Source organism: Pedobacter nyackensis, assembly GCF_900176505.1.
Taxonomy (GTDB): domain Bacteria; phylum Bacteroidota; class Bacteroidia; order Sphingobacteriales; family Sphingobacteriaceae; genus Pedobacter; species Pedobacter nyackensis.
Window position 1 is genome coordinate 1 of the sequence record NZ_FWYB01000018.1, and the last position, 57,671, is coordinate 57,671.

General features: G+C 40.0%; 45 protein-coding genes (1 of these 45 running past the window's edge). 29 read left to right on the top strand and 16 right to left on the bottom strand.

Translation table 11 applies throughout. From position 1 onward, the window contains the following. The 3 genes from B9A18_RS25450 to B9A18_RS25625 form a co-directional block, all read left to right on the top strand. The coding region (locus B9A18_RS25450) for a T9SS type B sorting domain-containing protein (protein WP_144009588.1) at positions 1-1,673 on the top strand (1,673 nt) is incomplete at its 5' end. A gap of 22 nt (positions 1,674-1,695) precedes the next feature. Then, complete coding sequence (locus tag B9A18_RS22160; protein ID WP_084291746.1) at positions 1,696-2,664, top strand: PorP/SprF family type IX secretion system membrane protein; 969 nt, start codon at positions 1,696-1,698, stop codon at positions 2,662-2,664. 17 nt (positions 2,665-2,681) lie between these two features. After that, on the top strand, positions 2,682-4,616 hold the full coding sequence (locus B9A18_RS25625) for an OmpA family protein (protein WP_084291747.1): 1,935 nt from the start codon (positions 2,682-2,684) through the stop codon (positions 4,614-4,616). Between the two features lie 198 nt (positions 4,617-4,814). Here the strand turns inward: B9A18_RS25625 and B9A18_RS22170 are convergent, their stop codons facing one another. Then, complete coding sequence (locus tag B9A18_RS22170; RefSeq protein ID WP_084291748.1) at positions 4,815-6,026, bottom strand: ATP-binding protein; 1,212 nt, start codon at positions 6,024-6,026, stop codon at positions 4,815-4,817. Between the two features lie 186 nt (positions 6,027-6,212). On the opposite strand from B9A18_RS22170, the gene B9A18_RS22175 reads away from it, so the two are divergent. Together B9A18_RS22175 and B9A18_RS22180 are read left to right on the top strand one after the other, a co-directional pair. Then, a complete protein-coding gene (locus tag B9A18_RS22175) occupies positions 6,213-7,847 on the top strand; it encodes an ABC-F family ATP-binding cassette domain-containing protein (protein WP_084291749.1) in 1,635 nt (544 codons plus the stop codon). A gap of 20 nt (positions 7,848-7,867) precedes the next feature. Beyond that, complete coding sequence (locus B9A18_RS22180) at positions 7,868-8,344, top strand: YdeI/OmpD-associated family protein (protein WP_084291750.1); 477 nt, start codon at positions 7,868-7,870, stop codon at positions 8,342-8,344. An 82-nt stretch (positions 8,345-8,426) separates the two neighbouring features. Here the strand turns inward: B9A18_RS22180 and B9A18_RS22185 are convergent, their stop codons facing one another. From B9A18_RS22185 to B9A18_RS22200, 6 genes are all read right to left on the bottom strand, one after another. Beyond that, positions 8,427-8,729 carry a hypothetical protein gene (locus tag B9A18_RS22185; RefSeq protein WP_144009589.1) on the bottom strand — a complete coding sequence of 101 codons (303 nt, stop codon included), beginning with the start codon at positions 8,727-8,729 and terminating at the stop codon, positions 8,427-8,429. Positions 8,730-8,824: 95 nt separating this feature from the next. Then, the gene (locus B9A18_RS25225; protein WP_159452726.1) at positions 8,825-8,974 is read right to left on the bottom strand and encodes a hypothetical protein; all 150 of its coding nucleotides are present in this window, start codon (positions 8,972-8,974) and stop codon (positions 8,825-8,827) included. An 11-nt stretch (positions 8,975-8,985) separates the two neighbouring features. Beyond that, positions 8,986-9,528: a C40 family peptidase gene (locus B9A18_RS22190; RefSeq protein ID WP_084291752.1), complete on the bottom strand. Its 543-nt coding sequence runs from the start codon at positions 9,526-9,528 to the stop codon at positions 8,986-8,988. Then, positions 9,447-9,821, bottom strand: coding sequence for a hypothetical protein (locus tag B9A18_RS25230; RefSeq protein WP_159452727.1), 375 nt, complete (start codon positions 9,819-9,821; stop codon positions 9,447-9,449). The genes B9A18_RS22190 and B9A18_RS25230 overlap by 82 nt, the downstream gene beginning before the upstream one ends. A gap of 92 nt (positions 9,822-9,913) precedes the next feature. Then, positions 9,914-10,561 (bottom strand): DUF6266 family protein, encoded by a 648-nt coding sequence (locus B9A18_RS22195; RefSeq protein ID WP_084291753.1) that lies wholly within the window; start codon positions 10,559-10,561, stop codon positions 9,914-9,916. Between the two features lie 210 nt (positions 10,562-10,771). Beyond that, positions 10,772-11,989 (bottom strand): hypothetical protein, encoded by a 1,218-nt coding sequence (locus B9A18_RS22200; protein ID WP_084291754.1) that lies wholly within the window; start codon positions 11,987-11,989, stop codon positions 10,772-10,774. 815 nt (positions 11,990-12,804) lie between these two features. Here B9A18_RS22200 and B9A18_RS25060 point away from each other — a divergent pair. The 9 genes from B9A18_RS25060 to B9A18_RS22250 all read left to right on the top strand — a co-directional run bounded on the left by B9A18_RS25060 (position 12,805) and on the right by B9A18_RS22250 (position 26,193). After that, positions 12,805-13,206: a hypothetical protein gene (locus B9A18_RS25060; protein WP_144009590.1), complete on the top strand. Its 402-nt coding sequence runs from the start codon at positions 12,805-12,807 to the stop codon at positions 13,204-13,206. A gap of 230 nt (positions 13,207-13,436) precedes the next feature. Beyond that, positions 13,437-14,246 (top strand): hypothetical protein, encoded by an 810-nt coding sequence (locus B9A18_RS22215; RefSeq protein ID WP_084291757.1) that lies wholly within the window; start codon positions 13,437-13,439, stop codon positions 14,244-14,246. A gap of 114 nt (positions 14,247-14,360) precedes the next feature. After that, positions 14,361-15,617 carry a hypothetical protein gene (locus B9A18_RS22220; protein ID WP_084291758.1) on the top strand — a complete coding sequence of 419 codons (1,257 nt, stop codon included), beginning with the start codon at positions 14,361-14,363 and terminating at the stop codon, positions 15,615-15,617. 105 nt (positions 15,618-15,722) lie between these two features. After that, positions 15,723-16,319 carry an RNA polymerase sigma factor gene (locus B9A18_RS22225; RefSeq protein ID WP_317048260.1) on the top strand — a complete coding sequence of 199 codons (597 nt, stop codon included), beginning with the start codon at positions 15,723-15,725 and terminating at the stop codon, positions 16,317-16,319. Positions 16,320-16,412: 93 nt separating this feature from the next. Then, complete coding sequence (locus B9A18_RS22230) at positions 16,413-17,525, top strand: FecR family protein (RefSeq protein ID WP_084291759.1); 1,113 nt, start codon at positions 16,413-16,415, stop codon at positions 17,523-17,525. Positions 17,526-17,676: 151 nt separating this feature from the next. After that, positions 17,677-21,318 carry a SusC/RagA family TonB-linked outer membrane protein gene (locus tag B9A18_RS22235; RefSeq protein WP_084291760.1) on the top strand — a complete coding sequence of 1,214 codons (3,642 nt, stop codon included), beginning with the start codon at positions 17,677-17,679 and terminating at the stop codon, positions 21,316-21,318. Positions 21,319-21,329: 11 nt separating this feature from the next. Then, the gene (locus B9A18_RS22240; RefSeq protein ID WP_084291761.1) at positions 21,330-22,802 is read left to right on the top strand and encodes a RagB/SusD family nutrient uptake outer membrane protein; all 1,473 of its coding nucleotides are present in this window, start codon (positions 21,330-21,332) and stop codon (positions 22,800-22,802) included. Between the two features lie 41 nt (positions 22,803-22,843). Then, complete coding sequence (locus B9A18_RS22245) at positions 22,844-24,265, top strand: TlpA family protein disulfide reductase (RefSeq protein ID WP_084291762.1); 1,422 nt, start codon at positions 22,844-22,846, stop codon at positions 24,263-24,265. A gap of 38 nt (positions 24,266-24,303) precedes the next feature. Continuing rightward, positions 24,304-26,193 (top strand): protein-disulfide reductase DsbD domain-containing protein, encoded by a 1,890-nt coding sequence (locus B9A18_RS22250; protein ID WP_084291763.1) that lies wholly within the window; start codon positions 24,304-24,306, stop codon positions 26,191-26,193. 144 nt (positions 26,194-26,337) lie between these two features. Here the strand turns inward: B9A18_RS22250 and B9A18_RS22255 are convergent, their stop codons facing one another. The 3 genes from B9A18_RS22255 to B9A18_RS22265 are packed head-to-tail and all read right to left on the bottom strand — an operon-like array spanning position 26,338 to position 29,209. After that, the gene (locus B9A18_RS22255; protein WP_084291764.1) at positions 26,338-27,567 is read right to left on the bottom strand and encodes a hypothetical protein; all 1,230 of its coding nucleotides are present in this window, start codon (positions 27,565-27,567) and stop codon (positions 26,338-26,340) included. Next, entirely contained in the window at positions 27,564-28,007 is a 444-nt protein-coding gene (locus B9A18_RS22260) for a QcrA and Rieske domain-containing protein (RefSeq protein ID WP_084291765.1), read from the bottom strand. The genes B9A18_RS22255 and B9A18_RS22260 overlap by 4 nt, the downstream gene beginning before the upstream one ends. Positions 28,008-28,009: 2 nt before the next feature. Then, positions 28,010-29,209: a di-heme oxidoredictase family protein gene (locus B9A18_RS22265; RefSeq protein ID WP_084291766.1), complete on the bottom strand. Its 1,200-nt coding sequence runs from the start codon at positions 29,207-29,209 to the stop codon at positions 28,010-28,012. A 121-nt stretch (positions 29,210-29,330) separates the two neighbouring features. Between B9A18_RS22265 and B9A18_RS25465 the strand changes: the two genes are divergently transcribed. From B9A18_RS25465 to B9A18_RS25680, 7 genes are all read left to right on the top strand, one after another. Then, positions 29,331-29,585 carry a metal-dependent transcriptional regulator gene (locus B9A18_RS25465; protein WP_235005413.1) on the top strand — a complete coding sequence of 85 codons (255 nt, stop codon included), beginning with the start codon at positions 29,331-29,333 and terminating at the stop codon, positions 29,583-29,585. Positions 29,586-29,590: 5 nt separating this feature from the next. Continuing rightward, positions 29,591-29,989 (top strand): metal-dependent transcriptional regulator, encoded by a 399-nt coding sequence (locus B9A18_RS25470; protein ID WP_235005414.1) that lies wholly within the window; start codon positions 29,591-29,593, stop codon positions 29,987-29,989. 90 nt (positions 29,990-30,079) lie between these two features. Then, on the top strand, positions 30,080-30,664 hold the full coding sequence (locus tag B9A18_RS22275) for an RNA polymerase sigma factor (protein ID WP_084291767.1): 585 nt from the start codon (positions 30,080-30,082) through the stop codon (positions 30,662-30,664). 87 nt (positions 30,665-30,751) lie between these two features. After that, positions 30,752-31,930 carry a FecR family protein gene (locus tag B9A18_RS22280; protein WP_159452728.1) on the top strand — a complete coding sequence of 393 codons (1,179 nt, stop codon included), beginning with the start codon at positions 30,752-30,754 and terminating at the stop codon, positions 31,928-31,930. 151 nt (positions 31,931-32,081) lie between these two features. Next, entirely contained in the window at positions 32,082-35,402 is a 3,321-nt protein-coding gene (locus tag B9A18_RS22285; protein ID WP_084291769.1) for a TonB-dependent receptor, read from the top strand. A 26-nt stretch (positions 35,403-35,428) separates the two neighbouring features. Continuing rightward, complete coding sequence (locus tag B9A18_RS22290; protein WP_084291770.1) at positions 35,429-37,072, top strand: RagB/SusD family nutrient uptake outer membrane protein; 1,644 nt, start codon at positions 35,429-35,431, stop codon at positions 37,070-37,072. A gap of 182 nt (positions 37,073-37,254) precedes the next feature. Next, a complete protein-coding gene (locus tag B9A18_RS25680) occupies positions 37,255-38,370 on the top strand; it encodes an acyltransferase family protein (protein WP_084291771.1) in 1,116 nt (371 codons plus the stop codon). On the opposite strand, the gene B9A18_RS22300 is transcribed toward B9A18_RS25680, so the two are convergent. Continuing rightward, positions 38,367-39,470, bottom strand: coding sequence for an acyltransferase family protein (locus B9A18_RS22300; RefSeq protein ID WP_084291772.1), 1,104 nt, complete (start codon positions 39,468-39,470; stop codon positions 38,367-38,369). The two genes, B9A18_RS25680 and B9A18_RS22300, sit on opposite strands and share 4 nt — an antisense overlap. A 234-nt stretch (positions 39,471-39,704) precedes the next feature. On the opposite strand from B9A18_RS22300, the gene B9A18_RS22305 reads away from it, so the two are divergent. From B9A18_RS22305 to B9A18_RS22330, 6 genes are all read left to right on the top strand, one after another. Then, positions 39,705-40,712 carry a c-type cytochrome gene (locus tag B9A18_RS22305; protein WP_084291773.1) on the top strand — a complete coding sequence of 336 codons (1,008 nt, stop codon included), beginning with the start codon at positions 39,705-39,707 and terminating at the stop codon, positions 40,710-40,712. 172 nt (positions 40,713-40,884) lie between these two features. Beyond that, positions 40,885-41,490: an RNA polymerase sigma factor gene (locus B9A18_RS22310; protein WP_159452729.1), complete on the top strand. Its 606-nt coding sequence runs from the start codon at positions 40,885-40,887 to the stop codon at positions 41,488-41,490. A gap of 51 nt (positions 41,491-41,541) precedes the next feature. Further along, on the top strand, positions 41,542-42,720 hold the full coding sequence (locus B9A18_RS22315; protein WP_084291775.1) for a FecR family protein: 1,179 nt from the start codon (positions 41,542-41,544) through the stop codon (positions 42,718-42,720). 175 nt (positions 42,721-42,895) lie between these two features. Further along, entirely contained in the window at positions 42,896-46,234 is a 3,339-nt protein-coding gene (locus B9A18_RS22320) for a TonB-dependent receptor (RefSeq protein ID WP_084291776.1), read from the top strand. Positions 46,235-46,253: 19 nt separating this feature from the next. Continuing rightward, a complete protein-coding gene (locus B9A18_RS22325; RefSeq protein ID WP_084291777.1) occupies positions 46,254-47,897 on the top strand; it encodes a RagB/SusD family nutrient uptake outer membrane protein in 1,644 nt (547 codons plus the stop codon). Positions 47,898-48,006: 109 nt separating this feature from the next. Then, a complete protein-coding gene (locus B9A18_RS22330) occupies positions 48,007-49,434 on the top strand; it encodes an aryl-sulfate sulfotransferase (RefSeq protein WP_084291778.1) in 1,428 nt (475 codons plus the stop codon). Positions 49,435-49,438: 4 nt separating this feature from the next. Here the strand turns inward: B9A18_RS22330 and B9A18_RS22335 are convergent, their stop codons facing one another. Next, entirely contained in the window at positions 49,439-49,966 is a 528-nt protein-coding gene (locus B9A18_RS22335; protein WP_084291779.1) for a DinB family protein, read from the bottom strand. A 189-nt stretch (positions 49,967-50,155) separates the two neighbouring features. Continuing rightward, positions 50,156-52,021, bottom strand: coding sequence for a TonB-dependent receptor plug domain-containing protein (locus B9A18_RS22340; protein WP_084291780.1), 1,866 nt, complete (start codon positions 52,019-52,021; stop codon positions 50,156-50,158). A gap of 64 nt (positions 52,022-52,085) precedes the next feature. Here B9A18_RS22340 and B9A18_RS22345 point away from each other — a divergent pair, with 64 nt between their 5' ends. Further along, positions 52,086-53,618: an aminotransferase-like domain-containing protein gene (locus B9A18_RS22345; protein WP_084291781.1), complete on the top strand. Its 1,533-nt coding sequence runs from the start codon at positions 52,086-52,088 to the stop codon at positions 53,616-53,618. On the opposite strand, the gene B9A18_RS22350 is transcribed toward B9A18_RS22345, so the two are convergent. Together B9A18_RS22350 and B9A18_RS22355 are read right to left on the bottom strand one after the other, a co-directional pair. Then, positions 53,557-54,309, bottom strand: a complete 753-nt coding sequence (locus tag B9A18_RS22350; RefSeq protein ID WP_084291782.1) for a substrate-binding domain-containing protein — start codon at positions 54,307-54,309, stop codon at positions 53,557-53,559. The two genes, B9A18_RS22345 and B9A18_RS22350, sit on opposite strands and share 62 nt — an antisense overlap. 95 nt (positions 54,310-54,404) lie before the next feature. Next, complete coding sequence (locus B9A18_RS22355) at positions 54,405-54,635, bottom strand: hypothetical protein (protein ID WP_084291783.1); 231 nt, start codon at positions 54,633-54,635, stop codon at positions 54,405-54,407. Positions 54,636-54,960: 325 nt separating this feature from the next. Here B9A18_RS22355 and B9A18_RS22360 point away from each other — a divergent pair, with 325 nt between their 5' ends. Then, positions 54,961-55,527: a DUF1579 domain-containing protein gene (locus B9A18_RS22360; protein ID WP_084291840.1), complete on the top strand. Its 567-nt coding sequence runs from the start codon at positions 54,961-54,963 to the stop codon at positions 55,525-55,527. 63 nt (positions 55,528-55,590) lie between these two features. Here the strand turns inward: B9A18_RS22360 and katG are convergent, their stop codons facing one another. Then, on the bottom strand, positions 55,591-57,671 hold the 3' portion of the coding sequence (gene katG / locus B9A18_RS22365; RefSeq protein WP_084291784.1) for a catalase/peroxidase HPI. 196 nt of this gene lie beyond the right edge of the window; the window shows 2,081 of its 2,277 coding nt (coding positions 197-2,277); the start codon falls outside the window, past its right edge; the stop codon is at positions 55,591-55,593.

The following is a 57,671-nucleotide window of genomic DNA, read 5'->3' on the forward strand; positions in this document are numbered from 1 at the left end:
CCAACGGAACGGTGACCATAGCAGCCGGCACTTCCGCAGGAAGCTATACGCTGAGCTACCGCATCTGCGAAAACCTGAACCCGGGCAATTGCGATATGGCTACAGCGACCATCGTGGTCTCGATGGCCCCGATAGATGCCATAGATGATAATTACACAGCAACTCCTGTTAATGGGGCAAGCGGTGGTGTAACCGCCTCGGTGCTGGGCAATGACCTGCTGAACGGCGGCATCCTCAGTCCATCGGCAGTTACCCTGACCGCAGTGAGCGTCCCTTCAGGGCTTAGCCTGAATGCCGACGGAACGGTGACCATAGCAGCCGGCACCGCCGCAGGAAGCTATACCCTGAGCTACCGCATCTGCGAAAACCTGAACCCGGGCAATTGCGATATGGCTACAGCGACCATCGTGGTCTCGATGGCCCCGATAGATGCCATAGATAATGATTACACAGCAACTCCTGTTAATGGGGCAAGCGGTGGTGTAACCGCCTCGGTGCTGGGCAATGACCTGCTGAACGGCGTCATCCTCAGTCCATCGGCAGTTACCCTAACCGCAGTGAGTGTCCCTTCAGGGCTTAGCCTGAATGCCAACGGAACGGTGAGCATAGCAGCCGGCACCGCCGCAGGAAGCTATACCCTGAGCTACCGCATCTGCGAAAACCTGAACTCGGGCAATTGTGATATTGCCGAAGCAACAGTTTTTGTTATTGTACCATCTATCGCCCTTGTCAAGACAGCGGCTGTCTCCAGTGACGGCATGAGGATTGCCTACAGCTTTGTGGTGACCAACACCGGAAATGTAACTTTGTCCAATGTTGTGCTAAACGATCCCAGACTTGGTGTTGCCGGCCGTTCCGTATCGGCCATCCTTGCACCTGGAGCGAGCAGCACAGTCACGATAAATTATACGATCTCTCAGGCGGACCGCGATGCTAAAGGGGTGACCAATACAGCAACAGTAAATGCTGCGTCGCCTGACGGGATATCAGTGAGTGATGTCTCGGGCACCGCCCAAAACAATAGTACACCCACCTTTACCGAGATATCATCTACCCCGGCAATAGCGCTGGTTAAAACGGCAGCTGTATCACCAGACGGAAACTCAGTGAGCTATAACTTTGTGATTACAAACACAGGCAACATTACATTGAACGGTATTTCTTTGACTGATACAAAACTAGGTATCAGTAGCAGAACAATTGCAGGTACGCTTGCTCCCGGACAAAGTACCTCAATAACGGTTATCTATACCACAACTGCGGCAGATAAAACGGCTAACCTGGTTACAAATACCGCTAAGGTAGACGCAGTTGCAATTGGAGGAGGAGCAGTAAGTGATGTGTCCGGTACGGCACAGAATAATGATAACCCAACGGTAGTTGTACTATTCGATGGTGAAGTCCTCGATATTCCATCTTTATTTACACCCAACGGAGATGGACGAAATGATCGGTTCGAAATCAGAGGTTTGGACCAGTATTTAGAAAATGAGCTGATCATCGTAAATCGTTGGGGGAATGAAGTCTACAAACAGTCTAATTATAAGAACGACTGGTTGGGCGAAGGACTCAATGAAGGCACCTATTATTATGTGCTCAGGGTGAAAAAAAATACCACATCAGGCTGGAGAACCTATAAAGGGTATATCACACTATTAAGAACATCAAATTAGCAATGCATTAAAAGGTCGTGTAATGAAAAAGCAATTCATCGTATTAGCTACATTCTTCAGTTCCATAAGCCAATTAGTTTTTGGACAACAGGATGCCCAGTTCAGTCAATATCTATTTAATGGTATATACATTAATCCTGCTTATGCTGGCTATAAAGAAGTGCTGAATTTGCATAGTTTTTATCGCAGTCAATGGACAGGCATAACCGGTGCGCCTAAAACAGGGAGTATTGTCGTAGATGCAATTGCCAATGAGGGTAATGTAGGGCTGGCCTTACAAGCAGTGAACGACAGGCTTGGCGCACAGCGAAATAATTCAGTTTACTTAAATTATGCCTATCGGATCAGGCTTAATGCTGAAGGAAGCTCCAGGCTGGCTTTTGGTCTGAGTGGAGGGGTGGCCCAATATGGAATCGATGGAGACAAGCTCTCCACGAATGATCCGGAGCTTAACTTTAATGCTTCAAGGAATCTGATTGTACCCAATGCGAGTTTTGGTATTTACTTTGCAAATGACAAATACTTTGCAGGTATTTCAGCCGATAACCTGATTGCCTCGCAATACAATGATGAAAAATTCAGGAATTTGGCTAAACCCCAGATCCATGCATATCTGACTGCGGGCATGCTTATCCCCCTTAGTACAAATATTAACCTTAAGCCCTCTTTCCTGTTGAAAGAAGACTTTGGCGGACCTACCAATCTTGATTTAAATGCATTCCTTCTTTTCGGTGAAAGTATATGGTTGGGCGGCTCTTATCGTACCGGAATTAAGATATGGGATAAGTCTTATTTACAGAAAGAATTGAGCAACAGCGACTCGTTTGTTGCTGCATTAGAAGTTTTTCCCCAAAGTAATATCCGGTTGGGATATGCCTATGATTTTTCTGTAGGACCTTTACAAGGTTACAGTGGAGGAAGTCACGAGATTTCATTGGCTTATTATTTCCGCAGAACACGCCTGAGAATGGCCACACAAAGGGTATTTTAAAAAGAAAATATATACTGATGAAGAACTATATACTAATTGCTGCTTTTTGTTTGGTAGGACTTGTAACCAGAGGTCAGGCGCTGCGCAAGGAGGCGGATAAACAATTCGAACTTTATAATTTTACGAAGGCGGTTACTTTATACACGGAGGCTTATAAACGGAACCCGACAACTTACACCGCTGATCGATTGGCTGAAAGTTACCGGAAAACTTTTAACTACGCAGCAGCAGAAAAATGGTATGCGAAAGCCGATAACATGCCTGACGTTGCTGCCAAAACCACCCTTGCTTATGGTTTAACGCTACAGGCGAATGGAAAATACGATCTTGCCAAATCTGTTTTTCAAAAGTACCGGGCTAAAGGGGATAGTTTGATAAATGATCAGCAAATTGAACGGCTTATCACATCCTGTGATTCAGCTAAAGTGTGGACGGCCAATCCGGTTAATGTTAAAATAGAAAACCAAACCCGGCTTAATTCACAAACAGCCGATTGGGCGCCTGTTAGTTATAAAAACGGAGTGGTGTTTACATCAGATCGTAGTTTACGAGGGGGTAAGGATTCATCAGTTAAAAAACATAAGCCTTTTCTGCGTTTTGATGGTAAATTGATAAAGCCCAGTGATCAGATTTACTCCTGGACGGGTAACAATTATAACCACCTGTATTATAGTGCGGGTAATAATCTGAGTATTTTCCCTATTGACGCCGGGACCAATTACCACGTGGGCACCGCAACTTTTAACCATGCTGGTAATGAAATGTTTTTCACCCTCACCCGGATTCCTGAAAGTATTAAACCCTACGAAAAAATTAGCACCATCAATATAGAAATTTACAGTAGCCGTTTAAATAGCTCGGGTGTATGGGGCAAGCCTGTTTCCCTACCGATTAATAATGTAGGATCTTACTCGGTAAGCGATCCATTTTTGGTTGGAGATACCCTATATTTCTCCTCCAATAGGCCAGGGGGAAAAGGTGGTACAGATCTGTATTATATGGTTCGCAATGGTGATAGTGCCTGGGGCCAGGTTCAAAACATGGCTAGTGTTAATACCAGGGGTAACGAACGTACACCAGTGATGGCGGCAAATGGGGATTTTTACTTTGCCAGCGATGGTTATGTGGGAATGGGTGGTCTTGATATTTTTAAAGTTTTAAATTTAAAGAACGCACCGAAAATTATAAACTTTAAATATCCGGTAAATACATCGAGGGACGACTTTGCGGTTTCTTTATCGGATATACCGGGTACTTATCTTTTCTCTTCTAACCGGGAAGGAGGAAATGGAGCAGACGATATTTACAGCTTGTTTATTCCCCGCCCAGTTGATGAAAATGTAATTTTAGCGGGTGTTGTATATGATCAGCAAACTAAACTGCCGATCGCAGGTGCGAAAGTAACCCTTGAAACCGTTAATGGAAAATCACAGGATTTGCTTACCAATGCCAAAGGATTTTATCAGTTTAACGTAGCGAAAAATAGCAGCTACAAACTAACGGGTACTAAGCAGAATTATATACCGGCAAATGAGCAGGTAAAAACAGACACTGCAAAAAGATATATTCAAGACCTTTACCTGCAATTCTTTACAGACCAGGCTATCGTTTTGCCAAATATTTATTATGATTTTGATAAATACAATATCCGTCCTGATGCGGCTGTACAACTCGATAAAGTATTGGTGTTGCTGAACAAGTATCCTAACCTCAAACTGGAACTGAGTTCACATACCGATAGCAGGGGGGTGGATGTTTATAACCAGTGGCTCTCACAGAAAAGAGCAGAAAGTGCTGTTGCGTATCTTGTAGGCAAAGGGATAGCTCAAGACCGAATCAGCGCACATGGGTATGGTGAGACCAGGTTAGTAAACCGTTGCGCTAACGGGGTTGCCTGTTCGAAAGAAGAACATCAGGCAAACAGAAGAACCGAGATTAAAAAAGCAAATTAAACTTTAAAACATTATTTATTTTACCAATTATTTTCAAGATGAAAAAGTATTTTTTTAATTGTTTGTTGAAATAGTTAAAAAATAAGAAAAGTTTCCTTCGAAAGCCTTAGAGAAATCTAAGGCTTTTTTGCGTTTAGTCATTATCAGCTTAAATTTTCTTGATGAATCATTAAATTGGTCAGACGGCGTCTGACCAATTTAATGATTCACAATGAATTCATGAGCTGGAATTACGTTGATTATCTTGCCATTTTTTTCAAACTTATCTTTTTGATCAATGGTTATTAACATTCCTTCCTGAACATCGAAAAATTCAAGGGCTTCAATGATTCCGTTGAGTTCTCTATTCAGATTATCAGGATTCAATTCATAACATACTTGAATGGCTTGATTAAAAGCACCGTTTTTAAATGCAATAAAATCGCATTCTCCTTTTTCAGAAAAATAGTATATTTCTTTATAAGTCCTGCGAAGGTGTAAAAAGATTAGGTTCTCAAATTTACGTCCATTATCTTCAGTAAAAGATCCCGAGTTGACATTGATCAAACCAGTGTCAATGGCATACACCTTCCTTGGGTTTGCAATTTGCTTTTTAAGTGAATAACTGAATTTTGGAATGAAATGTAATAAATAGGAGTATTCCATATGTGATAAATACTCTAACACGGTACTTGTGGCTCCAACCTCAAAAATATTCTTGAGTTTATTCCCAGATATAAGTTTTCCAACGTTTGAAATTAAATACTGGGCTAGTCGCTGAAGCGTTCTTACATCTTTGATGTTATAGCGAACTGCAATATCCCGGATAAGTATATCTTCAAAAAGATGGTTCAGGATCTCATCAGATCCCTGTTTTAGGTATTCAGGAAAGCCTCCAACATTTAAATAGGTAAGTAATGAATCTGCTGATGCCTTTAGCTTTTGAAAAGAAATGAATTCATGATATGAAAATGGGAATAATTCTTTAGTAATGTGTCTGCCTGTTAATTTTGTCCCTAATTCTCTACTCAATAACGATGCATTTGATCCGGTTACTACGATCTTATAACCCTCATCTAATTTTTGTCGCACATATCGCTCCCATTCTGGTATAATTTGGATTTCATCAAACATTAGAACCGTAAATTTTTGTTCTTTGATCACTTCATCTAGTCTGGAAAAATCATTGTTTTCGAATTCATAAAGTCTGGGGTCTTCAAAATTTAAGTATAATGCTGCGGGATATTTGCTCTTTAATAATTGAAATAACAAAGTGCTTTTTCCGCATCGCCTTATTCCTGACACTATTAGTGCATGTGAAGCTAAATCTGGCAATAATGGCAAGGTATCCCTTTTTAGTCCTATATCCTTATGTTCCAGATTTAAACGTTGAGCATGTATGATTTGACTGATTGTTGCCTTTAGTATCATGTTAAAGTGTTTGATGCAAAAATACAATAGTTTTGTTTGGTAAACAATACTATTTTTTGGTTAAACTAAATACCTTGGTAATTTCACTAAACCTGAAATATTTTACCGTCAACCAGATCGTAGATAAAACTCCTTAAATCCGAGGACTTTCCCTTATCTTTGCCGGCAATTCAATATTTCCATACTGTGATTAATGTAAATAACATCTCCGTTTCATTTGGCGGAACCACCCTGTTTAGTGACGTAACCTTTTCGATAAACGAGAACGATAAGATAGCCCTGATGGGTAAAAATGGCGCAGGCAAGTCGACCATACTAAAGATCATTGCCAATGCATCTAAACCTACTTCCGGTAGCGTAAGCGGGCCAAAGGACGCAGTAATAGCATATTTGCCACAGCATTTGCTTACCCATGATAATGTTACCGTTTTTGAAGAAACGATGAAAGCTTTTGCAGAGGTAAACCAGATGCAAATAGAGCTTGATGAGTTGAATGAGCAGCTTACTATTCGTACTGATTACGACAGTGATGACTACATGAAGCTGATCGAACGCGTATCGGAACTGAGTGAGAAATTCTATTCAATCGAAGAGGTCAATTATGATGCAGAGGTAGAAAAGGTGTTAAAGGGCTTAGGTTTCGAGCGCAAGGACTTTACTCGCCAAACTTTCGAGTTTTCGGGTGGATGGCGCATGCGTATCGAGCTGGCTAAAATCCTGTTAAAGAAACCGGATCTCATCTTATTGGATGAGCCTACCAACCACATGGATATCGAGAGTATACAATGGTTGGAAGATTTCTTAATCAACTCGGCAAAAGCAGTGATGGTAATCTCTCACGACCGTGCCTTTGTAGATAACATTACCAATCGTACCATTGAGGTTACGATGGGTAAAATATACGATTACAAAGCCAAATACAGCCATTATCTTCAGTTGCGTGCGGATCGTCGTATTCACCAATTGAAAGCTTATGAGGAACAACAACGTTTTATTGCCGATAACCAGGAATTTATAGACCGTTTTAGAGGGGTTTACTCGAAAACCTTGTCGGTGCAGTCGCGTGTGAAGATGCTCGAAAAGCTCGAAGTTATTGAAATCGATGAAGTGGATACTTCAGCATTGCGGCTGAAATTTCCACCATCTCCCCGTTCGGGTCAGTATCCAGTAATCGTAGAAGAGCTCACTAAAACCTATGGTGATCATGTGGTGTTCGAAAAAGCATCGATGGTGATCAGGCAGGGAGAAAAAGTGGCTTTTGTTGGTAAAAATGGTGAAGGTAAGTCGACCATGATCAAAGCAATCATGGGCGAGATCGATTTTGAAGGTGAATTAAAAGTAGGTCACAATGCAAAGATTGGATACTTTGCCCAAAACCAGGCTGCATTACTTGATGAAAATATAACGGTATTCGAAACCATTAACCAGATTCCATTAAGTGATGGTACTATAAAAATAAAAGACCTTTTAGGTGCCTTTATGTTTAGTGGCGATGATACCACGAAAAAAGTTAAGGTCCTTTCTGGAGGCGAGAAAACTCGTTTAGCCATGATCAAGTTGTTATTGGAACCTGTAAATGTGTTAATACTGGATGAGCCAACCAACCATTTGGACATGAAGACGAAAGACATTATCAAGGACGCGCTTAAGGATTTTGATGGCACTTTGATTCTGGTATCCCATGATCGGGATTTCCTGGATGGGCTGGCAAGTAAAGTATTCGAGTTTGGTAATAAGCGTGTACGCGAGCACTTTGAGGATATCAAAGGGTTCCTGGCTTACAAGAAAATGGACAGCTTAAAAGAAATCGAACAAAGCTAAAAAGTTGTATTTATGATCAAATGAGTGCTTTACTATTAGACAAAATACTGATGTTGGAAAAGTTTCCCGGAAAAGGGGGCTGGACCTTTGTGCGATTGCCGGAAATTAAGACCCCTTCAGGCAAACCACTAGGCTGGGATAAAGTTCGTGCACTGTTTGATGACTTTGAAGTCTCTGAAATGGGTTTGTTATCGCTTGGGAACGGGCAGCGTTTCCTTCCTGTAAAATCGCAAATCAGGAAATCGATAGGCAAGCAGGCCGGAGATCAGATCAGACTTCAGTTGTTCGCCCGGATCAAAGAATTAGATGTTCGGGCGGAATTTTTACTTTGTCTGGAGGATGATCCGGAAGCTTTAACTCATTTCCAAAGCTGGAAAGCGCAGGAAAGGGAGAAGTACATTTCCTGGATTGAGCAAGCGCAAAATACGGAGCAACAAGTTGAACGTATGGCACAGGCTGTTGACCGTATTGCAGCAGGACTTTTTTTTACTTCCTAGTATAGGTAGGAAACATCTCAAAAAGCCCTCGAACAAAATGTTCCAAGGGCTTTTTACTTTTACTACGATAAGCGGCTCTTCGTTACCTCTTCCTCCAAAACTTAACCACGAAAATCAAAATTCCAATCCCAATAATTATAACTACTCCATACACCCACAAATCCGGAGGCTCAGTTTTTTTCATCGTTTCCCGCTGCTGCATCACTTGCTTCTCATCCGTATTAACTGTACTACGCTTCGCCTCTTCTATATTTTCGCGGATGTTCTGATACTGGAATACCGAACTATCATTCCAATACGTGTAAATATTCGTTTCCTTGCTCGCAGTTTTTAAGTTTACACGTTCCAGGTAAGTTTTGTGGTTCGTCTCTAAATTGTTCTCCATCGTAGTTTTTGTGTTTTTTTTGAACAACATACAACCTGCAGAAAGCGCTAAAATCAGACAAATCAGCTCTAGCATTCTTCTAATAGGATACAGCATTACTCACCTCCGGTTTCTTTAAACTGACGTTTTAATGCTTTCTGTTTTGTTTTCAATACCCGCTGCTCTTCCTTTTTCATTAACCTATCTAATTCCGATAGCATTGAAAGCCCTCCGCTTCTATGCAAGCGGTTTACTTTTTTTATCATTAAACTCCGTGTCATAATGCAGCTCCTTTCTTTTTTGAATTGTTATTGATCCAGTCCGAATAGCGGTAAATAGTCTTTACATGCCTTAGCTTCCTATACACACCATCACCATTTCTCGATCCGTTTGTATTTGTATTGCCTTCCACACAACTCAGCCAATTGCCGTTTACCCTTTCAACCACGCCGCAATGCGCAATCCTTTTTAGCGAGGGAAAGTAAACTCCAAACAAAACTCCCGGTGCAGGTATTTTAACCAGCCTGCGCGAAGGAAACAGGGCGGGAGACCAACCTGTAACAGGCGCCGAATAACCTCCTTTTTTAAATACCCAACTTAAAAAAGCTGCGCACCAGGGCTCGCCCTTCTTTAAGCCAACACTGGCTAGATAAGCTTCTACCTCCGGACCATCATTATTACCTGTCGCTTCTCTAATCCCTATTTGCGATTGTGCAATGGCAACAATCTGCTCATGGCTTACATCACTGCTGCCAGACAGCCCACGGCCACCAACAATAGCAAAGCAAAACATGCAAAGTAAAATCCTAACTGTTGCCATATCTTCAAGAATTTAAATTGTGAAACCATCAATCCTAAACCGGGTAACCCCAAAGCCCTCCAGGAGCGCTGCAATAACCACCAGCATAAGGGCAGTATCATTAAAAAGCTAATGAATGCCAGTAGCACCAGGAGCCAAATCGCAGGGTCTATATACCCGGCAGTACTATTTTCAAACTGCATAATTTTAGGTGCAGTAAACCATACCAACAGCAGCAGTCCAAAAAATATAAAGTCGGTAGCGTACTTAATCACCACAAAAACTGCCGACTTGCTTAAAAATGTTGTCTTCATAACGTTTTAGATTATTTGTTTATAGATATCCCTAATTGGGGAAGGGCAGGTTCGATAAAAGCCTGCGCTTCCCCTAAAAGGAATCTGGTTAATTACACCACTACTAGCTCTCCGAGGTATAAGCTGTTGCTAACCTCTTTGCCATTAATGCCTACAAAGCTGATGTAGCAGTGTACGGTATCACCAACAAAAGGAGGTGGCAGCTGCAAGGTATATTGCAGCGCAGATCTGGTTATAACACCGGTTAGGACTATAAATTGACTTCTCGTCTCATTATACACTATAAAGCTGGCGGTGTCATCAGCCGATCCATCCTCGCTACCGGCATAGTTTTCCTCCCATATAAACTTCACCTTCGCTGCGGCTTCAGCAGTTGCTGTAATCATGCGAGGTAGTGGCAGACTGCCTTTGCTAAGCAACAGTTTAGTGAAATCTATCGTGAAATCTGGTGATATGCCGGTAATGGCATTGCTTAGGTTGTACGATACAGCAGCATTCATAGCCGCCTGGCCAGGTGCTGCGGCATGTTTAAAACCAATGTTGATGATCTTTTTTAAGCGGGCCAAAAATGAAGTCATTAACTTCATCTTTAACCTGGCTGGCACCTGAGCTTCAGTTGCTGCTCTTTTTACTTTTCGTGGCATGGCCTTAATTAAGTCCATCAGTCTCCAAAAACAGCCGTAAGCTGTGCCTAATTGTCCCTGAAATCCGCCCAGGAATCCTCTTGATAATTTTCCCATAATGATAGGTTTTAAAAATTAATAAATCTGTTAATTACATGCAGGCCTTAGCCCTTATGTGTAGGTCCTTCGGAGGTGGCTGGCCAGCTAACACCTTGTCGGTAACCTGAAACAAATTGAAGAATTCTTAAACCCTAAAAAGGGTTAAGGGGTTAAGTTAACCCGGGCTTAACCCCCTTTAAAAGCGCTAAAAACGTAGAAAATATTTTTTTATTCAAGTGTCATTTCTTCTAATACTTTGATCATAGCTTGCAGTGTTTCTATCATCCAATCTATTGTGCGGGTATCAGGTTTCCTACTTTTGTTTAAACTCAATGTGCTGATAGAGTCTGTGCCAATTGTGGTTGCATTTTGGGCAATGAAATCTAGGGTGGTCATCATTTTTCCCTTTTCGATGGAGATGAACCGTAGCCGGATAAAAAGTTCTATAAATAGAGCAAGTTGAGCTACGGTTAGCTTAAATGGAAGTTTAAAATCAAGTTTGTCAGCACGCTCAGTTAAATCTACAGCAGGTTGTTTTTCAAAGGGCGGACTTTGTATTGTTGTAATGTGCACCAGCTCGAGACTAATGTAAGTAAGTATCGATTCCGAAATTGGTAGGTTGTCCTTTTCGCAGGCTACATTTGGCTTCAGGTATATATTTTTTATTTCCTTTGCGTACCAGCTAAACTTCTCTACTTGCGCTGCAAAGGTGAGTTCGGTACCTACCTTGGAAGCAATGTAATGCTTGCAATAATCATGAAAGCTTTCTGTATTAAAATTCAGATAGATGAGGTTTACCATAGCCTTCTCTGTCCAGTCTATATCTTTGTTCTCTGAAAGGAGATTAAGCATATTATCCATCATTAATTTAGCATAGTTGAGCTGTTGATAACTGCAGCTTTCTCTCGCGCAATGGTGGGTTATATAATCCAGGATCGTTTGTTGTAAAGCAGTATCTATGGATTTGCTTTTCAGTTTGGCTTTTAATACATTCAGATTGCGGTTTAGTAGTTCGGCCGATTCAATACGGTAGGTATAGGGAACGAATATGCTGAGGTCAAAATATTTGCTCTGCTCTTTTTCTATATGGTTGAGCATGTTTTCGAGCGTTGTTATGATGCATTGGTATAAGCTTATGGCCTGGTGGTAAGTATCTGGTTCAATAAGTTCTTTTTCCAAGCTCTCCATATGTTTTCCGGTAGTGTCCATTAAATTGATGGCTTCACGCTGATGAGATTGTATATACCGTTCCAAATGGATTTCTTCTAAATTTCGGCAGGGTGCATTTTTAAATTCATTGATAATCCTATGTCCTTCGGCTGAAACCTCTTGTTTCAACTTGTCAATCGTTTTTACTTGTAAAGTAGTAGCAATGTTTAAAGGGTCAAAATCAGTACACAGAAGATTCCCAAAGCTTAGTAGCTCCAATTTGGCTTGATGTGGCATAAATAGTTTGGTTTTTATATACAATAGTTGGATTAATTACGAAGAGGAAGCTTTCCTCGCAATTGAAAAGGCTGATGTCGCAATGCCCGTTCCTTTTACTAGTCCTTTATACAATGGAGAGATGAAAGCGTTGATTTAAAAATAAAATTAATTGGTTCAATATATTGATAAAATTATTTTAAATAAAATTAAGAATATAACATTTTTGTTATGTTTATTTCTACTTGTACTATAATTGGAGCTGTTGATGGGGTGGAGGAGCTTGTAATAACTATAAAAATAGGATCGATGCTAGCGCTTTCCAAAATATTGGAATTATTTTTAATATTTTACAATTTAGATTTTAATATTAATTATTTAGATAATTGTTGTTGTTTTTAGGTTTTTTAGTTATATTGGGGTATAGATGTAATCAAGGTAAACCTAACGGGTAAACGCTTTGATTTACACCGAAGTATAGATCCTAAAACCATAACATCAGGCCTATGAACTAAAGAAAATAAACAACATATCATTTACTTCTTAAATGAGGTATTAATTCAAAGAGTCTCTTCTACCAAAATCTCACAAATGCCGTTCGGAGACAATAGATTAATGCCCATAACGAATATTATTGTACTTTTGAAGGTGCACTATAGCGTTATGGGCTCTATTGTAAACCCGTGGACAAGGTCGTGAGAAACCTGGTAGAGCGGTATTTAGAGTCCGCTATAGTGCATCTTCGTTTTTAACCCTACTGGTGGTTAAAACAGATCATCTCGGCTTCTTCTAAATTCCCATCTGGACTCATATTATTCATCTTTTAAATCAATAGTATGAAACTCAATCAGCCAAAAACCACCGAAACTATTTATTTTATCAAGGAGTTTAGTGACTTGGATATCCCTATCCATGTAGCCTTTGATGATTTCGAAACTGCCAAAGCCTATATAAGCAGGCTCAGAACATTCGGGGATGCCCAAATTGTTGAATGCCAGCTTAACCCTGGCTTTTATACCGATATCACCAGAGATTGCTTTTTTGTCCAGCTTAATATGCATAACGATGAGGCTACTGCTCACTATGTTATTGATTTGCAACGTACCGAACTTGCCACCAACGGACATTACTTTTTTGAAGGCGAACAAATTTGCGTTTATGTGATGGCACTATCGAAGGATGGAGCGATAAAAGCTGCCCGTGAGCTCAAGGACGAAGTAAAGCGAAATCAGGAATAAGGAGCTAAATTTTGTATAGGTATTTTAGTTATATACGCGCAAGTAGTTAAGGTTCAGCTAAGGATTAAAGTCCAACTATACTGCAACTATACTCCAACTAAAGTCCAACTATTCCTGTAAATAGTTGGACTTTAGTTAGAGTTTGAATGTTTTATACTTGCTGTTTTCTCGAAGGCTTTCCAAACCTTTTACTATAGCTGTTGTTTGGTCTATACTTAAATTTATAGATTATGGCGAAATTTGATGGAAAATTCCTGACTGGCGTAATAGGTCCTGCTGTTTACAAGAGACGTGGTAACACACAATTGGTTACTGCCAAATCGAGGTTAACCAAAGAGGGGCAAACCGAAAGCACAAGAAAAGCAGCAACTCAATTTGGTGTCAGCAGTAGCCTTGCAGCAGATTTAAGAAGGAATTTAAAGAACATCGTAACAGATTTTTATGATGGTACAATGGTTTATCGCTTTAAAACTGTTGTACAGCAAACCATGAGACAGGCAATGTATCATCAAACGGGCGGGTATCATTTTACTACCAACACTTTTGATAAGCTAAATGGTTTTGAGTTTAATGCCGATTCGCCTGTAAATAATATTCTTTTTGTGCAGCCGGTGCAAACCATCAACGGAAATATCTTGACCATCAACTTACCAGAGATCCATGTTTCGGAGGATATGAAGTTCCCGCGAAAAGCAAGCTCCTGCTTATTAAATATTGTAGTGGGTATGTATGATCTTGCTTATGGACACAAAACCATTTGCCCGGTTCAAACCATTGAGATTCCAAATGATAGTGAAAATGATGTTATTCCTGCTCAGGAATTGACTTTTGAAATAGAACCAGGCTGTTTGTGTGTTTCTGTATTTTCATTTCAGTTTGTACAAAAAACATTTTCAGGGAACCAGATCATGAATAGTAAAGGGTTTAATCCTGTTGCGGTGTTTAGGGCGGTAATTGCGGAAGGGGAGGTAGATCCGCAAAGGACAGAAAATTGGCAGGATATGACGTTTAAAAATGGAAACCCTGAGTCTGTTGATTAAGGAATATGAGTGGGTCAATTTTATTATTAGGCATGGGGACACTTCTGGCTAGCGGATCTTAATGAACGCTGTTTGTGATTTTTTTTTAAATTCGTCAATACCAAATACAACTGAATGGACAGAAAAAAAAAGAAACAAGCGGCAATTAAGTCGGTAGTTAAGGTTGAGCAGCTACGCAAGGCCATGAAGCAACGCTTTTTGGATCGTACAAAAAAAATAATTACCCTGGTGGGCGGTGAAGATCTATATGATTATTTCACTGATATCTATTTAGAAAAGCTTTTTGAAATTCGTTACAAGATGCTAAAAGCTATACCAGCCCCTGGATCATCTATCACCAAGAGCAGGGTAATTCAATTCAATAAGCTATTGTATGAGCTAATGGAGGGTGTAGAAGTTACTTTTCCAAATGGCAATTCAATTCCAATTAGCTGGTACCTTGAGGAAGGGATGACATTGGCTAGTAGTATTAATATGTTTGAAACGGATTTTGATCCTAAAATGAAGGAAGTTAAGGAGTGTTTCTCTTTCTGCTCGCGTGATGGTGAATTTCATAATGATTTGCAGGACGCACTAATTGGAATCGTGTCTGATACCTGCTTAATGCTGAATGATTATAATGACCATGTTTATATGGCTGATCTTGATGAGAGTCCTTGTTTTGCGGAATTCAATATGGGGAATGAGATTATTATCGACTCCTTTAAGCCAAAGAAAGAAACAATTGAAACAAGGAAAGGCATGCGTAATGCTATACGTCTGGGCTACTTTTCTGAAGACTTTGAATGGGAGCATGTTAATGTTAAACCATCATTATTGGGTTTCAATACCATAAGCCTGGATATCCCTCTTGAAATATATATCACCACTCATGCATTCGACAGGCTACAGGAAAGAATAAATATCACCCCCGGAATCATGCATCGAATTTTGGTACTCATCTTCATACAGTCAGAAATACCGCACCGATGGAAAGGAGATGCAAGTCATGTTGAATTTAGAGTCTCTGATGAGAAGGTTGGATATCTTGTCCTGAAAATGGATGCCGGTAAATTAGTGATCCATACTTTTTTATTTCTAACCAACAACGATACTTTTGAAGGTGAAAAACTTGGACGCCTCCTAAGTGTCGTTAAGGAGGATAAAAAATATCTGGAGATTGATACGCTCCCGGCTTTTAACGCCTATCATATTGACAAAAATGAAAAACTTAGCAAACTGTTTAAAGAGGCGGGTTGTGGATCCTTGCTAAAACTGGGACACCTTCAGGAATTTACGGCCAACCAGATCGCAGATAAAGATCCTGAATCTATTTTACATTATTTAGCAGATGCGCCTTATTTCAGGAGGCAGGCTTCTCAACTTGATTGAAATGAATTTTTATAGTCATACCGTTAAATGTCATTTAATATTTATAAAATTGTAGATAAGTCTTCAATACGCCCTTGGAAGAAAAATAGTTTAAATTAAATATAATTGAGGCAAAGAGGTAATATGATGGCTGCACAGGGCAATCTTTCTGATCAGGAACTTGTTTCATTGTTAAAAGGGGGGGACAGGCTTGCTTTTACTCAAATATACGATAGGTACAAATACCTGTTGTATGCACATGCTTTTAAAAGATTAAGAAATGAGGAGGAGGCGGAAGACCTGATCCACGATCTTTTTACTACGCTTTGGAACAGACGTGAAACATTTGAACTAAAAAGCCATTTGCAGGGCTATCTCTATACCGCAGTCCGCAACCGCATATTTAAACTACTGGCACATAAAGATATTGAATCTGAATACATTTCCTCATTTCAGCAGGTTAGCGAACAGGTAAGCAATATAACTGACTACCTGGTAAGGGAAAACCAGATGACAGCCATGATTGAAAAAGAGATAGCTGCATTACCTTCAAAAATGAGGGTAATTTTTGAGCTCAGCCGTAAACAGAATTTATCGCATAAGGAAATAGCCGGACAGCTCGGGATTTCAGAACAGACTGTATCCAAGCAGGTTACAAATGCCTTGAAAATACTAAAAAACAAGTTTGGTCTGCTGGTATACCTGGTTTTTCTGGTCCGGTAGTAAAATATTTCATTTTTTTTCAAAATCATCTACCTGTTGCCAGGTAGCTATGGGTCTATAGTATTAATCAGGGCAAAACCGATTCTTTATACTATGAACAAATACGAAGTAAAAACACTGCTGGAAAAGTTTGATGCTGGTAACTGTACCGATGAAGAAGTGGCTATGCTGGAAAGCTGGTATTTAAACTGGCGAAACGAACCGCTGGAACTTGAAAACACAGCCGCAGATCAAAGTGTTGGCCGGATTTGGGCCAGGCTGCAGGAGGAAAACAAAGCGGTTAAATTATGGCCGCGTATAAGGATTGCTCTGGGGGTCGCCGCTGCAGTAGCTACGATTACTTTAGGTATTCTACTATACTATACATCTGCTCCCCGTCATCCCGAGGGAAGCACAGCAAGGAGGAATCTCCAGGATAATGATATTGTTCCTGGTAGCAACAAAGCTTTTATCACCCTGGCAGATGGCAGTACCATCAGTTTAAGTGATGCGAAAGCCGGACTAAGCATACAAGGCAGTCAACTCCAATATAATGACGGGAGCGAGGTGAAAACCGGATCGCAAGACCTGTCTCTTTTAGAAAAAGAGATTACCATCAATACTCCGCGCGGGGGTACCTACCAGATAGACTTACAGGATGGCACCCGTGTATGGCTGAATGCCGCCTCAAGTCTTACTTACCATAAGGCCCTGAGCAAACGTGGAGAACGTATCGTAACACTAAATGGTGAAGCTTATTTTGAAGTGGCAAAAGATAAGGCCCATCCCTTCATTGTACAAAGTAAAAAACAAAGGGTAGAAGTGCTGGGTACACATTTTAACATCAGCAACTATGACGATGACAGTACTGCCCGAACTACGCTGCTGGAAGGAAGCGTGAAGATCAATCAAGCCATATTGAAACCGGGGCAGCAATCAGTAATTGAGAACAACCAGCTTAAGGTCATCCCTGCAGACATAGAGTTGGCAATGGCCTGGAAAAACAATGATTTTGTATTTAATGGAGAAGATTTTAAAACAACAATGCGGAAAATTGCACGCTGGTATAATGTAGACATTGTATACGATCCCGGCCTAAGGGAAAGTATTGAACTGGATGGATGGATCTCCAGGAAAAACAAACTCTCTGATGTACTCGTAAAAATAGAACAGGCAGGAAATGTACACTTTAAAATAGAAGGAAGGAGGGTTATAGTGGAAAAATAGATACCGTCCAATATAAGCCTTAAAATAAGAATCAGAAGTGCGTTAACACCTCTGACCTGAGTTTGGCTTAGATAAATATTAAATTATCAATGTAACGCATTATGCCAGAGTTTCGAAGCTGAAGGCAGCATGCTCACCAAAACCTAAACAAATGTATAAAATTTATAGTTGTAAACTATTGCTCATTATGCGATTAACCACCGTCATATTAATAGTGACCATGATGCAGGTAAGTGCCGCAACCTTTGCTCAGCGGGTAACACTCAACGAACAGAATTCTTCCATTAAAAATGTCCTCAAAAAGATAAGGTCTCAAACGGGCTACGACTTTTTGTTCGAACCCAAGTTGATAAGGGATGCCGGTTTGGTAAACCTTAAACTGAACAATGCAACCTTAGACGAGGCATTGAAAGCACTTTTTAGCCAAGTTCCGCTTACCTACAATATTGATGGTAGGATTGTGGTCATCGAAGGTAAAAAGAAATCGATCCTGGATAAGGTAATGGATTTGTTCAGCGAGATTGATGTAAAAGGTAAGGTCGTAGATGAAGAGGGTAAGCCGCTATCAGGGGCAACAATAAGTGTTGTTCTTGCTGATTTTTCAGAAAATAAAAAGACGGGTGACTTTTCATCTATGATTAAAGGCAGGAAGGCGGTTACCGTAACCAATGTAGCAGGAGAATTCCAGCTGAAAGACGTAGATGAAAAGGCTTTTATCGTTATTTCTTATACAGGCTATGTGGACTATCCGATTAAGGCTGCAAAAGACCTGGGCATCATTAAAATGAAGCTTTCAGGGAATCTGGAAGAGATAATTGTAAGTACCGGTTACCAGAAGATATCAAAGGAGCGGAGTGCTGGTTCTTTTTCAAAGCCGGATATGGATGTAGTAGCCAATAGGGCAACAAGCAACAACATTATCCAGCGTTTAGACGGTTTGATACCCGGACTGGTGATTAATAACTCACCCACATCGGGAAAGCAGCAGTTTCTTATCCGCGGCTTAACAACGTTGCCATCTTTACAAAACTATACCAGTGCTTCTCCTCTATTTGTAGTGGATGGAATAGCGGTACCTGATATCTCATTCATAAATCCGCAGGATGTACTTGATGTAACGGTATTAAAGGACGCTACAGCGGCTTCTATCTGGGGTGCCCGCGCTTCAAACGGTGTGATCGTAATCGTCACCAGAAAAGGTGAAATTAGCCAAAAATTGAGGATCAACTATGATGCATTTGCCAGTTTTCAGGGTAGGCCAGATATTGAATATTTCCCGGTACTGAACAGTCAGCAATATATACAGGCTTCCAAAGAGACTTTTGATCCGGTAAATTTCACGTATAATCCTACATACTCTCCGGTAACAGGTGGTACCGGATACGCACCCGACAGGCAAATTGAATGGGATTTTGCCCGGGGACGGATCTCAGCATCGGTAAGGGATGCGAAACTGGATAGTTTGGGTGCTATCAATAACCTTAGCCAGATGAAAGACATCTTTTATCGTCCGCAAATATTGATGAACCATACCCTTTCTCTGTCGGGTGGAACTGAAAAATATGCCAATTATACTTCTCTGGCCTATACTGGAAATCAAAGTTATACGCCAGGTAACAAGGATAACACTTTTAAAATCAACACCCGGCACGATTATGCTTTTAATAATTGGATTAAAGCATATTTTATTGGCGACCTGACCAACCAGCGGACAGGTTCAAAGCGGGCTGTCTCACCTGATAATCGCTTTCTCCCTTATCAGCTGTTTCGGGATGCATCTGGTAACAACATAGATATGTCTTATCTGGGCCTATTGCCCAATGAAGCCATTGGTCCTGTGGCCAGTTTAACAGGGCGGAACCTGAACTACAATCCGCTAACCAACCAGGAAACCGGCGCTACCAACAGCAACAATTTCATGGCCCGGCTTACATCAGGAATTACGATTGACCTTTATAAAGGCCTGCGTTACGAAGGCGTGTTTGGCTACATCAGGGGAACAAACCGTACCACGAACTATGATGACAATAGGAATTACAATCAGAATATACAACTCCTCCGGTTTGCTCAGAACAACAACGGTACCGTTAAATATAATTTACCCAATACCGGGGGCAAGTATGCCGCATCTAATTTAACGGATGAGCACTGGACAGTAAGAAATCAACTGGTATATGATTTTACCTCAAAAAACCAGCTACATCAGTTTAATGCATTGGCAGGATATGAAGTACAGGAGCAAAAAAATATCATCACAAGCAGTATCGTATATGGCTATGACCAGAATGCCGAAACGGCTACATTGCTGGACTATAATACATTGGCGGCTACAGGTATAGCAGGAGGTATCCTGCCCACAGTTGGTGGCAATGCAAAGCTTAGTGAGAATCCTTTTGCACAACATGAATCCCTGCTAAGGTTTCGCTCTTATTATGCCAACCTTGGCTATACCTATGATAAAAGATATACTTTAAATGCAAGCTGGAGGCAGGATAAAAGCAATCTTTTTGGTATCAATAAATCTGCACAGCGCAAACCTGCATGGAGTGTTGGTGGTAAATGGACCCTCAGTAATGAAGAATTTATGCAGGGCATCAGCTTTATTAATGACCTGGCGGCCAGAGTTACTTATGGTATTGGCGGAAACTCCCCACTGCCCGGTAAAAGTGCCAGCCAGGATGTACTGTCGCCAATTCCAAATCCATATGTACCTGGTGGACAAGGTTATCGTGTAGCAACTGCCGGTAATAAGAATTTGACCTGGGAACAGACCAGCACGCTTAACATCGGCCTGGATTTTTCTTTACTGGATCGTCGTGTGAATGCCTCTCTGGATTACTATCAAAAGAAATCAACTGATCTGATCGGACCGCTGGAAGTAAATCCTTTAACTGGTTTTCCTACTATCGTAGGGAATGTGGGGGACCTGTCAAACAAAGGAGTAGAGGCTGCTATTAATTCTGTAAATATCCGTAACCATAACTTCCAGTGGAGTAGTTCCTTTACGCTATCGTACAATAAAAATAAAATTACCAAAATCAATTTACTGACGGCTGTTGCTACTGGGCGTGATAAAATCAATGCACAATATTTGCCAGACTATCCGGCATTCTCAGTATTTGCCTATGATTATGCGGGGCTGGATGCTGCCGGTAATCCATTGGTAAGGCTTTCCGATGGTACTGCATCGATAGGTATGACAGGTGCAGCGCTGCCTAAAGCAAACGATGTATTGTTTATGGGTGTGTTTCAGCCGGCATGGAGTGGGGGGCTGTCCAATACATTTGGCTACAAAGGTTTCTCGCTTAATGTCAATATCGTTTACAACCTTGGTCATGTAATGTTCAGGGATGTTAACACTACCTATACAGAATCTACAAATGGCTACGGTTTTATTGGAAATCAGAATTTTCAAAACGGGAACCTGCATGCTGATTTTGCCAACCGCTGGCAAAAACCTGGTGATGAGAACCGGACAAATATCCCAGGCTATAAAACAATCGCTGATAACTCAAAAATAAACACAGACTATTATAGGTATGGAAATACGAATGCAGTTAGCGCTTCCTATATGAAAATAAGGGATTTGGGCCTTACTTATACTTTACCGCGGTCTGTTACCGGCAAAATAAAAGTTGAAGGTCTGAGCCTGCGGGCAGGTATGTCTAATATTATGCTGTGGAAAGCCAATAACGATGGCATTGATCCTGAATTTCAGGACGCTCGTTTTGGCTCAAGGTCCCTTCCTACAGGGCAAAACGCATTTAATGTAGGTATCCATTTAACCTTATAAATACGAAAGTCATGCTTTACAATAAAAATATAATCACAATAGCCAGTCTTGCTATATTAACAATAGGCCTTGGCTCATGCGGGAAAGATTTTCTTGAGGTTGTGCCAAAGGGCGTTGCTATTGCCACCAAAACATCAGATTATGAACTTTTACTAAATGATCCTAACCTTACTACGCTGGGTCGGGCCTCACAAATAGTGATGTCTGATGAGCTGGCAGGTTTTGCACCTTTATATAGTGTAGGATCCGGAGTAGCCAGTGTGACTGACCAGAAAGCTTTCGAATATCAGGATGATATTTATCTGCCAACCGAAAATGTTTCCGAGTTGGGCCAGCTGGAAAAGCAGTTGTACAGCTATAACAAGGTGATTAATGAGATAATGGATTCCAAAGAGGGAAACAATGCCCAGAAAAAGGCTTTGCGTGCCGAGGCACTTGCAGGCAGGGCATGGGTGCATTTTATGCTGGTTAATTATTATGGCAAACCCTACAATGCCGCTACTGCCGCTTCAGATCCCGGTATTCCTTTGGTTAAAGTAGCGGACGTAACTCAGACTACCTTTACACGTTCCTCTGTACAGGCCGGATACGATCTGATCATAGCCGATTTAACAGAAGCAATCCCTGATCTGCCGGTCCAGATCATTAGCAGGAACCGTATGTCTAAGTCTGCCGGAGAAGCGATCCTGGGAAAAGTGTACGTGAATATGCAGCAGTTTGATAAGGCCCTACCACTCTTTACCTCGTCTATATCGAACCTGTCAAATGCCAGCATCCCAGTGGGATTGCATGATTTCAATGGAATCTTCAGTACCGGAGGCGCTTTTTATCCCATTAATCCGATCACAGGCCCCAACCGGTTTGCCATGGCCACCGATAAAGAAGTATTGTACCTGAAAAACTTCCTTAATTTTTATAGCTATATATATTCCGCTATTCCGGTGACTCCTCAAACGGCTGCATTGTATGTAAAAGAAGATCTGCGCCTTAATTTTTTCAACACAGCGCCTTTCCCGCCAACCGGAGCTATATATCCGCTTAAAATGATGAGGTGTTATGGGAGGTATAACAATATGGGCATAAATGTTCCGGACCTTTACATGTTAAAAGCCGAATGCGAATCACGTGCTGGAGACCTTACAAATGCCGTTAAGGATTTAGTCACTTTCCGTAAAACAAGAATGCAGAAAGATGTGCCAACCGCGGCTGATGTTCCGGTAAGTATTGCTTCAGATAAAGTAGCACTTACCAAATACATTTTAGAGGAAAGAATCAGGGAGTATGCGACCGCCGGTGAACGCTGGTGGGACATGCGCCGTCTTTCGGTTGATGACACTTACAAATCCACGGTTGGTATGGTACATCATGTATACGACGCAGCAGGTAACATTGTGAAATCATATCCATTAAAAGCGGAGAGGTTAACCTTTCGTTTTCCTCAATACATTATGAATGCGAACCCTGAGTTAAAGCAAAATCCGTAAAAACAGGAACCAGGGATTAAAACAATTTAAAGTACAGATCAATGAAAAAATTAATCATGATATTCATGCTATGCGTGTACACAGGCATAACATTCGGACAAAAAGCTGAAACTAAAGTAACCATCGAAATTACATCAATAAAACCCGATTCTATCTGGGTGGCTGATTATGGTGAAGTATTCTTTGCCAAACCTGGGAAGGACAACAGATATGTATTGAATTTTAAACACGATAAACCTTTAAAGGTAAGAATGGGGTTTGATAAACCGGAAAAAAGGAGCATGACTTTATATCTGGAACAAGGGGACCAGTTGAATATAGTAACTGATTTTGATAAGAATAGTTCATTTTCGGGTAAGGGTGCTGAAAATACCAGGGTATTCCACGAATGTACCAGGGTTCATGCATCAGCATACGAAAAGAAGGGGAAAGAAATTGGTGATAAAATATTGAGCCCGGCAGATGCTATTAAAACTTATTATGAACTTGGGCAATTGAAATTGAATACGCTGGAAGCTAACAGGCAAAAAGTTAGTGCCACATTTTATAACGACTGTTATATTTCTTTTTCATGTGAAAAGCTGGGGCTGCCAATTTTGCTCCCAAGATACTATGTTACCCCCGAAAAGAAATTCTCTGAATGTATTCCGGATAGCTACTGGGATCTGGAAAAAGATATCAGAATAGATGACCAGTTCACCACAAATCCTGACTATGTAGGATTTATGACAAATGTTTTTCCGATTTTTTTAAGCAATCGGGAAAAGTTTAAACTGGGAACACTGGACAAAACCTTATCGCCTGAAGCAGAGGTGAAATTTAAGATTGCGCTTGTTGAAAAGATATACCCGGAAAAGCTAAAGCGTGCTGCTCTTTTTGGGATTGTAAATTCGGCCGTGGGTAGCACAAAAGAGCTATCTCTGATCAGACCATTAATGGACGATTTTATAGCTAAATATGCCACCGAAGGCCAGGCAAAGGAATTAAGGGCTAATTATCTTAAAGTGGATAAGTTATCGGCCGGAAAAACGCCTCCACCTTTTATTTTAAAAGACCTGAACGGTAAAGATGTGACCCTAAAAGATTTTGCAGGTAAAGTAATATACATGGATTTTTGGGCCAGCTGGTGCTCGCCCTGTAGGTATGAAATGAAAAATGGAAGCCCTAAGCTACATGCAAAATTTAAGGATAACAAAGATGTGGTTTTCTTATATGTCAGCCTGGATAGTAAGATGGATGCCTGGAAAAAAGCTATTGCTGATGACAAAATAGAAGGAATTCATGTACTTTCTCAAGCCAACTCAGGTGTAGATAGCCCGGTAGGGAAAGCCTTTAACATCCAGGGCATCCCGCGCTATGTAATCATTGGTCGTGACGGAAAAATCTTCGACATTGATGCTCCAAGACCAAGTCAGGATATTACCCAGACAAAGATTAACGAGGCATTAAATGCCAAAAGATAATTCCTGTACAGTTCATCTGATCATTTAAAGGAAATAACATGAAAAGAATAATATTCATGCTGGTATGCTGCGTTTGCAGTATGCTGGCATTCGGACAAAAATCAGCATCCCTGATTCCTCTGAAAATACTCTATGTTGGGAACGACCCTTCACGCCCTAACCCAATTCCAGACGCAAAATCTGGCTGGCCTAAGAGAAACCATGATCTTGGGCCAACACGAATGCCGGATTTTAAACAATTTCTGGATCAGCATTTTAAGGCAGTAACGTTAGTGGATGCAAGAGATTATAAACCTGCTTTGTCCAATGATTACGATGTTACCATTTTTGATGCACAACCGGAACCCCTCGTTCCTGAAAAAAAAATCAAGGATGCAGACGGTCGTATAATAAAGACCATCTATGCTAAATATTTGCCCGAAAATTTCAGTAAACCCGTCATTCTTTTAAGTGGAAACGGCGGAATGGTTTTCTCAATTGGGGTAAAGTTTGCTCCGGAATGTGTTTGTCTGGGTGCCGATGCATATAATATCAATACCGCACACGAAATATTTAAAAACCCTGTGCCGGTATCAATCACTATGCCTAAAAAAGAAACGCCGGTAATAGCCAAACTCTTCAGTAAGGAGCTATCAGAACAGGTTCCTATGTGGAGAGTGCAAAAAGAAAGTGTTTATGAAGGAACAGGTTACCCACCTGGGGTTGTTTACTTTCATCTGGGGCTTAATGAACCTGATGCCGAGTTTATTTCGGGAGGGGTAAGTGCAAAAGACCAACATGCTGCGGCCATTGCCAGACATGGTAATTTTTTACTTTGGGGATTCAATGCTGCTCCATCAGATATGACGGAAGAAGCCAAAAAAGTATTTATAAATTCCATTTGCTATATCAAAAAATTTGATGGTCAGCAGCCCGTTGTACGGTTATCTGCCGATCCATTTCCAGTGGAACGGGCGAGTATTGCAATGGGTACCGACCTGGCTTCTTTAGATGGATTTAACAGGTATAAAACCATGTGGGAAAAAAGTAGTAAACCAGGTACAGCCGCCCCGAAAATAGAATGGAACAGTTTCCTGCAACAAAGGTATGAATTTGTAAAAAGTATTGCCGGGGCCGACTCTTTGGCCGTTCAGATGGATACTTTATCACTGGTTAATTATTGCCGGGACAATCTTAAATACTTCAATGGGACCATGGAAAGAAGTGGAAGTATCGATTTGGATGTCAAAAGCCTGGGCATTGCCAATAACGATCTCCGCTTACTGGAAACCTGTGTAGAGATGCTGGCGCAAAATAAAGACAAGGAGAAAGCTATGCGCCTGCTGAAACGATATACAAATCAAAATTACAATACCGCTTCTGAGTGGCGCAATTGGCTGAGCAAAAACAGGCGTAACCTTTTCTTTACGGAAGCAGGTGGCTATAAATTCATTGTTGCACCTTCGGACTGGACACCGTCAAATAAAAAAGCAGACGATCTGGGCAAAACGGATACCAGGGTACAGAAAGCACTATCAGAGATTAACTGTCTTACACCCGACAAACTTAATCCTGTAATGCTGGGTGCCGCCCTGATTGACGGTAATGGAGCAGATAAGAAGCTACTGGTGTTGAAAGTAAAATTGCTTAAGAACTGGCACATTTACAGCTATGTGCCAACGGAATCTCCTTTTATTCAATCTCAGCTATCCCTGGAATTACCTTTAGGAGTAAAGCAGGTAGGGAACTGGCAGTCGTCAGCAGCTAAGCCTATGCCTGGAGATCCGGGAGTGATGATATATGAAGATGAAGTTTGTTTTATACAGGAACTATCCGTGCCAGGTAACTCCATAAAAGGTTCCAAAGCAACAGTAAGTTTATATTATCAAGCCTGCGATGCGAGCCAGTGTCTGCCACCCGATACAGCGACGAAAGAAATCATATTCTAGCCCGAAAGGCCAGAGGCTGTAAAAGTCGACATTAAACAAAAATCTCTGAAGAATTTATTCATAATATTAAGAAAAGGGTTGCTCGTAAAAAGCAACCCTTTTCTTATTGATTATCTGCAGGCACAGGCACTGCATAATGATAGATTAAAAATATGTTGATACTCCAAATTGTATTGCAGCTGTTCGGCTCGGTGGGTTGCTTAATAAATCCCTTTGACTTTGAATTCTATAATTTGCCCTTATAACTGTTTGCGGCCTTGGTCTGAAGCTAATACCAGGCATTATACTCCATAGTTCATCGCCAATATTTTCATCAGTTTCTTTAAATTTCCCAACATTCCAATCTACATACTCAAAACGGCAAGCAAGATTGATTACGGCATTTTGCCAACCTAGCATATTTCTTTTTAGAATTGGTTGTACAATATCAGCAAAGCCGCCTTGTTGTTTGTTCCCAAATTGTTGAGAATAGGTTGCTGGAACACCTACATTGATCCAAGCCCATTCGGCAGTAATAAAAGTATTCAGCTTTGGCAAAGTAGTATTAAAGTCAATAGCAAATACATCTAAGCGTCTTTTGTCGTCGATAACAATTCCATCATCTTGCCATTTATTGTAAATACCCCCCATGTAGGATAATCCGATTTCACCTATTTTATTATGTCGCACTGCAATTTTTCCCGTCAATAGCGGTTCGCCGCTTGCCATTTCTTCAAACCTTTCTGAATTCTCTTTTGCGGCGGGTAAAAAGGTCTTATTCTCCCGGTTAGCAATAATCGAATTATCAAACCCACTGGAGGCGTAAAGTTCATAGCCGAACATCCAATTTGTATTATAATGTTTCCCATAAATACCAAACCCGGCATTACTCCAGGTTGCAGGCAACATTTGCGTCATGGCAATGGGACGATCAGTAAACTCCCATTTAGGCCCATCATGATTTTGGTTGAATGCACCTATAGGATTCATAATCATTCCACCTCTTAAATTGAGTAGGGGATGAAGTTCCAGATCAAGTGCAGCAAATTCTATTGCTATTTCCTTTTCGGCTGGTTCAAACTCAATTTCCGATAAGAATTTAATGCGTTTGCCAATTGTGGAAGCAACAAATAAGGTCATTCTTCTGAACTGAAATTGATGGCCTTCAGAAACACCATCTGTTCCTGAATGTTGCCAGTTCGCTTCCATATAGCCCCCTAATGCAACAGGTAATTTTCCAACGGCTATGAACGGTCGTTCATAAACTGCATCCATGTTTAAAGACTTCTTTGCGGTGTCGCTTGTCGATTTTTTAAGAAGCTTGGGATCAATTTGGGCTTCTGCTATATAGCAAGTGATTAGTATAACTGTGAGTGTGGTAATTAATTTCTTCATATTGCTTTAAGAGAGATTTTAAGTTGATCCTTATCAACAGCGATTGCAAATGTGCGTAGGTTGGTGGCAGCAGGGCCATTTTGCATGATCCCTTTGTTGTTAAATTCACTGCCGTGGGCCGGACATTGTAGTTTATCCCCAAATACTTGTAATTCGGCACCTTGGTGGGTGCATTGCATCCACAATGCAGTATAAGTACTTTCATTAAAGCGGTACACACAAATAGGAAATTTTAACTGATCATTGTTGATAATGATATACCTCTTGAATTGTTTCTTATTAGCGTTTTTTACAAAATCAGATAGCGGTACAACCAAATCATCACCTGCTATTTGTCCCGTTAAAATTTGTAATGAACTGCAACTTTCTAAAAGGGTGGAAATTCCTATGCCACCTAAACAGGCAAGACCACAGTTTTTTATAAAATCTTTTCTTTCCATGGTTATAGTGACTTTAAAAATTTAATAAGTGCATTTTTTTCTAATGTTGAGAGCTGGATAAATTTATTTCTGCTACCTGTTGATTCTCCACCATGCAGCTGTATAGCTTCTTCAATACTTTTAGCTCTACCATCGTGCATTAGGTGATATTGACCTCCCTGAGAATTTGTAGAAAGACCAAGTCCCCATAGCGCAGGAGTTCTCCACTCAAAAGTTTTTGCCGTTCCTTCAGTGTAGCCGTCGTCAAGTCCAGGCCCCATATCGTGTAATAGTAGGTCAGTATATGGTTGGAAAGTAACGTTAGATAGGGCAGTTATAGAAGATGCACCTGTTTTTAAAGTTGGCTTATGGCATGTTGAGCAATTTATGCGATCAAATATCATTCTTCCATTTTGTACTTCAGGATCGTTTTGCTGACGTTGTATAGGAGCTTTAAGCGCTTGTAAATAGAACACCACATCATTTACGGTTTGGGTAGAAATCTCCGGGTCAATTGCTAAACGCGTATAAACATCTACAGGATCGTAACTAGAGGTAATTCCAATATCCTGATTATAGGCATTTACGGTTTGATGCAATAGGCTATAAGCTGCTGCTTTTTTGCCAAAACGATGAATATATTTTCCGGTTTTTTCAATTGCATGAGCAAAGGGCACTACATAATCTGGTAAATTACCATAGTTTGGTATCCCGGAAATCCCGTCGTTATCATTGTCATTAGGGTCTGCCATTGCTAGTATATCTGCGTCAGAAACGAGTTCTAAAAATCCTAATCCAGTATTTGCAGGAGGTGTAAATTTGGAAAAAGTTGCTCCGAAGGGTATTTGTTCTGGCATATAACCAGGTATTGCTCTGTTTTGTAATTGAGGACCGCCCTGATGTAGGAATTTGTTCCCAGTTTCGTCAATTTGTCCGAAGCGGGTAAGTGTAGTAAAAGGATGCCCTTTACCATCTCCTGCATGACAACTACCACAGCTTGTAGCTACAAAAACGGTCCCTAATCCTGTTTCTGGAGTAAATACTTCATCATTAAAGGCTACATCCCCAGCTAAGAATCTTCGGCTTTGCTCATTGGTTAAGCCTTCGACAGGTCCATCTAGTAAATCTTCATCTTTAGGAGCAGCAGGTCCTAGCTTGGAGCAGGATTGTATAACAACAACAAACCCAAGGAGAAACAATACAATAAGTAATGCTTTTTTCATTAATCTAATTTTAGAGTTATATTATGCAAATATATAAAGTTAGGTTATACTAACATAATTTATTTGATAAGTCGATATTAAAGCGAATATTAAAGCGTAATATTATGTTTAGCTTTGTTAGATGAATTCCCAAACAGAAGAGAATTACCTGAAAGCACTTTTCATTTTGGCTGACGAAAACGGAAAGATTGGCGTAAACGATTTGAGTAAGTTTCTAGGAATAAAAATGCCTACAGTCAATAGTATGATGAAGAAGCTTGCGGAAAAAAAGCTTGTTCGTTATGTAACTTATAAGCCTGTTACCCTTACTGAAGTAGGTAAAAAGGAGGCTGCCCTAATTGTTAGAAAGCATCGCCTTACTGAAATGTATCTGTAGAGAAAATGGGATTTGGCTGGGATGAAGTCCATAATATTGCAGAGCAGATTGAGCATGTGAGTTCTAGCATTTTTTTTGATAAAATGGATGAAATCCTGGGCCATCCAAAATTTGATCCTCATGGTGCGCCTATACCTGACAGCTATGGAAGAGTTGAATTTCTTGATCAAAGAAAGTTGAGTGAATGCAGCACCGGTGAAACCATTAAGCTTTTTGGTGTTATTCACTCCTCTGATGATTTCTTGAAGTTTTTAAATAGTAGAGATTTAAAATTGGGAACTATCCTTACAATCGATTTAATAGAAGCTTTTGATGGAACCAGAGAAGTAAGTTATGATGGGAGAACAAATGTCGTACTTAGCCAAATTGCTTGTGAGAAGTTATTGATACAGAAGTTAAGGTAAAACCTGCACCGGAGAGGCCACGACAAAAAAAAGCCGATGAAGATTATCGGTTGATATATAATTTATTACTAGATTCGTTTTGAAAATTAAATGACCAGCCAGCTCCTAATTTCTGATTCAGATCTGATTTCCATGTTGAAAAATGGGGACAGGAAAGCATTTAGCGAAATTTACAATCGCTACTGGAAGTCGCTCCATCATTTTGCATATAATATTGTTGGTGATGAAAATGCAGCCTCCGATGCACTTCAGGAAGTTTTTGTAAGCTTGTGGAAACGTAGGGAGACCGTAGAGATTCTTTCTTTAAAGTCTTATTTGTTTCAGGCTGTTAGATTTGGAGTCCTGAAGTTGATACGCCAGCAGAAAACAGATCAGCTTTTTTATACAAGGCTTGCTATGGTTACCAGTGAGATCGTATTGGAAAATCCAATGCTCTTTAAAGAACAACAACATCTTATAGCGCAACTGATCAGTCAGCTACCTTCGGACTGCAGAGCTATATTTGTGATGAGCAGAGAGGAGAACTTAACCTATAAACAGATAGCCAGTAAATTGGAAATATCTGAAAAAACCGTAGAAAAAAAGATGTCCATTTCGCTTAAGATGATCAGGAGTGGTCTTAACCTTGAACTCTGTCTTGCTGTTACGTCTTTTTACTTTTTGTCCAAATCCTAAGCGTTTTTTATCATTCCCATTATTCCGAAAAAAACATTTGCTAAAGCGTAGGGTATCCCTGGTCTTTTGGTACATATGTATATAACTATGGAAAAGGAACATTTTTTATCGCTCGTCGAAAGGTATCTGGACAATACAGCCACCCCGGATGAAAAGATACTGGTTGAGGCCTATTGTGATAGGATGGGTGAAAAGAAGTATAGCGTATTTAGCCCTGAACAGGAGGAAACACTCAAGACCCGCTTGTTGTTTAAAATCGAGGAAGACCTATGGGGAGACCAAAAATTGGATACCAATAAAGCAAGGCGGAGCAGGTTTGTTTTACCGTTTAGGTGGTTGGCTGCCGCGGTAATCCTTATCATTGTGGGAACGGCTTTGTTTTTAATCAAGCCCAACAAACTGCAGACACCAGTACAGATCGATTATGCGAGCCGGATTTTAGCTGGAGGAGACAGAGCAATACTGATCCTGGGCGATGGATCTAAAATAGATCTGGGTAAAGCCGATAAAGGGCATATTGCAGACCAGAGAGGGCAGGAGATAAAAAAGACAGCTGAAGGCAGATTGGTGTATGACCTGGTTGCCAGCGACCTATCGGCTGAAAGTTCAAAGGTCACTTTCAACACGGTAATCACGCCAAATGGTGGTAAATTTCAGGTGGTACTTTCTGATGGTACCAAGGTTTGGTTAAATTCAGCTTCAAGTGTTCGATACCCTTCTACATTCTCTAAAGATAACAGGGTTATTGAGCTTGAGGGAGAAGGGTACTTTGAGGTTGCACATGATAGTTCAAGGCCATTTATTGTAAAAACAGGAAAACAGCATGTAGAAGTATTTGGAACACATTTTAATATTTCAGCTTATGATGATGATGGCATGACCAGAACGACCCTTTTGGAAGGGAGTGTAGCAGTGAGGCCATTAGTTTCATCGGGAAGTAAATATAGCCGGATCGCCCGTCTTGTTCCAGGGCAGCAATCTCAGCTGAAAGGAACCGAATTGTTGGTCAATAATGTTGATGCGGAAGCAGCAATAGATTGGAAGAACGGCAAATTCATATTCAGGAACGAAAGTCTAAAATCAATTATGAGAAAACTTTCCCGTTGGTACGATATTGAAGTAGACTATAAAGGGAATGTTGAAAATCTACCTTTTGGAGGCCGGATATCCAGGTCGAAAAATCTAAAGGAAGCGCTGAGGATACTCACACTTACCGGAGATGTAAATGTAAAAGTTGAAGGAAGGAGGGTAACCATTATGCCATAGATCTAAAATGGGTAGCGGTTACATAATCCGGAAGTGCTGGACACACTCCCGGATAAAATAATAGGCTTCCCCACCCTTTAATCAATGTTAATAATCAACCAAACACGATGTGCTGGAAACAGGGCGTCTTCAACCTAAACTATTCAAATGTATGAAATTTTACGATTCTAATTCGTATAGGGCTTCCTATGTGAATGAAAAGACTCTTTTGATCATGAAGCTAACTGCGATTCTTCTTTTTGCCCTTATCTTTCAGGTGCGTGCATCTGGCTATGCGCAGAAAACTGTTACAATAAATGAGCGAAATGCCTCTTTGGAAAAAGTCCTGGAGAAAATTGGGGACCAGAGTGGATACGATATTTTTTTCAATGCCCTACTGATAGGAAAGGCCAACCAGGTGAGCATAAAGGTAAAAGACATGCCACTCCTGGAGGTCTTGATGAAATGCTTTGCCAACCAGCCGCTCACCTATACGGTGGAAGGATCGGCAATTATAATTAAGGATAAACAACTTCTTGAAAGAAATCAAATGCCCAAAGCCTTATTCGGTAACATCAGGGGCAGGGTTATCGATGAGAAAAATGAAGGAGTACCTGGAGCCACCATACGGGTTAAGGGTTCTACTTCTGCTGTGATTACCGATCCAAATGGTTATTTTGAAATTAAAAACGTAAAAGCAGATGATATCATCCAGGTGGCCTTTATTGGTTATGCAGCTCAGGAAGTAAGGGTAAACCTTAAAACGGAAATGTTAATCCAGATTATAGCTGAAGCGGGAAGCCTGAACGAGGTGGTTGTTTCCGGTTTTGGACAAACCCAAAGGAAAATAAGCGTAACAGCTGCCATATCTACCGTTCAGACAAAGGAGCTAAAACAAAGTCCTGTCTCCAATCTGAGCAATGCGCTTGCAGGACGCCTGCCTGGGCTAACCACTATCCAGTCTTCCGGTATTCCAGGAGCAGATGCCTCAACAATTTATATCCGTGGTATCGGTACCTATGGGGCTAGCAGAGGACCATTGATTGTTATCGATGGTCTCCCCAGGGGCGATGCCAATTTCGGCGATATCGATGTGAACGAGGTTGCTTCCATCAGTATCCTTAAAGATGCTGCATCCACATCCCTCTACGGTATACAGGGAGCTAATGGAGTTATCCTGGTAACGACCAAACGTGGTACGGTCCAAAAAACGCAAATACAGTTCAATGGACAGTACGGCGTGCAGACTCCGCAACGTTTGCCTGAGCGGTTTAGCAGTTTTCAGAAAGCCACCCTTGACAATGCCGGCTCTGTAAATGATGGCACTAATCCGATCTGGACGGCAAAAGAAATCGAACTCTTCCAGAACCAAACAGATCCTTATACCTACCCCGATGTCAATTGGTACGATGTGATCTTTAAATCAACTACGCCTCAGCAGCAATACAATGTTAACATGAATGGTGGTAACAGTAGTGTGAAATACTTTGTGTCTCTTGGTTACCTGAATCAGGGTACGCTTTTTAAAGGAGCTGAAGACAACAAATATGGCGTAAGCCAAAAATACGATCGTTACAATTTCAGGTCTAATATTGATATCGCTGCAACAGATATGATGAATGTGAGGGTGGATCTTGCCTCTAGAATTGAACAGCGTACCGGACCAGGGCCCGGTTATGCAACTGTTTTTTCTTATGTAAACCTGATGCAGAATTATACTACCCCTGTGTATAATCCAAATGGTACTTATGGTGCGGGCAGGATAAATGCCAATGATATTGGGAATCCCCTTGGGACAATCAATGATAGTGGTTACTATGATAACTTCTGGAACAGCACCAACGGAACCATCGAGGTTAACCATAAACTTGATTTCATTACCAAGGGATTTAGTGCCAAAGGACTTTATACCTTTGAAAATTATGCCGCCATAAATTATAGCCAGACACAGAAATTTGATGCTTTTAGATATCGCAAAGATCCGGTAACAGGTCTAGAGACCTATATCCCTTTCTCTCAGAAGACCTCGCTCGCCAAAACTTACAGCACCTCTGCCAATCGGTATTATTATTATAACCTACAGCTTCAATATGACAGGAGTTTCGGTAAAAACTCTTTTTCGGGCCTAACACTTTTTAACAGAAATTATACCTCGGTGGCCAATGATCTGCCAAAGGCTTATGAGGGATTTGTGGGCAGAGTAGCATACAACTATGACTCAAAATATTTTGCTGAGGTCAATGTCGGTTATAATGGCTCGGAAAACTTTCCAAAAGGAAACCGCTATGGATTCTTTCCTGCCGTATCCGCTGGCTGGATAGTTTCTGCTGAGTCTTGGTACAGTTCAAAGGTTATTAACTATTTAAAAATCCGTGGATCGTTCGGATATGTGGGTAACGATAATATTGGTGGTTCGAGATGGTTGTTTATCTCTGATTACAGCCGTGGCGGTGGATTCGATTTCGGTACCTCGCCGGCTTTGTCTGGAGGATATAATGTAAATAGAACAGGAAATCCAAATATCACCTGGGAACGTGCCCAGAAATCCAACATTGGCCTGGAGACTGGCTTTTTTAACAATGCAATAAAACTTGAGATTGATGTATTTAGGGAAAACAGATCCAATATCCTTACTACCCCTCAAACCATTCCAACTTATCTGGGTATTGCGGGGCTTTCAGCAATCAATGTTGGTAAGGTATTGAACCAGGGATTTGAAGCCTCTTTAAATTTCAATAAAAAAGCAGGTCAGGTGAATTTCTTCGGCTATGTAAACTGGACATATAACAAAAACAAAATTCTTGCTCGTGATGAGCCCAATCTTGCTTTCCCATATCAGGCCCTTACCGGTCTACCGGTAGGCTACCAGCTTGGTTATATATCGGAAGGTCTTTTTCAAGATCAGAATCAGATAAATACTGCTCCAAAACAGAGTTTTGCGGGAGTGGTAAAACCTGGTGATATCCGTTACAGAGACATGAACGGCGATAACATCATTAACGAGAGTGATCGTGTTGCCATACAGATCAATAATTTTCCGAATAATACCATAGGCGCATCTCTTGGTACTTCCTTTAAAGGGATTGATTTAAGCGTACTGGTTCAGGGGGCGCTTAGCGGCAAAACCTACGTTCCTTACCTGGGCCCTGCTCGTGTTGGCGATGTATGGACTCCCCAAACCGCTGCTACCGCAACTTATCCGCTTGTACACTACAGTTTGGCAGGCGGCCAGAATAACTCGCAGATTAGTACCTTTTTCATTTATAGTTCCGATTACCTCAAGCTTAAAAACGTAGAGCTGGGTTATACTTTTCCTAAAGAGATGTTATCAAAGATTGGAATCAACTCGCTTAGGATTTTTGCCAATGGCCTAAACCTGGCTACCTGGGACAAACTTCCATATAAAGATTATGATCCTGAACAGACAGCGAACGGAACCGCTTTGTACCCGACAATGAAAGTGTACAATTTCGGGGTGTCCATGAACTTTTAAACCTTTAAAAAACTAAATGTATACTGATGAAAAAATATAGCTACACTTTACTGGTAATGTTACTGATCTCCGTGGTAACATCATGTAAGAAAAATTTTTTGGATAGAGTGCCGAGTGATTATATAAACGAAGCAGAGGTATTCGGAAATATAGATAACGCAGAGGGCTTTTTAAATAATATATATCTGACAATTCCTTCCTGGAATTATGGTGCTGGGAATTCATATGTAACTGCAGCAATGACAGATGAAGCTAAACAGCGCTGGGCAAATGGAGCCATTTTATTTAATACCGGTGCATGGAATCCAAGTAATTTCTCTCCCCTTGGAGAGGATTGGACAAATGCTTACACCAAAATAAGAGCTTGTAATCTTTTTCTAACCAATTTTGATCTGATACCCGAAGATCCTAATGTTCCAAGTAGAAAAAGTAGATTAAAAGGAGAAGTATTAATGCTACGTGCTTTTAATCATTTTGTGCTTTTTAGAGGTTGGGGGAAAATCCCTATTATGGACAAGCCACTTTCTCCGGCAACGGATGGGGAGGGCGTGTTTTTGAAACGAAGTGAATATTCGGACGTAGTAAGTTTTATTGAGGGCGACCTTAATGCAGCCATGGCTAATTTACCAGCTAAACATGATGCCGGTTTGTGGGGCAGAGCAACCAAAACTATTTGCCAAGCCATTAAATCCAGACTGTTTCTTTATTATGCCAGTACTTTGTTCAATCCGGGTAATGATGCTGCAAAATGGCAGAAGGCTGCGACGCTTTCTAAAGAAGCTATGGATGCAGCCTTGGCTCAAGGTTACACTTTAGAACCCAAATTTGCCGACGCCTTTTTAAAGTATGCCAACTCAGAATGTATTTGGGGGCGTAATATTGGAACGGGTGCAAGCGCTGGATTAGATCAGGTAATGCAACCTTTAGGCTATAGCGGCTGGTCCAACTGTGGTCCAATACAAGACTTTGTTGATGCATTTGAAATGAAGAATGGTCTCTCCATTCAAAATGCTGGTTCGGGTTGGGACCCTAAACATCCTTATAAAGATCGTGATCCCAGATTTTACGCTACAGTACTTTATCCCGGAGCAACCTGGAAAAATAGAAAAATTAACATTTATAGCAACGATAAAGACAATGCCAATGAACCTGGCACCAATTATTGGTGGAGAAAATACATGACTGAGGGATTGAATTTATCCAACAGTTCTGGTGGAGTAAACAAATCATTTTCGATTTTCAGAACACCTGAGCTGATGCTGAATTATGCCGAGGCACAGAATGAGGTAAATGGTGCAGATGCAAGCGTATATATTGCTTTGAATACGATTCGTAAAAGAGCAGGGATGCCAGATGTTACACCCGGCCTTACTAAGGACCTGATGAGGGATGTTATCCGTCACGAGAGACGTATAGAACTTGCCTTTGAAGGACATAGGTTTTGGGACGTGAGAAGGTGGAAGATTGCCGAAGTAGTTGATAATAGACCTGTTTACGGAGTGAATTACACCATTTCATCAAGCAATGCAACAGATACTACATTTGCCTATTTCGAGTCTCAAAAACGTGTATTTGATAAGACAAAGCATTACTTCCTTCCTATTCCTCAAGGTGAAATCGATAAACTAAGTGGAAAAAACCCTGATTTCACACAAACATTAGGTTGGTAATTAGCTTAGTCATCTAATTATTAATTAACACACTGTTTATATTCGGTCATGAAATTAAACAGTGTGTTCAATTGATTCCATTTTAAAGGAGAAAACAGCGGCCTGAATAATTAAAATTTACTTTGAGCATTAATTGTCAATAATATACCGTATTTTTTCCAAAAAATTAAAATTACCAATTAATGCTCAAAGTTATTTCTACCCCAAAAGAGAAGGAAAAGCCCCTTGTCAATAAAATAAACTATCCTTTTGTCGATTTCATACGATTTATATCAATGATTGGTATCGTTTGGGCCCATATACCCTTTTTTGAACAAAATGAAACTGTAACTAACATCCTTAATAAAATTGATTACCCAATGATATATTTATCATTCATGCAAATTTTTAAGTTTGGAGTTATTTGCTTTTACCTTATTTCAGGATTTTTAATAGGAGAGAATTTAAAAAATATTAGCCCCTTATCCTATTTCAAAAGAAGGCTAAGAACTATTGGTAAACCATACATAGTAGTTTTAGTGATATTTGAAATTTTCACTTTAATATCGCACTTCTATATTGGAAAAAACACTTTTAGTATATCCGCTGCACTTGACATTTTAAAGTGGTCTATGTTTTATAGTCCACTTTGGTTTATCCCTAATTACTTATTGGCCTTTGGGATAATACTGCTATTCTATAAATACATACGTTCCAAAGTCTTCGGCTTGATTCTATTCGTGATCATGGTCATTTATTCGATATTTCTGGTGTATATCCCTGCCTATGCGATGTCGCACACTACTGCATTATTTGGATTCGTTTTTTACCTTTGGTTAGGCATATTTATTCGACAAAACAATCTAATCGAGAAAATATTAAGAATTAATATCAATGTTTTAATACTTATAACCCTGGCGCTCTTCTCTATATCAATTATTGAGAGTTATCAATTGTACAGGAATAATTTTACTACGGTGTTTAATATTTTGAGATTTAGTAATCAACTCTACTCCATATCGGTGTTTGCATTGCTGATTAAAATATGTAATACGCCACCAAAATTTCATTTTTTAAACCCCCGAAAAGAAACTTATGGGATTTATTTATATCATGGTTTTATTACCTCATTTTTAATACCCATAATCATCGGATTTATCGACCAGTATTTTGATGTAACAGTCCATTATTGGTATGACTACCGTATATCCTCATTCATTTTGCTTTTTTTATCTTTCTTTATATTTTGTTATGTATCCACCACATTATTCGTGAAGCTATTATTAAATTATGACATAGGATACTTAAATAGATCCTAATTGTTTTTAGGTACAGGTTCTAATATTTTTTGATTTTCCTGAATGCCGTCTTTGAAGTATTTTTTCAATTTTAAGAAGGGCATTTCAAAATAATGATAAGAAAGTTTTGCAAGCAATAGCAAAATGATAAAATTTCCCAGCATCCATAAATAGTTCCGAATTGTGGGAGAAAAAGGGATGTGTAAAAAATCAGCGATGCGGGTGAAAGCGTTATAGGTATAATAGGGTATTAAAAAATGATAGAGAAAAAGACCGTAACTTATTTTTCCCATGCTCATCAGTAATTTATTATCAAACAGAGATGAAAAAGTATAATTCTCGTTTTTTCCATTCGATATGAAATACATTAGCAATCCGGCAGTCATGATTGATATGAACGTCCCGGAACCAAAATGGTGGGTTTGTGGCAGAAACCATAACTGTATTAGAGATAAGAAGAAACATATTATGGCGATCCAATAAATGATTTTTCTTTTTTTGAGTAGATAATCGGGTTCCTTGATTAATAAAAATGAAAGTAAAGCGCCTATTCCTATGCCATCAAGATTATTTATGGTTAAGATGTTGGCAAATTGATTGTGATTTAAAAACTGAGCGCCTATGCCGGTTAATATAGAAATGATGATAATCATCAAAGTTGTGATGCGATTGGAAAAAATGATTAACCATGGCCAAATAAGGTAAAATTGCTCCTCAACAGAAATTGACCACAAATGTGCAAGAGCTGGCCAGATTTGTACTTTGTAGATATAGATATTGGCGGTAAAAGTCAAAAAATATTTGTAGGAAATTTTTTCTGTTGCAGGTCCCGTAAAAAACCAAATGGCAAGTACTAAAAAATAAGCCGGAAATATTCTAAGCGCACGTTTAAAAAAGAAATTTTTAATTGTTCTATATTTATCTGATGTGGTCTCAGTTTTGACTTTGGCTTTTAATAAAATTGCCGTGATTAAAAATCCACTAATCGTAAAAAATATTTTTGGGGCATTAATGTATGCCGAAACAAGGTAGGCGGAGTTATCTTTCGGAAACCAGTGAACTATGATTACGGTTAAAATTGCTAAAGTTCTTAAACTGTCAAGCTGTTTAATATATTTCATTGACAAGAATTTTATTTTTTAGGACAGACCGATTGTATAACCCGTTGATTTTGTTTCCTTTTTTACTTGGATTGTTAAGTAAATATATAAAAAATGTCTATTATAGTCTGAGTTTTCTAAAGGGAATATTTTATAGTTACGCGTAGATTTTTGATGTATTTTGTTCCAATGAAATAATACTTATAGATAAAATTAGTTATTACCAGTACTTAACCTAAACTAAACCAACTTAATATGTCCCTAACCAAGACTTCAAGAGGCGCTTTGATTCCTGCGCTTTTTATTGTAGCTGTTTCCGGAATTGCTTTTTTTTCATGCAATTCGGCGGAAGGAGATGAACAGGCAGGTAAAGAGAGCGAGTCTCAACCTATAAAAATTGATACCACAAAGATTCCTGACAGTAAGTTTGGTACAGCTGTTAAATATGGCAGACAACTAATGCTCAATACAGCTTATTATATAGGTCCAAATGGCATTAAAGGAAAGTTTTTGGGGAACAAAATGAGTTGCACCAATTGTCATCAGGATGCAGGCACAAAATTATTCTCCTTCAACCTGATGAAATCCCACGAGGATTATCCCCAATACAGGGCGAGGGAAGGGAAAATCCTTACACTTGCCGAAAGGGTAAATAATTGCGTGATGCGCCCGCATAATGGAAAACCTCTTCCATTGGATGGAGAGGAGATGGTTGCCTTACTATCTTATTTTAAGTGGATCAACTCCTTTGTGCCTAAAGGAGACCCTTTTAAAGGACAAAAGAATAAAAGTATTGATTTACCCACAACTGCGGCAAGTCCGGAACGGGGACAATTGCTTTATGGAAGACATTGTGAGCGGTGCCATGGAAAGGATGGCGAGGGTATGTTACAAAAGAATCAGCTCACTTATCTCTATCCTCCACTATGGGGCCCTGAGGGTTACCAGCCTGGCTCAAGCATGCACAGAAATATTAAACAGGCGCAATGGCTGAAGACGAATATGCCTTATGATAAAGCCAGTGCTGATGCTCCTTTTTTAACTGATGCTGAGGCCCTGGATATCGCTTCTTTTGTAAACTCCGATGACATCCATAAAAGACCAAATCCTAAAAATTTAGATTACCCACATGCAGGCGAAAAAGCTATAGATTATGCACACCAGCCTTTTGTGGATCCTTTTACAGAAAAACAGCATAGGTTAGGCCCATGGCAGCCCATCATTGATTACTGGAATAGCAAGGGCTACACGCCTACGTATTGATATCCTGGCGGAAAATCCTGTAGGAGATGCCAGATATTGCAGAAACAGATTTTTTGTTGTTCAATTAAATATTTTATATTTTAAAAAGGATAATTGAACAACAAATTAAAATAATTATATTAGGGATGTTATATCTCCGGATGAACTTAGGGCTTTATAGTATATGTTACAATTGGATAAACTAAATGCCGATGAAAACAATTCATTGTTAGAGCAGCTCGTAATTGGTAATGAGGATGCTTTTAACCAAATATACTATCAAACTAACAAGAATATTTATAATGCCGTAATGGCTTATGTAAAAAATAAGCACATTGCTATGGAACTAGTACAACAAGTCTATATCAAACTTTGGAACAATCGTGAAAAATTAAAAAATGTAAGGAGTTTGAAAGACTACCTTTTTATTGTTGCCAAGAATTTAACGCTTGATCATTTTAAAAAAGTAACTTTAGAAACCACTTTTTTTGGAGAACTCTCATTGAGAGAAAATGAGCCCGTCAGTACAATAGATGAAAAGATTGAACAAATAGAATACGATAAATTGTTGATGAACGCGGTAGGACAATTGCCTCCTCAACAGCGGGAAGCCTGGCTTTTGATCAATGAACAAGAGCTTAGTTACGCTGAGATCGCTATCAAAATGAATATTTCCAAATTAACGGTAAAGCGACATTTAGAGTTGAGTCGCAAGAGTGTACGCGATTACCTCAAATCACATATTTATACCGTTATAACACTTCCTTTCCTAAGTATTTTAATTATTTTTTTTTCCTGATTGGGCCATTTGCTTTTATGAATCGTCTTTAGTTAAAATACGATTACAATAATGAGCAAAGCCCGTTTTTATGCACTGTTGCAATATTATAAAGAGGATATCATTTCTGAAGAAGAATGGCATGAATTACAGGCTATGATAAAAACTGGTCGTTTTGATGACCAGTTGGAAGATGATATTTTAATCTCGCTTGACAGCGCAGGAAAGAAAGATAAATGGACAGCGGATATTGAACAAGAAATATGGACTGGTATTCACGCTAAAGTAGACAAGCAGTCAAAAAGATCTGGTTACAGATTATGGATGGCTGCGGCGGCTACACTGCTGATTATGCTGAGCGCAGGATTAATTTTCTATAAATCCAAATTTTTGCCATCTGTTAAAACGAATACAGTCAGTAATAAAGCTGATATTTTGCCTGGAGGAAATAAGGCTATTCTTACACTATCCAATGGTGAACGCAGGGTCTTAACCGATTCAACAATTAATCAGCTTGTAAATCAACCTGGCGGTTCAATCATTAAAGCCGCTAATGGTATCCTTGTTTATAAGGCAAATTCTTTATCTGGAAATTCGAGCAGCGAAACTGGAGAAGTAGTGATGAATAACCTGACTACACCCAGAGGTGGAGAGTTTCAGATCATACTGCCAGATGGTACTCATGTTTGGCTAAATGCAGCATCTTCGCTTAAATTCCCTTCTTCTTTTAAAGGGAAAAGATTAGTGGAACTTACTGGAGAAGCTTATTTTGAAGTAGCCAAAAATAAAAAGATGCCGTTTATTGTACATACGAAAAACCAGGAAGTAGAAGTATTGGGTACTCATTTTAACATCAATAGCTACACTGATGAATTGGCAACAAAGACAACTTTACTGGAAGGTTCAGTTAAGATAAGCGCTCAGGGCAATCAAAAAATACTTACTCCTGGTGAACAGTCTCAGCTATATAAAAATACTAAAGCGATTAAAGTTACGCCAGTTAATCTGGAAGAAGCTGTTGCATGGAAAAATGGTTACTTCGTATTTAATGATGAAAAACTGGAAAACATTATGCGCAGGGTATGCAGATGGTACGATGTGGACTGTCAGTTTGAAGGAAAACAGGGAGAATTATCCTTTATAGGGGTAGTTGAACGATCAAAAAATATTTCATCCTTATTAAAAGTGTTAGAACTAACTGGAAATGTCCACTTTAAAATAGAAGGGAGGAAAATTATCGTTATGCAATAATCATTACAGAACTAACGGTAGTTTAAACAAAGTCAGGGATGCAGGAACACCCCTGACCGGTGTTTGAATATACCAGGATAAAAATTCAGCTTGACAACTAATCAATTTATCGACGTGGTCTTTCGCTCTTAAAAGCGTGAAGTACTTCGTTGTACACCCAAAACAAACCAAATGTATGAAATTTTACGATCAATTCAGATTTAAGCTGCTTGCTTCAAATTCTGGACAAATAATCCGTATAATGAGGTTAACCATTCTCATATTAGTTACATGTTTACTCCAGGTAAGTGCTTCGACCAAAGCGCAAAAGATCTCCCTGAGCGAAAAAAACGCTTCACTGGAAACGATTATCAGGAAGATCAGAAGCCAAACGAGTTATTATTTTATTGGTAATACAGACCTGATCAGAAGGGCAAACCATATCAATATTAATGTGAAGGATGTATCTATTGAGGATGCATTGAATCAATGTTTTGTTAATCAGCCGCTGGCTTATTCCATTGTTGATAAGACTGTTGTCATTAAAACAAGAACATTGCTTTCTTTGTCACAACTTACGTCGCAACTCAATGGACAAAAAATATTAATAAAAGGTAAAGTCACGGATGAAAATGGGAGATCACTCCAGGGAGCCTCTGTTAAGGTTGAAGGTACGGAGCTGGCTGCCACGACTAATCTTAATGGTGAATTTCAACTTGATGTGCCAGATAGAGATGCTGTTTTACTTATTTCCTATGTGGGTTATGAAGTTACCCGGATAAAGGTTCAGGAAGGGGGCATGATGAATATTCGCCTTAAACCCCAGCTGCGCGATTTAACTGAAGTAGTTGTAATCGGTTATGGAACCAAACGTAAAACAGAAATTACAAGTGCAATCGCATCTGTAAATGTAAATGAAATCAGCGCAAATGCTTCTAATAATGTAACAGATGCACTTCAGGGGCGTATTGCCGGAGTAACTATTGAATCAAGTACTGGTGCACCAGGATCGAGGTCAAACATTACAATTCGTGGTTCCGGAACCCTTAGTAAGGATGGTATTGGTCCATTAGTTGTTATTGATGGAATGCCTTTTGGTAGTCTGGACGGATTGAATCCTTCTGATATACAGAATATTGAAGTGTTAAAAGATGCGGCAGCTGCCAGTATTTATGGATCCAGGGCCGCAGGTGGTGTTATCTTAGTCACCACAAAATTGGGCAGAAAGAATACAGAGCCTAAAGTTAACTTTAACGCAGTTTATAGCAGCCAATCGATTGCTAAGCGCATGTCTGTGCTCAACGGTGAGCAGTGGACTAATTTATTAAATTCTGTAGGAGGAAATTTTCCTGCTTATAATGGAACAAATACCAATTGGCAGGAAGAGATTTTCAGGACTGCTCCAATTTACAAAGCCAATGCAGAGATTTCTGGAGGATCAGAGCATTTTTTATATAGCTTATCAGGTGGCTATTTAAACCAAAAAGGGACGATTATAAAAACGGATTTCAATAGCGCTAATTTCAGAGCGAAATCAGTATATGAAAAAGGACGTGTAAAGATTGGCCAGACATTTATTTACAATAAAACTGGTGGACGCACACTACCTCCGGGAGGAGATCAATCTCATAGCAATATATTGAGCGCATTGATTGTGCCTCCAACTGTTCCGGTTTATAATCCAGCAAATCTGCCAGGCGGTTGGGGTGGAGTAAACTCAGGAATGAAAAATCTTTCAAATCCTGTGGCTATTTTGAATTCCAGTGATTATAGAAATAATAACAGCTCTATAACTGCGGATCTCTTCGCAGAAGTTAGATTGATTGATCAATTGAAGTATAAAATCAATGGTGCAATATCAGAAAACAGGGGCTTTGGTAATAATTATGACTATGCATATAATGATGGTAATGTAATACTTGCCAAACCAAGACTAAGTCAAAATGCTGGATATTCTAGTTCGTGGTTATTAGAACATACCCTTAGTTTTGATAAAAGGATTGGATTACATAATATTTCATTACTTGCCGGTTATACCGCCCAAAAGGATACGAGCAATAATTTTAGTGCAAATGGAAGTAACCTCCCAAACGGAGTTTATTCATTTGCATCTGAAAAATCCAACCAATCAGTAGGAGGAGGCTTAGGAAATGTCAAGAGAGAATCTCTTATTGGAAGGGTTTCTTATTCATACGACTCCAGGTACATGATCAGTGGATCAATTCGTAGAGACGGTTCTTCCATGTTTGCTGAGGGGTACCGGTATGGTGTATTTCCAGCTGTATCTGCCGGTTGGAATATCAGCAATGAAAAATTCTATGGTAATTCAGGTGCTTCCGCATTTATGAATTCCTTAAAAATTAGAGGGAGTTATGGTTTGCTCGGAAATGATCAGATACCAAACTATTCTACAATTAATGGAATTAGTAATAACTTAAACTTTGCTACCAATGGTGGGGTTGTAGTGGGGGCTATTCCTAGTGGAACGGCTTCTCCCCATGATTTAAGATGGGAAGAATCAAAATCGATTGATGCCGGTCTTGATGCTACATTTTTTAAAGGTAAAATGTCATTGACTTTTGACTGGTTTGATAAAACAGCTAGCGGCGTATTGCTGGCAGTTCCTATACCACTTAGTTCTGGTATTGCCGGTACACCAACAGTTAATGCGGGTACAATTAATAACAAAGGAATAGAGTTGGCTTTGGATTACGCAGATGAAGCTGGTGAGTTTTCTTATAAAATAGGCTGGAATATGACTTCTATGCGCAATAGAATGACCGCCATTACTATTGGAAGTGGTAATCAGGAATTTGGTGATCTGGAACGCGCTAAGGTTGGGCATCCTATAGGAAGCTTCTTTTTAATTAAAACAGCGGGTATATTTAGATCACAAGCAGAGATTGATAACTATAAAGGCTCAGGTGGTCAAAAAATACAGCCTAATGCTTCACCTGGAGACATAAAATTCGTTGATTTCGACAATAATGGTAAAATTGATAATAATGATCAACAGTATACCGGAAGTCCTATTCCAACTTTTGAAACGGGATTAACGGCTACATTAGCATGGAGGAATTTTGATTTTAATTTATTGGTGCAAGGGGTTTTTGGAAATAAAATCTATAACGGAGGCAGGATCTGGACAGAGCAAATGACCGCATATACCAATTTGTCGACCGACGTTTTAAATGCCTGGACTCCTGCAAACAGTGGTTCGAATTTCCCAAGGTTCACACTTGCAGATGTAAACTTAAACTCCCGGGGAAATAGTGATCGTTGGTTGGAAAATGGTGCATATGTAAGAGTAAAGAGGCTTGAACTAGGGTATTCGGTAGCTGAAGATATTGCAAAGCATTTAAACGTTGGAAAAATACGGGCATATGTTTCAGGTCAGAATTTATTTACTTTTTCAAAGTACAAAGGGTATAACCCGGATTTGGGAAATGATGGTGATCCACTTAAAAGAGGTTTCGACAGTGGAGGTTACCCACTGCAACGAATTGTTTCCTTTGGCTTGAACGTATCTTTTTAACTGAATAATTATAGAAATTATGAATAGGAATATAATTAAGACAATGGCAATGGTACTTCCACTTGCATTGTTTATGATATATGGTTGTAAAAAAGATTTTCTTAAAACAACAAATCCAAATAAAAATACTGAAGAACAATTTTGGAAAACTGAAGCCGATTTAAAGTCGGCTGTAGCATCTGTTTATAGTCTTTTACGACAGCCTTTATATGGCTATTGGGGAGCATTTACGGGTATCCAGAACATAAATTCTTTGGGTGATGATGTGCTTACATTTCCAGGTGGAGAGGCCGCTACTACTAACATAGCTTTATTTACCAATGAAGCCACGAATTCAGACGCATCTTCTACTTTTTCCGCACTTTATAAGTCCATTTATCGTGCTAATCTGGTATTGGCTAATGCTGAAAAGGTAAAGGTAAGTGACGATGTGAGGAATGCATATATTGCCGAAGCGAAATTCCTACGTGGACTTTGTTACTTTACATTGGCGTCTAATTTCGGTGATGTGCCACTTATTATTACCTCAGCAAAAACTGCAGATGATCAGTTTGTGCCGAGTAAACCTGTAGCGGAGGTTTATGCACAAGCAATTTCAGATTTTACAGATGCCAAAAATGGATTGCTTCCTACAAGACCTACTGCAGATTTGGGGAGAGCAACAAGTGGAGCAGCCATTGCTTATTTGGGTAAAACCTATCTGTATATCAAAGATTATCCAAAAGCTGAGGCTACTTTAGCCTTGTTAAATACGGCTCCATATACTTACGATTTGATCGCTGATTATTCAGAAAATTTTACCAGCAAAAATGAGTTTAACAAAGAAGCTGTTTTTCAATGGGTTTATGGCCCTTTTGGCGATCCGTATGGCCCTTGGGGTGTTGAAGGTGCAAACTCACCTATGTATAATTATTTGCCTCAGCTTATAGGGCCTCCTGGTGGAGGCGGATGGTTTAAATATGTTCCAACCAATTATCTTATTGATCAATTTAAGTCGGAACAAAGGCCGGTTGGTTCGGATACTAAGTTTGACAAAAGGATGTATTATAGCTTATCATGGAAACGTTCAAATTTCGGTGAAGCTGATATCACCTGGTATGGAGGTACTAAAACTTTTGACGACCTTTGGGCTTCCGCTCAGGCTAATATATCCAAAATCGACCCTAAATCATTGTTAGATGTATCAGGAACCAACCAGTTTTTAATCAATAAATTTACCAATGGTTGGAGCGGTGTAGCTAGTGCAGATAATTATTGGTCTGCAACTCCTTCTACTGCTAACAATGTAATTATGCGCTATGCAGAGGTATTACTGATGCATGCTGAAGCTGCTGCGAAAAATGGAAATTTAGCAGCAGCAATTGCTGACCTTAAGAGAATTAGAGCAAGAGCGGGTCTGGTAGAAAAAACGGCAGTAAATCTTCCTGATTTAACGAGTGTAATGAATGAAATTAGTCATCAAAAGTTGTTGGAAATGTTTTTTGAGCAAAATAGATGGCATGATTTAAAACGTTGGTATACACCTGCTGAGTTAAAGGCCCATTTTACACAAACAAATAAGCACGGGGCTCCATTTTTACAACCTAAGCACTATATTTTCCCAATTCCGACAGGTGAGTTACAAACTAATAACAAAATTGAACAAAACATTTTGTGGAGATAGATTTTAACTTTCGTTAAATTAAGTAATGCTCTTAATTGGGTATTACTTAATTTAATTTTAATTGTTTGCGCTCGAACCCGCTGATTTATAACTATAAATATTGTACTAGATGTTTTCAAAAATAAGCCAATTAAGAATATTTGTTACTGGAATAATGACCATCGCAATCTGTGGTAGTTCGTGTATTGACAGTGTATTTGGTACCTTCAAAAATATTTCATTAAATGAAACTGCAGATAGAAACGCATTGAGGGTATCTGTTGATTTTTCTTGTGCTAAACCTGAAGACGCATATATTGAGTATTGGCCAAATGGACAGAAAGATAAATTACTTACAACTCCTGTTTCTACTCAAAAGACAGCGTTCAAAATAGTGCTTACCAACTTGAAATTTAATGCAACTTATCAATATCGTATTGTATTGACGAGTGGAAGCCTAAAGTCTCACTCAGATGTATATTCTTTTAAAACAAATGATATTCCGGACCAATTATTAGGTCTGTATCATGTAAGGGAAAGTGATGAACAAGCGCTGCCAACTGAATTTAAGGAAGGTAGTATGTTGGTTTATAACAGAGAAACACCCGGATTTATAGGCATGCTGGACTATCAGGGGACCTTAAGGTGGTATCAGAGATTTAACAATACCGGGGTTAAAGTAGCTCACTTTACCCAAAACAAAACCATTCTTTCAATTTTAGCTCCAATGGATTATCCCACCAGCTATGGTAACGAAATTTTGGAATTATCGCTGGCAGGTGATACCATTTTTCATTTAAAAAAAGGGGAGAAGGATTTTAAACAAACCATTCATCACGAAATATTAGTTAATGCAAAAAATCAATACGTCACCTTATGTGCAGAAGAAAAAGTTATCGATTTAAGAGCGGTAGGTGGTAAAGCGGCAGATACGGTAAAAGGAGACGGTATATTAGTGTTAGATAAGTCTGGGAAAAAAATATGGAGCTGGAGTGTATTTGAAGCGCTCGATCCCTTAAAGGAAAAAAATATTATAAAAGAAGCAAAAGACTGGATGCATGCAAATAGTCTGTTTATTGATACCGATGGGAACTACATCATTTCATTTTATAATAATGGACAGATTTGGAAAGTGAATACGGCAAACAAAAAGGTGATGTGGAAATTTGGCAGGGGAGGCGACTTTGCATTGCCCAAAGGGGCTGAGTTTGATCAGGGACATGCCGTGCATGTAAATAATCAAAAAACGCTTATGTTATTTGATAATGGTACCAGTAAAAAACGTTCGCGAATATTAGCCTTTGATTTAAACGAAGCAGCCAAACAAGCATCTTTAAAATTGCAGGTAAAATTGCAGGAAGGTATCTTTACAGACAGAATGGGAAGTGCTTATCTGATTGGTGATAATACTGTTTTAAGTTGTGTTTCTAAACAGAATCAGGTGTTCCTTACCGATAAAAATGGTAATATATTATGGAGTATGATGTGTGCCAATACACCATACCGCGTAGAGTTTATTCCATTTGGTAAATCAAACCCTTACATAGGCCAATTGTAAACGCTTAAAACAGCTTTTCCTTCGGAGGCGTAACGCCTGCCAATCGAAGATATACAGTTGTTTGACCCCTGTGATGTGCCTGATGTTCAAAATCCTTAGCCAAAGCCATTCTTTTAGACATATCGAACTTTCCAAACATTTTGATGGTTTCGTCCAGTTGCGCGTCAGACATCTTTTTTATATTATCGATCACAAAATCATAGCTGGTTAGCACCAGGTTGCTCACATTAGATTTGGATTTATCACTGTTTTTTTCCAATTCTCCTTGACCAAATGGACTTTTCGTGCCCGTAGCTGCCGAAGCGAAAGCATAGTTAGCCTCTGCCAGGTGTAATAATTGCTCTGCAAAAGATCGCATTTCTGGAGTAGGCTTTAAAGCATAGCCACTTTCTGGCATTGCATCCAGATATTCTTTTGTATAGGCCTTTGACCTTTCCCAATCCTTTACCAGATCAGCTACTTTTACCTGCGCCATTGCCAATTGACTGCCCATGATTAAACATAGTGTGAGTACTAAACTTCTAATTTTCATGTTTCTAGATTTTAATTGAGTATTTAGAGTTTTCCTTTTGCTTCTAATAAATTTACTATTTTTCCCATTGCTATAGGATTTTTAATTTAAGTCGTAGACTAATTTACAGGTAATTAGGGTCTTTAGGGTAGGTTGAAATAGACATTATGATGGGGGGATCTGGACATTTTGCATTAATAGCGGTAGTATCTAGAAATTTACGAATTTAACCCCTAAGCCGATCCAGCGTGAAGGAAGCGGAATGGCGCCAATCTCATAATATTTTGTGTTAAAGATATTTTGCGCATCCAAAAAGATCGTGAAATGTTGAATGGACTGACTTAATCTAAAGTCGTTTATCCAATACGATGGACCTGATACTCGCTGATTAAAACGCGTAGCGGCCATTACTGAAAAATTGATGTATTGGAAATTAACGGTGTTTGTCAATTGATGTTTCAGCGATGAAATCTGATATTTCGAGGCAAGCCCTGCTTCCGTATCACTATTTTTAGAATCCAAATAAGAATAGGCGAGGTTTATATTCAGTTTAGATGCCTCTGAAACATTCATGGAATAGTCTGAGCGCATATTTATCCCCCCTGTAACCTGATCTCCTAAATTGTTGCTTTGCCATGGATTGGTGTTAACCACTCGCGTCCAATCTATAAACTTGCTAATCCTACGGCGGAAAAAATTAGAATTGAAAGTGAAATTCCCTTTGATGATCTTGAAACCCAGTTCTCCCTGAAGTGCATTTTCCGGCTCAAGGTTTGGATTTCCAATATTTCCGGGGCGCTGGTTCAGATAAAGGTCGGTAAAGGAAGGGATCCTTTGACTTGTCCCAATGTTTCCAATAATTTTAAACATATCTGTTATTGAATAGCTTGCATCCAGCCCTGGATAGATTTGCCATTTATAATCAGAATTATAATTTAAATAGGTGCCAAAATTCAGATTAAGCTTCTCGAACAGGTAGGTCTGGTACTGCGAATAGATGCCTAGATTTTCGCGGTGATGCTGGCCTATATTAGAAGACCTGATATCTTCTCTTCTTACCTCTGCTCCGAAACCAAATTCACCTGTGCTGGTTTTATACGTACTGATCACCTCGGCTGCTATTGAATTGGTGTAATGCTTGCTTCGGCCTGCAGTTGGATTAGAAGCCCCTAAATAGCTGTAATCATCGAAATTATACCTGTAGCTCAGTCTGGGCATGAGTGTCCATTTGCTGGATAAAAGGTGTTTTGATTGAATAGCAGCAAGGGTAGTTTGGACAGCTTCAGTTGAGTTCTTATCCCCAGGTGCTGCGTAAAATCCATTTGCTCCGAATTCATTGTTGGTATAGCCGAACGAAGTCATGATTTCATTTGAACCATCAATCTGAATGTTCCCCTGATAAAAAAGTCTGGCGTTATCGAACTGTGTATTATATCGATAACCATTACTTTTATCGTAAGATCCAAAGATGGAATGCTGTTGTTGTTTCTTGCTTAAAGCTGCCCCAAGTTGAATGCCCTCGCCATAAAATGTTTTTCCTGTTCCTTCCGAATCTTTTTCGAAGTTGGAACCTGCGTGCGTGCTGATCAGGAAGCCTGAGTTAGTAGGTTTTTTGGTGATGATATTGATAGCCCCCGTTAAGCTGTTGATTCCATAGATTCTGGCAGCAGGCCCACGGACCACCTCAATTCTTTCTATCGCCTCAACCGGAATGGGCAGGTTTAGCATGTTGTGAGAAGTTTGTGCATCAATGATTTTTGCACCGTTCAAAAGCACTACGGTCTGCTCAAAACTTCCTCCGTCGATACTGATATCGGCCTGGCTTCCAAAAGGCCCTCTTTGCCTGATATCTACGCCGTTTGCATACTGCAACAACTCCTGGATGGTACGGGCAGGTAGTTTGGCAATCATATCTTTATCGATTACATATACATTTCTGTTTTGTTTAGAGATGGGCGTACTGAATCCATTTTCGTTGATCACTACTTCTTTGATCCTGATAACGGTGTCTAAGCCTTTCTGTGCATATAAATCACCACATAAAAGCATTAGTAAAGCAAAGTAAATTTTCTTCATTCTTTATAAATTTCGACAAAAGTAGTACCTTGCCGTACCACTAAAGTATACCAGTTTCAAGAAAATGGATGGTCCGGTTCAAATTCCTTTCAAAAGTTTCATCCAGCTTAAACCAGACGAAACCACAGCAATCTATCTTCAAATAGTTTTTGAGTTTATTAAAGCGATACAATTGGGATTACTTCCGGAGGGTACAAAACTCCCGGGAACACGCATTTTGTGCAGGTTATTAGTTGTAAATAGGAACACATTGATCAAAGCTTTCCAGGATTTAGAAGCACAAGGCTTTATCGAGATCCTGCCAAACAAGGGGACATTCATCTTATCAGATCAAAAAAAGAAAAATACAAATGAGGCCGTTCCGGGCAAAAAGAAGCTAGAGATTCCTGCGAGTTTTACTTTTAAGCATTCCTCAATCCTGGAAAATCCGGTAGAGGTAAGTGATTTGGCCTTGCAATTTAATGATGGCTTGCCAGATTTAAGACTCGTTCATACGGATGTGTTGGCCAGGCTTTATGTCTCAAAATTGAAGAGACAAAAGGCCAAACGAACCTGGGAACAGATCCAGACTCAGTCGCATCTGACTTTTAAAAAGCAGTTTTCTAATTTTCTAAACTTAACCAGAGGTTTGCGGATCTCTGAATCAAACCTACTCACAACAACCAGTCATGAGATTAGCTTGTATTTAGTTACGAAACTGCTGATCTCGGCCGGTGATAAGGTTGTTGTTGCTGCTCCAGGTTATTATTTGTCTAATATGACCTTATCTGATAGCGGGGCACACATTATTCCTGTACCTATTGATGATGAGGGGATCAATACTGCCTACCTGAGAAAGGTTTGCGAGGAGCACACCATCAGGATACTGTACCTTACTTCTAACTATCATTATCCAACTACAATCCCGCTAAGCGCTAAAAGGAGGATGGAGGTACTTGAATTGGCTACGTTATATGGGTTTATCATTTTAGAGGACGATTACGATTTTGATTTTCATTATGATAATAATCCAATATTGCCATTGGCGGCTTTTGATTCACATGAAAGGGTGGTGTATGTTGGATCGTTCGCAAGATCCTTGCCTGTAGGCTTTGGCTACGGTTTTGTCGCTGCACCAATAGCGTTCATTAAAGAACTGGAAAAACATCAAAATATTCTGGAGCCTGGAATCGATGTGATTAAAGAGCAGGTGTTGACCGATTGGATTCAGGATGGTGAGGTGCATCGCCTTTCGAAAAAGAATAGAAAGATTTATAAAGAACGCCGAGATTATTTTGCTTTTTTGTTGACTGAAAAATTGAAGGGGAGGATTAAGTTCAATATCCCACCCCGTGGATTGGCTATTTGGGTTCAATGGCTCGATAAGTTCAATTTGGTCAAGTTTCAGGAGAAATGTGCTGCAAATGGATTATTCCTCCCAAAAACTATTTTGTACCAAACTAAAAGCTTTACAGCTACCCGGTTGGGGTTTGGTAATTTAGATAAAAAAGAAATGGAAGATGCTGTAGCCATTTTAGGCAGCGCTCTGGAAGCGCTTATTCCCAGCCGTATTGCTGAAATATCTGGTGCCCCTTTGTACTCTTTAAAAAAACAATGAATTTTTGGGCGTTCGCAGTGTTTTTCTTGTTTTGCGTAAGCGCAATAGGTGTACCGCGATACACACGTAAGGTAACAGGCAATTCTAGAACCGTGGTGATATCCTTAAGATTTTCATGCCATGAAGCATAGGTAATCCAGGCATCAAAACCAGGGTCTGCCTTCCAGGCTTCAATAGCTAAAGCAGTATTGATAAAAGATCGGGCAATGTTTTTTTGGATGGGACCAATTAAATTCTCCTGGCCGGCGATATCTTCCCAAAGGCCCAACTGGCCAGCGCCGTTAACATCAAGTATTTTAATGCCTTGTCGTGTTAGATCTTTTAACGAAGTGATTTTTTTGGGGTTGCCAGGTCGCACTAAGATTGCGGCCCGTCTCTGATACAAGGCCGTTCTGGTGGCTACATCTACCATATTTGGGTGGGCGTGTATAAACTGGGTAAGCATATATTCAGCTCCGCCATAGATGATATCGGCATTTCTTTCTGCGTTGGTTAGCCATTTACTTTCTGGCCCACCAATAACCTTAACAGGAATTTTTGTAGTTGCGGTAAATTGGGTGGCGCAGGCTTTTATTGCTGAGAGCGGGCCACCCGGACCGTAAACATATATGGTGTCTGTTTGCGCATTTACGGTAACACTTGCGGTAAGTAGTATTACCGCAAGTGCCAATTCTTTAAGTAAGCTTTTCATCTTTAATGTTATAAAATAGTTTTAGTGCTATAGTGTCGAACACTATTAGTGCCAAAATAACTATTGTAAGGTAATCTTTAATTTAGTTGGCTAAATTAAAGATTGTTCACTTCAAATCCGCCATAACTTAGCATTTCGGCGTTGTGAGACACGATAAGGTTAAGTTCCAATCTTTCAATGATACCCTTAGCCTGGCTGATGTTGCGGTGCATATCGTTGATGCCTCTAATTTCGATGCCTTTGGACATGATTTTAAATTTGTTGGGCTCGAATTTATCGATGAACATTTGCAGGTCGGCTGTGATTTTGATTGCTTTGTTTTCCATATAAGATGTATTGTTTTTCTTAATGCAAAGCAAGGCAACTGAGTTTAAATCTGTGGTGCAGCTATGTTATCTTATGGTTATCCTTAATTTTGATAACAGTTGATGCAGAGTTAACACTGCTTTAATAATGAGCCTTTAGATTTGTGGTATAAATATTTGGTTAGTATTTATAAGTTTAGGTTTAGTTGATAATAAAGAGCTCAGATGGATGTCGGAGCTCTTTTACATTTAATCCTATGCTTGGAGGAAGTTCTCAGACTTAGCAAATTTGCAAACATTGGAAAGTCTCTGGTGTTTAGATAAGGGGAAAACTAATTTTTATGCTATGAAAAAAATAACATTATGTGTTATGGCTTTGCTAATGCTAGCTATGACCAGCGTTAAAGCGCAGGATGATGCCATGATGAAAGCTTGGGAAGCCTACATGACGCCAGGGGATGTACACAAGATGATCGCCAAAAGCGATGGGAAGTGGAATGCAGACGTAACCATGTGGATGAAACCCGGCGATCCACCACAAAAGAGTAAAGGCGTTTGTGAAGATATGATGATTTTGGGCGGGCGCTACCAGCAAACTAATTTTAAGGGTACAATGATGGGCAAGCCTTTTGAAGGAATGGGCCTATTGGGCTACGACAATGCGAAGAAAACATTTATTTCGACCTGGGTAGACAATATGGGTACGGGCATTATGGTGATGGAAGGCACCTGGGATGAAGCCACAAAGACTATCAATTTTAAAGGAAAAGGCGTTGATCCTGCTACCGGTAAGGACATGGACATGCGTGAGGTATATAAACTTGTGGATGACAAGACTCAAATCATGGAGATGTATTGTACTGCCGAAGGCAAGGAAATGAAAACAATGGAGATTAAGTTCACCAGACAGTAATAAAAAATTGCGGGTGTATCATGATTTATGATGCACCCGCAATTCGTAAAACGAATGATCCGATTAAACTAAATCAAACCTATCCAAATTCATCACTTTATTCCAGGCGTTTACAAAGTCCTTCAGGAATTTGTCTTGCGCATCTGCGCTTCCGTAAACTTCAGCAATAGCTCTTAGTTCTGAGTTGGAGCCTAATACAAGATCTGCACGTGTAGCGGTCCATTTTACCGCACCTGTAGCACGATCGCTACCTTCATACAACTCCTTGTCATCGGACACCGCTTTCCATGCAGTATTCATGTCGAGGAGGTTTACAAAGAAGTCGTTGGTAAGCTGACCTACACGGGAGGTGAAAACGCCATGCTTAGAACCATCGAAATTTGTGTTCAATACACGCATTCCACCTAGTAACACGGTTAATTCAGGCGCTGTAAGGGTAAGCAAATGTGCTTTATCAATCAGTAGCTCTTCAGTAGATACGGGGATTTTTGATTTACGGTAATTGCGGAAACCATCGGCAAGCGGTTCCAGGTAGCCCATTGATTCTACATCAGTTTGTTCCTGCGAAGCATCCATACGGCCAGAGGCAAAAGGAACTGTAATCGAATGTCCTGCATCCTTCGCTGCTTTTTCAATACCTGCACAACCGGCCAGTACAATCAAATCTGCTAAGGAAACTTTTTTACCACCAGTTTGCGCTCCGTTAAAATCTTTCTGAATGCGCTCTAACTCATCTAGTACCTTTTGTAACTGTGCAGAATTATTTACCTGCCAGTATTTTTGAGGAGCCAGACGAATGCGGGCGCCATTAGCACCACCGCGCTTATCAGACCCACGGAAGGTGGAAGCTGAAGCCCACGCGGTAGAAACTAGCTCAGATACACTCAATCCGGATTCCAATACTTTTGCCTTCAAAGCCGCAACGTCGTTTTCGTCTATTAACTTATGGTCAAGTGCAGGAATAGGATCTTGCCAGATCAGTTCTTCCTGTGGCACATCAGGCCCCAGGTAACGAGAACGAGGTCCCATATCACGGTGGGTTAATTTAAACCATGAACGGGCAAAAGCATCGGCAAATTCATCTGGGTTTTCGAAGAAACGCCTTGATATTTTTTCATATATCGGATCTAACTTTAAGGAAAGATCGGTGGTAAGCATAGTAGGGGCATGTTTCTTTGAACTGTCAAATGCATCAGGAATAATATCTCCTGCATCTTTAGCTACCCACTGGTGTGCACCGGCGGGACTTTTAGTCAATTGCCATTCAAAACCAAACAGGTTTTCAAAGAAATTATTGCTCCATTGGGTTGGCGTTTTTGTCCAGATTACTTCGAGCCCACTTGTAATCGCATCAGGACCTTTACCAGTGCCGTGGCTGTTGTGCCAGCCCAGACCTTGCATTTCGAGGTCAACCGCCTCTGGCTCTTTACCTACATGGGTTGCAGGAGCAGCACCATGGGTTTTACCAAAACTATGGCCACCTGCAATCAGGGCAACAGTTTCTTCATCATTCATTGCCATACGGCCAAAAGTATCACGGATGTCTTTAGCGGCAGCGATAGGGTCGGGGTTGCCATCTGGTCCTTCTGGATTCACGTAGATGAGGCCCATTTGCACTGCGGCAAGTGGTTTCTCCAGTTTGCGTGAGTGGATGTCGCCATCTGCATTATCATCTGATGAGACTACGCCGTGTCCTTCAACAACACCTTCTGATCCATGCGCATAGCGATGGTCGCCACCAAGCCATGTGTTCTCAGCTCCCCAATATACATCCTCATTCGGTTCCCATACATCTGCGCGTCCACCGGCAAAACCAAATGTTTTGAAACCCATTGACTCGAGCGCTACATTTCCGGTAAGGATTATTAAATCGGCCCAGGAAATATTACGGCCATATTTTTGTTTAATAGGCCAAAGTAGTCTGCGGGCTTTATCCAAGCTCACGTTGTCGGGCCAACTATTAAGCGGAGCAAAACGTTGCTGTCCTTCTCCGGCACCGCCTCGACCGTCACCTACACGATAGGTCCCGGCACTATGCCATGCCATACGAATAAACAGGGGACCGTAATGCCCGAAGTCTGCCGGCCACCAATCCTGTGAGTCGGTCATAAGTGCATGAAGGTCTTTTTTTACGGCTTCCAGAT

What these genes read in the sequence shown, in the direction of transcription:
- B9A18_RS22195 (WP_084291753.1), bottom strand. Translation starts at nt 10,561, where the DNA reads ATGGGAAAATTATCAAGAGGATTCCTGGGCGGATTTCAGGGACAATTA.
- B9A18_RS22255 (WP_084291764.1), bottom strand. Translation starts at nt 27,567, where the DNA reads ATGAAGAAATTAATTACCACACTCACAGTTATACTAATCACTTGCTAT.
- B9A18_RS22220 (WP_084291758.1), top strand. Translation starts at nt 14,361, where the DNA reads ATGGACAGAAAAAAAAAGAAACAAGCGGCAATTAAGTCGGTAGTTAAG.
- B9A18_RS22285 (WP_084291769.1), top strand. Translation starts at nt 32,082, where the DNA reads ATGAAATTTTACGATTCTAATTCGTATAGGGCTTCCTATGTGAATGAA.
- B9A18_RS22355 (WP_084291783.1), bottom strand. Translation starts at nt 54,635, where the DNA reads ATGGAAAACAAAGCAATCAAAATCACAGCCGACCTGCAAATGTTCATC.
- B9A18_RS22275 (WP_084291767.1), top strand. Translation starts at nt 30,080, where the DNA reads ATGACCAGCCAGCTCCTAATTTCTGATTCAGATCTGATTTCCATGTTG.
- B9A18_RS22240 (WP_084291761.1), top strand. Translation starts at nt 21,330, where the DNA reads ATGCTTTACAATAAAAATATAATCACAATAGCCAGTCTTGCTATATTA.
- B9A18_RS22320 (WP_084291776.1), top strand. Translation starts at nt 42,896, where the DNA reads ATGAAATTTTACGATCAATTCAGATTTAAGCTGCTTGCTTCAAATTCT.
- B9A18_RS22290 (WP_084291770.1), top strand. Translation starts at nt 35,429, where the DNA reads ATGAAAAAATATAGCTACACTTTACTGGTAATGTTACTGATCTCCGTG.
- B9A18_RS22250 (WP_084291763.1), top strand. Translation starts at nt 24,304, where the DNA reads ATGAAAAGAATAATATTCATGCTGGTATGCTGCGTTTGCAGTATGCTG.
- B9A18_RS22185 (WP_144009589.1), bottom strand. Translation starts at nt 8,729, where the DNA reads ATGGAGAACAATTTAGAGACGAACCACAAAACTTACCTGGAACGTGTA.
- B9A18_RS22245 (WP_084291762.1), top strand. Translation starts at nt 22,844, where the DNA reads ATGAAAAAATTAATCATGATATTCATGCTATGCGTGTACACAGGCATA.
- B9A18_RS22170 (WP_084291748.1), bottom strand. Translation starts at nt 6,026, where the DNA reads ATGATACTAAAGGCAACAATCAGTCAAATCATACATGCTCAACGTTTA.
- B9A18_RS22200 (WP_084291754.1), bottom strand. Translation starts at nt 11,989, where the DNA reads ATGCCACATCAAGCCAAATTGGAGCTACTAAGCTTTGGGAATCTTCTG.
- B9A18_RS25465 (WP_235005413.1), top strand. Translation starts at nt 29,331, where the DNA reads ATGAATTCCCAAACAGAAGAGAATTACCTGAAAGCACTTTTCATTTTG.
- B9A18_RS22305 (WP_084291773.1), top strand. Translation starts at nt 39,705, where the DNA reads ATGTCCCTAACCAAGACTTCAAGAGGCGCTTTGATTCCTGCGCTTTTT.
- B9A18_RS22330 (WP_084291778.1), top strand. Translation starts at nt 48,007, where the DNA reads ATGTTTTCAAAAATAAGCCAATTAAGAATATTTGTTACTGGAATAATG.
- B9A18_RS22345 (WP_084291781.1), top strand. Translation starts at nt 52,086, where the DNA reads ATGGATGGTCCGGTTCAAATTCCTTTCAAAAGTTTCATCCAGCTTAAA.
- B9A18_RS25230 (WP_159452727.1), bottom strand. Translation starts at nt 9,821, where the DNA reads ATGAAGACAACATTTTTAAGCAAGTCGGCAGTTTTTGTGGTGATTAAG.
- B9A18_RS22235 (WP_084291760.1), top strand. Translation starts at nt 17,677, where the DNA reads ATGTATAAAATTTATAGTTGTAAACTATTGCTCATTATGCGATTAACC.
- B9A18_RS22265 (WP_084291766.1), bottom strand. Translation starts at nt 29,209, where the DNA reads ATGAAAAAAGCATTACTTATTGTATTGTTTCTCCTTGGGTTTGTTGTT.
- B9A18_RS22340 (WP_084291780.1), bottom strand. Translation starts at nt 52,021, where the DNA reads ATGAAGAAAATTTACTTTGCTTTACTAATGCTTTTATGTGGTGATTTA.
- B9A18_RS22260 (WP_084291765.1), bottom strand. Translation starts at nt 28,007, where the DNA reads ATGGAAAGAAAAGATTTTATAAAAAACTGTGGTCTTGCCTGTTTAGGT.
- B9A18_RS25060 (WP_144009590.1), top strand. Translation starts at nt 12,805, where the DNA reads ATGAAACTCAATCAGCCAAAAACCACCGAAACTATTTATTTTATCAAG.
- B9A18_RS22280 (WP_159452728.1), top strand. Translation starts at nt 30,752, where the DNA reads ATGGAAAAGGAACATTTTTTATCGCTCGTCGAAAGGTATCTGGACAAT.
- B9A18_RS22180 (WP_084291750.1), top strand. Translation starts at nt 7,868, where the DNA reads ATGAGTGCTTTACTATTAGACAAAATACTGATGTTGGAAAAGTTTCCC.
- B9A18_RS22325 (WP_084291777.1), top strand. Translation starts at nt 46,254, where the DNA reads ATGAATAGGAATATAATTAAGACAATGGCAATGGTACTTCCACTTGCA.
- B9A18_RS22360 (WP_084291840.1), top strand. Translation starts at nt 54,961, where the DNA reads ATGAAAAAAATAACATTATGTGTTATGGCTTTGCTAATGCTAGCTATG.
- B9A18_RS22160 (WP_084291746.1), top strand. Translation starts at nt 1,696, where the DNA reads ATGAAAAAGCAATTCATCGTATTAGCTACATTCTTCAGTTCCATAAGC.
- B9A18_RS22300 (WP_084291772.1), bottom strand. Translation starts at nt 39,470, where the DNA reads ATGAAATATATTAAACAGCTTGACAGTTTAAGAACTTTAGCAATTTTA.
- B9A18_RS22335 (WP_084291779.1), bottom strand. Translation starts at nt 49,966, where the DNA reads ATGAAAATTAGAAGTTTAGTACTCACACTATGTTTAATCATGGGCAGT.
- B9A18_RS22190 (WP_084291752.1), bottom strand. Translation starts at nt 9,528, where the DNA reads ATGGCAACAGTTAGGATTTTACTTTGCATGTTTTGCTTTGCTATTGTT.
- B9A18_RS22350 (WP_084291782.1), bottom strand. Translation starts at nt 54,309, where the DNA reads ATGAAAAGCTTACTTAAAGAATTGGCACTTGCGGTAATACTACTTACC.
- B9A18_RS25470 (WP_235005414.1), top strand. Translation starts at nt 29,591, where the DNA reads ATGGGATTTGGCTGGGATGAAGTCCATAATATTGCAGAGCAGATTGAG.
- B9A18_RS25225 (WP_159452726.1), bottom strand. Translation starts at nt 8,974, where the DNA reads ATGATAAAAAAAGTAAACCGCTTGCATAGAAGCGGAGGGCTTTCAATG.
- B9A18_RS25625 (WP_084291747.1), top strand. Translation starts at nt 2,682, where the DNA reads ATGAAGAACTATATACTAATTGCTGCTTTTTGTTTGGTAGGACTTGTA.
- B9A18_RS25680 (WP_084291771.1), top strand. Translation starts at nt 37,255, where the DNA reads ATGCTCAAAGTTATTTCTACCCCAAAAGAGAAGGAAAAGCCCCTTGTC.
- B9A18_RS22230 (WP_084291759.1), top strand. Translation starts at nt 16,413, where the DNA reads ATGAACAAATACGAAGTAAAAACACTGCTGGAAAAGTTTGATGCTGGT.
- B9A18_RS22315 (WP_084291775.1), top strand. Translation starts at nt 41,542, where the DNA reads ATGAGCAAAGCCCGTTTTTATGCACTGTTGCAATATTATAAAGAGGAT.
- B9A18_RS22215 (WP_084291757.1), top strand. Translation starts at nt 13,437, where the DNA reads ATGGCGAAATTTGATGGAAAATTCCTGACTGGCGTAATAGGTCCTGCT.